This is a genomic window from Cellulophaga baltica, assembly GCF_018861125.1.
GTDB lineage: Bacteria > Bacteroidota > Bacteroidia > Flavobacteriales > Flavobacteriaceae > Cellulophaga > Cellulophaga baltica_A.
This window is the reverse complement of record NZ_JAHKQN010000005.1, coordinates 98,203-155,873: the sequence shown is the minus strand read 5'-3', so window position 1 is coordinate 155,873 and position 57,671 is coordinate 98,203. Positions and strand designations below refer to the sequence as shown.

General features: G+C 32.6%; 52 protein-coding genes and 1 tRNA gene (1 of these 53 running past the window's edge). 19 read left to right on the top strand and 34 right to left on the bottom strand.

Features of this window, described 5'->3' with window-relative positions:
• From ftsZ to KO500_RS01385, 4 genes are all read left to right on the top strand, one after another.
• Positions 1 to 1,296 carry the 3' portion of a cell division protein FtsZ gene (ftsZ, locus tag KO500_RS01400; RefSeq protein WP_215954704.1) on the top strand. It extends 624 nt beyond the left edge of the window, so the window shows 1,296 of its 1,920 coding nt (coding positions 625–1,920); the start codon falls outside the window, past its left edge; it ends in the stop codon at positions 1,294 to 1,296.
• A gap of 87 nt (positions 1,297 to 1,383) precedes the next feature.
• Entirely contained in the window at positions 1,384 to 1,833 is a 450-nt protein-coding gene (locus tag KO500_RS01395; RefSeq protein ID WP_215954703.1) for a GatB/YqeY domain-containing protein, read from the top strand.
• A 13-nt stretch (positions 1,834 to 1,846) separates the two neighbouring features.
• Positions 1,847 to 1,920, top strand: a tRNA-Arg gene (locus KO500_RS01390).
• Between the two features lie 167 nt (positions 1,921 to 2,087).
• A complete protein-coding gene (locus KO500_RS01385) occupies positions 2,088 to 4,208 on the top strand; it encodes a right-handed parallel beta-helix repeat-containing protein (RefSeq protein WP_215954702.1) in 2,121 nt (706 codons plus the stop codon).
• A gap of 16 nt (positions 4,209 to 4,224) precedes the next feature.
• On the opposite strand, the gene KO500_RS01380 is transcribed toward KO500_RS01385, so the two are convergent.
• Together KO500_RS01380 and KO500_RS01375 are read right to left on the bottom strand one after the other, a co-directional pair.
• Positions 4,225 to 4,830 (bottom strand): hypothetical protein, encoded by a 606-nt coding sequence (locus KO500_RS01380; RefSeq protein WP_215954701.1) that lies wholly within the window; start codon positions 4,828 to 4,830, stop codon positions 4,225 to 4,227.
• 25 nt (positions 4,831 to 4,855) lie between these two features.
• A complete protein-coding gene (locus KO500_RS01375; protein WP_215954700.1) occupies positions 4,856 to 5,248 on the bottom strand; it encodes a hypothetical protein in 393 nt (130 codons plus the stop codon).
• A 279-nt stretch (positions 5,249 to 5,527) separates the two neighbouring features.
• Between KO500_RS01375 and KO500_RS01370 the strand changes: the two genes are divergently transcribed.
• On the top strand, positions 5,528 to 6,094 hold the full coding sequence (locus KO500_RS01370; RefSeq protein ID WP_215954699.1) for a DUF4494 domain-containing protein: 567 nt from the start codon (positions 5,528 to 5,530) through the stop codon (positions 6,092 to 6,094).
• 56 nt (positions 6,095 to 6,150) lie between these two features.
• Here KO500_RS01370 and KO500_RS01365 read toward each other — a convergent pair whose 3' ends face one another.
• From KO500_RS01365 to KO500_RS01310, 12 genes are all read right to left on the bottom strand, one after another.
• A complete protein-coding gene (locus KO500_RS01365; protein ID WP_215954698.1) occupies positions 6,151 to 6,795 on the bottom strand; it encodes a response regulator in 645 nt (214 codons plus the stop codon).
• Entirely contained in the window at positions 6,785 to 8,767 is a 1,983-nt protein-coding gene (locus KO500_RS01360) for a tetratricopeptide repeat-containing sensor histidine kinase (RefSeq protein WP_215954697.1), read from the bottom strand. The genes KO500_RS01365 and KO500_RS01360 overlap by 11 nt, the downstream gene beginning before the upstream one ends.
• 108 nt (positions 8,768 to 8,875) lie before the next feature.
• Entirely contained in the window at positions 8,876 to 9,844 is a 969-nt protein-coding gene (locus KO500_RS01355) for a YpdA family putative bacillithiol disulfide reductase (RefSeq protein ID WP_215954696.1), read from the bottom strand.
• Positions 9,844 to 10,503: a ribulose-phosphate 3-epimerase gene (gene rpe, locus KO500_RS01350; protein ID WP_215954695.1), complete on the bottom strand. Its 660-nt coding sequence runs from the start codon at positions 10,501 to 10,503 to the stop codon at positions 9,844 to 9,846. Before rpe ends, KO500_RS01355 begins: the two co-directional genes overlap by 1 nt.
• Before the next feature lie 97 nt (positions 10,504 to 10,600).
• Positions 10,601 to 11,053 carry a tRNA (cytidine(34)-2'-O)-methyltransferase gene (locus KO500_RS01345; protein ID WP_215954694.1) on the bottom strand — a complete coding sequence of 151 codons (453 nt, stop codon included), beginning with the start codon at positions 11,051 to 11,053 and terminating at the stop codon, positions 10,601 to 10,603.
• On the bottom strand, positions 11,053 to 11,286 hold the full coding sequence (locus tag KO500_RS01340; protein WP_215954693.1) for a VF530 family DNA-binding protein: 234 nt from the start codon (positions 11,284 to 11,286) through the stop codon (positions 11,053 to 11,055). The genes KO500_RS01345 and KO500_RS01340 overlap by 1 nt, the downstream gene beginning before the upstream one ends.
• Before the next feature lie 185 nt (positions 11,287 to 11,471).
• Positions 11,472 to 12,335: a sigma-70 family RNA polymerase sigma factor gene (locus tag KO500_RS01335; protein ID WP_215954692.1), complete on the bottom strand. Its 864-nt coding sequence runs from the start codon at positions 12,333 to 12,335 to the stop codon at positions 11,472 to 11,474.
• A 174-nt stretch (positions 12,336 to 12,509) separates the two neighbouring features.
• Entirely contained in the window at positions 12,510 to 14,756 is a 2,247-nt protein-coding gene (locus KO500_RS01330) for a polyribonucleotide nucleotidyltransferase (RefSeq protein WP_215954691.1), read from the bottom strand.
• A gap of 229 nt (positions 14,757 to 14,985) precedes the next feature.
• On the bottom strand, positions 14,986 to 15,258 hold the full coding sequence (gene rpsO, locus KO500_RS01325) for a 30S ribosomal protein S15 (RefSeq protein WP_215954690.1): 273 nt from the start codon (positions 15,256 to 15,258) through the stop codon (positions 14,986 to 14,988).
• A gap of 162 nt (positions 15,259 to 15,420) precedes the next feature.
• Positions 15,421 to 16,284: an acetyl-CoA carboxylase, carboxyltransferase subunit beta gene (gene accD, locus KO500_RS01320; protein ID WP_215954689.1), complete on the bottom strand. Its 864-nt coding sequence runs from the start codon at positions 16,282 to 16,284 to the stop codon at positions 15,421 to 15,423.
• Positions 16,285 to 16,314: 30 nt separating this feature from the next.
• Positions 16,315 to 17,382 (bottom strand): class II fructose-bisphosphate aldolase, encoded by a 1,068-nt coding sequence (gene fbaA, locus KO500_RS01315; RefSeq protein ID WP_215954688.1) that lies wholly within the window; start codon positions 17,380 to 17,382, stop codon positions 16,315 to 16,317.
• A gap of 156 nt (positions 17,383 to 17,538) precedes the next feature.
• Positions 17,539 to 20,106 (bottom strand): BamA/TamA family outer membrane protein, encoded by a 2,568-nt coding sequence (locus KO500_RS01310; RefSeq protein ID WP_215954687.1) that lies wholly within the window; start codon positions 20,104 to 20,106, stop codon positions 17,539 to 17,541.
• 43 nt (positions 20,107 to 20,149) lie between these two features.
• On the opposite strand from KO500_RS01310, the gene KO500_RS01305 reads away from it, so the two are divergent.
• Positions 20,150 to 20,872: a TrmH family RNA methyltransferase gene (locus tag KO500_RS01305; protein WP_215954686.1), complete on the top strand. Its 723-nt coding sequence runs from the start codon at positions 20,150 to 20,152 to the stop codon at positions 20,870 to 20,872.
• Between the two features lie 3 nt (positions 20,873 to 20,875).
• On the opposite strand, the gene KO500_RS01300 is transcribed toward KO500_RS01305, so the two are convergent.
• Positions 20,876 to 21,574 (bottom strand): porin family protein, encoded by a 699-nt coding sequence (locus tag KO500_RS01300; protein WP_215954685.1) that lies wholly within the window; start codon positions 21,572 to 21,574, stop codon positions 20,876 to 20,878.
• A gap of 3 nt (positions 21,575 to 21,577) precedes the next feature.
• On the bottom strand, positions 21,578 to 22,306 hold the full coding sequence (gene ubiE / locus KO500_RS01295; RefSeq protein WP_215954684.1) for a bifunctional demethylmenaquinone methyltransferase/2-methoxy-6-polyprenyl-1,4-benzoquinol methylase UbiE: 729 nt from the start codon (positions 22,304 to 22,306) through the stop codon (positions 21,578 to 21,580).
• Positions 22,307 to 22,547: 241 nt separating this feature from the next.
• Between ubiE and trkA the strand changes: the two genes are divergently transcribed.
• Both trkA and KO500_RS01285 read left to right on the top strand, forming a co-directional pair.
• Positions 22,548 to 23,897, top strand: a complete 1,350-nt coding sequence (gene trkA / locus KO500_RS01290) for a Trk system potassium transporter TrkA (protein WP_215954683.1) — start codon at positions 22,548 to 22,550, stop codon at positions 23,895 to 23,897.
• Positions 23,897 to 25,387: a TrkH family potassium uptake protein gene (locus tag KO500_RS01285; RefSeq protein ID WP_215954682.1), complete on the top strand. Its 1,491-nt coding sequence runs from the start codon at positions 23,897 to 23,899 to the stop codon at positions 25,385 to 25,387. The genes trkA and KO500_RS01285 overlap by 1 nt, the downstream gene beginning before the upstream one ends.
• An 84-nt stretch (positions 25,388 to 25,471) precedes the next feature.
• Here KO500_RS01285 and KO500_RS01280 read toward each other — a convergent pair whose 3' ends face one another.
• Both KO500_RS01280 and KO500_RS01275 read right to left on the bottom strand, forming a co-directional pair.
• The gene (locus KO500_RS01280) at positions 25,472 to 26,662 is read right to left on the bottom strand and encodes a pyridoxal phosphate-dependent aminotransferase (protein WP_215954681.1); all 1,191 of its coding nucleotides are present in this window, start codon (positions 26,660 to 26,662) and stop codon (positions 25,472 to 25,474) included.
• A 14-nt stretch (positions 26,663 to 26,676) separates the two neighbouring features.
• Positions 26,677 to 27,777, bottom strand: a complete 1,101-nt coding sequence (locus KO500_RS01275; RefSeq protein ID WP_215954680.1) for a fatty acid desaturase family protein — start codon at positions 27,775 to 27,777, stop codon at positions 26,677 to 26,679.
• A 117-nt stretch (positions 27,778 to 27,894) separates the two neighbouring features.
• Here KO500_RS01275 and rsmG point away from each other — a divergent pair, with 117 nt between their 5' ends.
• Complete coding sequence (gene rsmG, locus KO500_RS01270; RefSeq protein WP_215954679.1) at positions 27,895 to 28,530, top strand: 16S rRNA (guanine(527)-N(7))-methyltransferase RsmG; 636 nt, start codon at positions 27,895 to 27,897, stop codon at positions 28,528 to 28,530.
• 59 nt (positions 28,531 to 28,589) lie between these two features.
• Here rsmG and KO500_RS01265 read toward each other — a convergent pair whose 3' ends face one another.
• From KO500_RS01265 to KO500_RS01250, 4 genes are all read right to left on the bottom strand, one after another.
• The gene (locus KO500_RS01265) at positions 28,590 to 29,123 is read right to left on the bottom strand and encodes a DinB family protein (RefSeq protein ID WP_215954678.1); all 534 of its coding nucleotides are present in this window, start codon (positions 29,121 to 29,123) and stop codon (positions 28,590 to 28,592) included.
• Between the two features lie 126 nt (positions 29,124 to 29,249).
• Positions 29,250 to 30,878 carry an L-glutamate gamma-semialdehyde dehydrogenase gene (pruA, locus tag KO500_RS01260; RefSeq protein ID WP_215954677.1) on the bottom strand — a complete coding sequence of 543 codons (1,629 nt, stop codon included), beginning with the start codon at positions 30,876 to 30,878 and terminating at the stop codon, positions 29,250 to 29,252.
• 83 nt (positions 30,879 to 30,961) lie between these two features.
• Positions 30,962 to 31,348 carry a Co2+/Mg2+ efflux protein ApaG gene (gene apaG / locus KO500_RS01255; protein WP_215954676.1) on the bottom strand — a complete coding sequence of 129 codons (387 nt, stop codon included), beginning with the start codon at positions 31,346 to 31,348 and terminating at the stop codon, positions 30,962 to 30,964.
• 161 nt (positions 31,349 to 31,509) lie between these two features.
• Positions 31,510 to 32,754: a type IX secretion system plug protein domain-containing protein gene (locus tag KO500_RS01250; RefSeq protein ID WP_215954675.1), complete on the bottom strand. Its 1,245-nt coding sequence runs from the start codon at positions 32,752 to 32,754 to the stop codon at positions 31,510 to 31,512.
• Positions 32,755 to 32,935: 181 nt separating this feature from the next.
• Here KO500_RS01250 and KO500_RS01245 point away from each other — a divergent pair, with 181 nt between their 5' ends.
• The 8 genes from KO500_RS01245 to KO500_RS01210 all read left to right on the top strand — a co-directional run bounded on the left by KO500_RS01245 (position 32,936) and on the right by KO500_RS01210 (position 40,446).
• Complete coding sequence (locus KO500_RS01245) at positions 32,936 to 34,285, top strand: Na(+)-translocating NADH-quinone reductase subunit A (protein WP_215954674.1); 1,350 nt, start codon at positions 32,936 to 32,938, stop codon at positions 34,283 to 34,285.
• A gap of 2 nt (positions 34,286 to 34,287) precedes the next feature.
• Entirely contained in the window at positions 34,288 to 35,538 is a 1,251-nt protein-coding gene (locus KO500_RS01240) for an NADH:ubiquinone reductase (Na(+)-transporting) subunit B (RefSeq protein ID WP_215954673.1), read from the top strand.
• Between the two features lie 2 nt (positions 35,539 to 35,540).
• Entirely contained in the window at positions 35,541 to 36,290 is a 750-nt protein-coding gene (locus KO500_RS01235) for a Na(+)-translocating NADH-quinone reductase subunit C (protein ID WP_215954672.1), read from the top strand.
• A 2-nt stretch (positions 36,291 to 36,292) separates the two neighbouring features.
• The gene (locus tag KO500_RS01230; protein ID WP_215954671.1) at positions 36,293 to 36,940 is read left to right on the top strand and encodes an NADH:ubiquinone reductase (Na(+)-transporting) subunit D; all 648 of its coding nucleotides are present in this window, start codon (positions 36,293 to 36,295) and stop codon (positions 36,938 to 36,940) included.
• A gap of 20 nt (positions 36,941 to 36,960) precedes the next feature.
• Positions 36,961 to 37,695, top strand: coding sequence for an NADH:ubiquinone reductase (Na(+)-transporting) subunit E (gene nqrE, locus KO500_RS01225; RefSeq protein ID WP_215954670.1), 735 nt, complete (start codon positions 36,961 to 36,963; stop codon positions 37,693 to 37,695).
• Positions 37,696 to 37,697: 2 nt separating this feature from the next.
• A complete protein-coding gene (nqrF, locus tag KO500_RS01220; RefSeq protein ID WP_215954669.1) occupies positions 37,698 to 39,005 on the top strand; it encodes an NADH:ubiquinone reductase (Na(+)-transporting) subunit F in 1,308 nt (435 codons plus the stop codon).
• Positions 39,006 to 39,080: 75 nt separating this feature from the next.
• Positions 39,081 to 39,437, top strand: a complete 357-nt coding sequence (locus KO500_RS01215; RefSeq protein ID WP_215954668.1) for a Na(+)-translocating NADH-quinone reductase subunit F — start codon at positions 39,081 to 39,083, stop codon at positions 39,435 to 39,437.
• The gene (locus KO500_RS01210) at positions 39,415 to 40,446 is read left to right on the top strand and encodes an FAD:protein FMN transferase (protein ID WP_215954667.1); all 1,032 of its coding nucleotides are present in this window, start codon (positions 39,415 to 39,417) and stop codon (positions 40,444 to 40,446) included. The genes KO500_RS01215 and KO500_RS01210 overlap by 23 nt, the downstream gene beginning before the upstream one ends.
• 8 nt (positions 40,447 to 40,454) lie before the next feature.
• Here KO500_RS01210 and KO500_RS01205 read toward each other — a convergent pair whose 3' ends face one another.
• The 3 genes from KO500_RS01205 to gpmI are packed head-to-tail and all read right to left on the bottom strand — an operon-like array spanning position 40,455 to position 43,638.
• Entirely contained in the window at positions 40,455 to 41,219 is a 765-nt protein-coding gene (locus tag KO500_RS01205) for a class I SAM-dependent methyltransferase (protein ID WP_215954666.1), read from the bottom strand.
• 58 nt (positions 41,220 to 41,277) lie between these two features.
• On the bottom strand, positions 41,278 to 42,090 hold the full coding sequence (gene map, locus KO500_RS01200; RefSeq protein ID WP_215954665.1) for a type I methionyl aminopeptidase: 813 nt from the start codon (positions 42,088 to 42,090) through the stop codon (positions 41,278 to 41,280).
• A gap of 30 nt (positions 42,091 to 42,120) precedes the next feature.
• Positions 42,121 to 43,638 (bottom strand): 2,3-bisphosphoglycerate-independent phosphoglycerate mutase, encoded by a 1,518-nt coding sequence (gpmI, locus tag KO500_RS01195; protein ID WP_215954664.1) that lies wholly within the window; start codon positions 43,636 to 43,638, stop codon positions 42,121 to 42,123.
• Positions 43,639 to 43,862: 224 nt separating this feature from the next.
• On the opposite strand from gpmI, the gene KO500_RS01190 reads away from it, so the two are divergent.
• On the top strand, positions 43,863 to 44,261 hold the full coding sequence (locus KO500_RS01190) for an ankyrin repeat domain-containing protein (protein ID WP_215954663.1): 399 nt from the start codon (positions 43,863 to 43,865) through the stop codon (positions 44,259 to 44,261).
• 117 nt (positions 44,262 to 44,378) lie between these two features.
• Here the strand turns inward: KO500_RS01190 and KO500_RS17530 are convergent, their stop codons facing one another.
• The 7 genes from KO500_RS17530 to KO500_RS01160 all read right to left on the bottom strand — a co-directional run bounded on the left by KO500_RS17530 (position 44,379) and on the right by KO500_RS01160 (position 51,349).
• The gene (locus KO500_RS17530; RefSeq protein WP_354668427.1) at positions 44,379 to 44,546 is read right to left on the bottom strand and encodes a DUF6747 family protein; all 168 of its coding nucleotides are present in this window, start codon (positions 44,544 to 44,546) and stop codon (positions 44,379 to 44,381) included.
• A gap of 136 nt (positions 44,547 to 44,682) precedes the next feature.
• A complete protein-coding gene (locus KO500_RS01185; RefSeq protein WP_215954662.1) occupies positions 44,683 to 45,447 on the bottom strand; it encodes a M48 family metalloprotease in 765 nt (254 codons plus the stop codon).
• Positions 45,448 to 45,487: 40 nt separating this feature from the next.
• The gene (locus KO500_RS01180; protein ID WP_215954661.1) at positions 45,488 to 46,225 is read right to left on the bottom strand and encodes a M15 family metallopeptidase; all 738 of its coding nucleotides are present in this window, start codon (positions 46,223 to 46,225) and stop codon (positions 45,488 to 45,490) included.
• 2 nt (positions 46,226 to 46,227) lie between these two features.
• The gene (locus KO500_RS01175; RefSeq protein ID WP_215954660.1) at positions 46,228 to 46,686 is read right to left on the bottom strand and encodes a GNAT family N-acetyltransferase; all 459 of its coding nucleotides are present in this window, start codon (positions 46,684 to 46,686) and stop codon (positions 46,228 to 46,230) included.
• A gap of 67 nt (positions 46,687 to 46,753) precedes the next feature.
• Entirely contained in the window at positions 46,754 to 47,917 is a 1,164-nt protein-coding gene (locus KO500_RS01170; protein ID WP_215954659.1) for a gliding motility-associated C-terminal domain-containing protein, read from the bottom strand.
• Positions 47,905 to 48,765: a hypothetical protein gene (locus KO500_RS01165; protein WP_215954658.1), complete on the bottom strand. Its 861-nt coding sequence runs from the start codon at positions 48,763 to 48,765 to the stop codon at positions 47,905 to 47,907. Before KO500_RS01165 ends, KO500_RS01170 begins: the two co-directional genes overlap by 13 nt.
• A 19-nt stretch (positions 48,766 to 48,784) precedes the next feature.
• Positions 48,785 to 51,349 carry a beta strand repeat-containing protein gene (locus KO500_RS01160; RefSeq protein WP_215954657.1) on the bottom strand — a complete coding sequence of 855 codons (2,565 nt, stop codon included), beginning with the start codon at positions 51,347 to 51,349 and terminating at the stop codon, positions 48,785 to 48,787.
• A gap of 160 nt (positions 51,350 to 51,509) precedes the next feature.
• Here KO500_RS01160 and KO500_RS01155 point away from each other — a divergent pair, with 160 nt between their 5' ends.
• Positions 51,510 to 51,719 carry a hypothetical protein gene (locus tag KO500_RS01155; protein WP_215954656.1) on the top strand — a complete coding sequence of 70 codons (210 nt, stop codon included), beginning with the start codon at positions 51,510 to 51,512 and terminating at the stop codon, positions 51,717 to 51,719.
• 2,811 nt (positions 51,720 to 54,530) lie between these two features.
• On the opposite strand, the gene KO500_RS01150 is transcribed toward KO500_RS01155, so the two are convergent.
• Together KO500_RS01150 and KO500_RS01145 are read right to left on the bottom strand one after the other, a co-directional pair.
• On the bottom strand, positions 54,531 to 55,685 hold the full coding sequence (locus KO500_RS01150; protein ID WP_215954655.1) for a gliding motility-associated C-terminal domain-containing protein: 1,155 nt from the start codon (positions 55,683 to 55,685) through the stop codon (positions 54,531 to 54,533).
• A gap of 1 nt (position 55,686) precedes the next feature.
• Positions 55,687 to 57,671 (bottom strand): beta strand repeat-containing protein (locus KO500_RS01145; RefSeq protein ID WP_215954654.1); only part of this gene is annotated, 1,985 nt, incomplete at its 5' end.

Sequence of the window (57,671 nt, the reverse complement as noted above, 5' to 3'; positions counted from 1 at the left end):
ATAACACATCACTACACTCAAAATATAGATTTACGTGATGCTAAAACAGTACTTTCTAATAGTGGTACAGCTATTATGGGTTCTGCAACTGCATCAGGTTCATCCAGAGCAAATGAAGCTATTAAGCAAGCTTTAGATTCTCCGTTGTTAAATGATAATAAAATATCAGGAGCTAAAAATGTACTGCTATTAATTGTTTCTGGTTCTAAAGAAATTACAATTGATGAAATAGGTGAGATTAATGATCATATACAAGGTGAAGCTGGCCATAGTGCCAATATCATTATGGGTGTTGGTGAAGATGAAACACTGGGGGAAGCAATTGCTGTAACGGTGATCGCTACGGGTTTTAATATTGACCAACAGGATACTATTGTTAATACTGAATCTAAAAAGATAATTCATACTTTAGAAGATAGTCAGAAAGCTGAACAACACCTAATGGGTGAAGAAAATGTAGTATTCCAGTTGGTCGAAGATGAAGAAGAGCCAAAAGTAGTTAAGCATGTTTTAGAAGAAGAAAAACCAGAAATGGATTTAATTCCGACAACAAGCTATATCAAAAACTTTAACGTGTTTTATGATGAAGTAATTGCAGATAAAGTTGGTGATGATTTTGTTATTGTTGATTCAAAAGCAAAATTAAATGAACTGGATGTTGTTGATCCAATTGAAGTATCATCAGTAAAAGCAGAAGAAAATCAGTTCTTGTTTGGTTTTGATGCTAATGAAGCTAAAAAATTAAAAGAAGAAGACAAAGAAAATGTTGTTTTATTCTCTTTAGACGATGATGTAAAAGATATGGATGTAAAAGAGCCTGTCGAAGTAATTCCTGTGGTTGAGTATAATAAAGATGGCGAGAAAAGATATAGCCTTGATGATTATATGGAGCTAGAGAATGAATTAACAGGTGCTCAATCAAAAAAAGTAGAGAGAGTTAAGCCTAAAGTTACAGAAGAAGATGTTCGTTTCGAAAAGAAAACAGTAGAAAGGCCAATTCCTGCACCTGAAGAAGATGCTGATATTGATCCTGTTGAAATGCCATTAGAAGAATTGCTAAGGAGTAGATCAGAAGAAAGAAAAAGAAAGTTGAAAGACTTTAATTATAAGTTTCAAAGCAATAACGCAAATCGTTATGACGATGCTGAAAAACACCCAGCCTACAAACGTAAAGGCGTTAATTTAAATGATGTAAACAAACAAAGTAAGATGTCAAGAACATCTTTAGGGGAAGATAGTAATGATGATATTCAATTACGATCTAATAACTCTTTTTTACATGATAATGTAGATTAATACAGCGTTTGCTGAAAGTTTAAACCCGAAAACACAACGTGTTTTCGGGTTTATTTTTTATCTTCGCCAAGCTAAATTAGAAAAATTATGAGCTTACAGAAACAAGTAATGGATGAGATGAAAACGGCAATGAAAGCTAAAGATAAAGTAGCTTTAGAATCATTACGTGCAATTAAATCAGCATTATTATTAATGCAAACAGAAACAGGTTCAGGAGAAGAAGTTTCTGAAGAAGCAGAAATTCAATTGGTTCAAAAATTAGTAAAACAACGTAAGGATAGTGCAGCTATTTTTATAGAGCAAGGTAGAGAAGATTTAGCAGCCCCTGAGTTAGAGCAAGTTGCTGTAATTGAAAAATTTTTGCCGGAACAATTATCAGAAGAAGCTATTGAAGAAGTTGTGGTTGCAACTATTGAAAAAACTGGAGCTCAAGGTATGAAAGATATGGGTAAAGTTATGGGTGTAGTTTCAAAAGAATTAGCAGGTCAAGCTGATGGTAAAACAATATCAATGATTGTTAAGAAAAAATTAGCTTAACTTAAGTTTAATAGGCCGCGTGGCGCAACTGAATAGCGCATCAGATTTCGGCTCTGAGGGTTGGGGGTTTGAGTCCCTTCGCGGTCACTGCAAGTTGAAACTCCCATTACATTTTAAAAATGTAATGGGAGTTTTTTTATACTTTTTTCCTCCAGTATAACTACCATTAGAGTAGTTCTTTTGTTGTATATCGAAAACTAATATAATAATTCCAAGGTTTTATTTTACTTATAGGTTCCAAGCTTTATGACCCTATGAGAAAACAAAAAATATTAGTCGGTTTACTATGTGTATTTAGTTCTATAGTTTTAAATGCACAAGTGGAAATTTATGTATCACCAACTGGTGATGATATAAATGTTGGTTCAGAAAAAGAACCCTTGGCATCACTTACGGGTGCAAGAAATTTGATTCGCACTTATAAAAAGGGAACAGATTCTTCAATTTCTTTTACAGTAATTGTTAAAGATGGTTTTTATGAAATGACAGAGCCTCTACAGTTAAGTACAATTGATAGTGGTTCATCAGAAAATCCGATTGTTTATAAAGCAGAAAAAGGTGCGAAACCAATATTTAGTGGTGGTAAAAAAATAACAGGTTTTAAAGTTAATGAAGATGGTCTTTGGGAAACGTCCATATTTGAAAGCTCTTATTATAAATGGCGTTTTAATCAATTATATGTGAATAATAAAAGAGCAACGCTTGCACGAACTCCAAATAAAGGATTTGTAACTATTGACAGTGTATCACAAAATATATGGGAACAAGGCTTTGGTAAACAACCGAAAAAAGCACAACAAACTTTGCGTTTTGATACTAAGAATTTTCAAATCTTAAAAGATGTAAGTAATGATGCTCTTTCTTTAATCCGTTTTAAAGCTTTTCATAAATGGGATTTAACAATTAGGAATATTGATAAAATAGATAATGATAGTCTGCTAATTGTTACTTCAGGAAAAGGTATGAAACCTTGGAATAAATTAAAGAAAGAAGGTCGGGTAGTTTTTGAGAATTATAAAGCTGCATTAGATGAGCCAGGGGAATGGTTTTTGAATTTAAAAGGGACTTTGTTTTATAAACCTTTAGTGAATCAAACTATTGAGAATACAGAATTTATAGCTCCTGTTCTTGAAAGTTTAATTGAAGTTTCTGGCGATATAGAAAATGAAAACTATGTTACTAATATCACTTTTGAGGGTTTGTCATTTAAGCATAGTGCTTATAATTTACCGGCAACAGGTTTTGAGCCCAACCAAGCGGCGGCGTTGATTAATGCCACGATAAAACTTGAAGGAGTTAAAAATATCAGTTTTAAAAATTGTGAAGTTTCAGATATTGGTCAGCATGCTATTTGGTTTGGGAAAGGATCTAGCAACTCAATAGTTGAGCATTGTTATATTCATAATATTGGTGGTGGTGGTATTTATTTGGGTGATTTTAAAGCTTTGAATGGTAAATATCACACAGAACATATAAAAGTAAATAATAACATTATACAAACAGGTGGACAAGAATTTGCGCCAGCTGTAGGTATTTGGGTTGGTCATAGTTCAGATAATGAAATAACATATAATGATATTGGTAATTTTTACTATACCGGAATTTCAGTAGGTTGGGTTTGGGGTTATAAGCCTAGTTTGGCAAAAAATAATAAAATAGCTTTTAACCGAGTGCATCACATTGGTTGGGATTTGCTAAGTGATATGTCTGGTATATATACTTTAGGGCAATCAGAAGGTACGATTCTAGAAAATAATGTTGTGCATGATATTCATGCCTACAGTTATGGTGGTTGGGGTTTATACGCTGATGAAGGTTCATCAGGAATAACAATGGAAAATAATTTAGTTTATAAAACTAAAACAGGAGGTTTTCAACAACACTATGGCGAAAATAATGTAGTAAGAAATAATATTTTTGCTTTTGCTAAATTATACCAGGCGCAATGTGTATTATCTGAAGACCATCATTCTTTTGATTTTATTTCAAATATTATAATCTTTGATAAGGGTTATGTTTTAAAAGGTGCATGGGATAAAGTAGATATTTCTATGGATAAAAATATCTATTGGAATGTAAGGGAAAAAGCTTATAATTTCAATGATAAATCTTTTGAAGAATGGCAGCAGTTAGGCCACGATCAACATAGTTTAATTATTAATCCAGAGTTTAAAGATGCTGTTGATTTTGATTTCAGATTCAAATCTAAAAAGAACATAAAAAAAATAGATTTTATGTCTTTTGATGTTTCTGAAGCTGGTGTTTATGGTAACAAAAAATGGACTTCTAAAGCTGTTTTGGCTCCCGAGATAATAAAAGCATTTGATAAAGCTGTAGAGAAAAACATGTTAGGTAACTATCACTTAAAAAGATAAGTTTTATTAGTAGAGATTATTCTCTATTAATGTCAAATATAATTTTAGAGTTGTACATATCGGTAATTTCTTTTTTTGAATACACGTAAAGTTTATTGGAATAGTTTTCAGATTTATCAATTCTATATATTCTTGAAGCTTTGTTGATTTCATAATCATTAAGAGAAACAAAAATACTATCTGTAGTAACCTGCATAATTTTCATGGTAGAATATTGGCTGTATGCTAACTTATATTCGTATACATCACCAACTAAAGGAGTTTCTAAATACATTTTTTCAGAAGCTCTGTCTGATTTAGATGCAAATCCTGCAAATACTATTAACAAAGCAAATAAAATTAGTCCTGAAAACTGCCATGCAGGTCCTTTTGAGTTTTTTTTAACCCTTTTAAATTCTGTTTTTATATAACTAGGCATCTCATTAGTTCTAAGAGTTTGTTTACAATGATTGCATGTTGTAGCTCCAAATTTACTTAAGGGAAAGACAGGAATCCAAAATACGTGCGCATGTCTTCTGTATACGCTGGCTAGCATAGATTCTTTAGTGTCGCAATTAGGACAATTTGTATTTTTTAATTGTTCTGTATTTATATGAACTGATCTGCTCCCAAAAATAATCATGATATATTTTTTTATTTAATATTTATTAAAGGTTGTTTTTAAAATATTTACTATACTCTTCAGTAGTAAATAAATTAGCTACAGTTTCTCTAATTTGTACATCTTTTAAAGCTGAATTAGCAGTTCTGTAATCCGGACTTAATAATTGTGTGGTAGAAATAGTGTCACAGAATATCTCTTCGCCGTTGCTGTTAATCACTTTAAAAGTTGCAATGCTATTTAGTAGCGATTTCCCATTAATAAGAACCGTTAAAGTATCATTATTTGTAGTGTTAGAAAATAGCTTGGTAGTTGAGTTGCTAAGTAATAAGTCTGACTTTATTTTAGCAAATTGTTTTGGTGACTCAGTACTTTTTTTATCATTACTACAAGAAATAAAGAAAATGCCTAGTACGATTAATGTGATTTTAAATTTCATAGTTGTATTGTTATTTGTTCCATACAAAGGTGCTTCAACTACGTCTCAAATTGTTCCCTCAAAAAAGTGAAAATGATATCCCTGTTTTCAGGGGTGAATATGTTTTATATGTATTTAATGAAGGTTTTTTAAGCAGTTGTGAAAATTAAATTTCACTCAAAGTATTAGTTATAAGGTTATTGTGTGAAAACTTTTAAAATTGTGAATATCTATTGTTTAGTTTGTAAATGTGTTACGCAGTAGAGTTGCTATATTTGACAACCCAAAAACAAAATTATTATGAGCGCAACATGGTACGAGTGTAAAGTAAAATATAGAAAGTTAGATGAAGCTAGTGGCATGCAGAAAGTAGCCACAGAGCCTTATTTAGTTGATGCAATGTCTTATACGGAGGCAGAAAGCAGAATAACAGAAGAAATGGCGGCTTACTTAAGTGATAGTGATGAAATTAAAATCACAAATATTAAAGTTGCTAATTATAGTGAGATTCACCCTTTTGAAAATTCAGACCGTTGGTTTAAATCAAAAGTTTCACTTATTGCTTTTGATGAAGAAAGCGGTAAAGAACGCAAAAGCAATATGTATTTATTAATACAAGCTAATGATGTTAAAGAAGCTTACGACAATACAGTTTCGGTAATGAAAGATACTATGGGAGAATATACAATCCCAGCAATTAACGAATCACCTATTGTAGACGTGTTTCCTTATTTTTCAGGAGAAGAAGATGATTTAGAACGCGTTCAAAAGTTTAATGAAATAAAAGCCTCAGTACCTGAAGAGGTTGCTATTATTGATGAGCAATTAGAAACTACTGATTCTTTAATATCAGAAGAAGAAGAATAAAAGAATTGTTTATTGAAAATTTTTAAAAAAACCACCTAAGCAATTAGGTGTTTTTTTTATTCATCAAGCAATCCCATCTTCAAAGCATGCTTAGTTAATCCTGCTAAGTTTTTTACGTTTAGTTTAGAGATTAAATTTTTGCGGTAACTCTCAATAGTATGTTTGCTTAAAAATAGCGTGTCTGCAATTTCTTGCGTAGTGTTCTCTTCAGCAATGAGTTTTAATACTTCTTTTTCTCTGTCTGTAAGGTGAATTTCTTCTGCTTTTTTGTTTTCAAACATAGCTTCAGTATATGCTTTCTTAACTTCTGATGAGAAATATTTTTCACCTTTAATTATGGTTTTAATGGCTGTCAATAATTCTTCTTTTTCAGCATTCTTAGGTACGTAGCCATCAACGTTATTTCTAATTAGCTTGTCAATCATACCGCCATCAATATGCATGCTAACAACCAATGTTTTTAAATTTGGATAGTTATCTTTCACAATTTTATTTAATTCAATACCATCCATTTCTGGCATGGTTAAATCTGTAATTAATAAATGAATATCATCAGCGCCATTAATACTTAAATATTTTTCAACCTGAGCACCATTTTTTGCGGTTAAGGTTACTGAAAACTCTGGAACTTCATTAAGTATGCTTATTAAACCATCAATAAACATTTTATGATCATCAGCAATAATTAGATTATACTTCATCGGTAATTTTTTTAATATCAGGAATATCTATAGCAATTACAGTTCCTCTGTTTTTAGAAGAATCAACGTGCAAATTACCACTTAAATTATGAATTCTACTTTTAATATTACTCAAGCCAATACCTTCAACTAATTTAGATGTGTCAAAGCCTTTTCCGTTGTCTTCAAATAGTAACGAAAGTTCATCTTCAATTAAATTTAAATGAATATCAACTTTTTTGGCTTCTGCGTGTTTTAAAGTGTTAGTAGTTAATTCTTGTAGTATTTTAAAAAGTTCAACCTGTATTTTTTCATTTATCCTATTAATACTTTCTTTTGGGTGTGGATGAAAATTAATAACAAGCGAACTAGTTTTAGAAATTGAGTTTACATATTCTGAAACTAAATCTGTAAATGCATTTTGTCTAAATTTTTTAGGAATTAAAGTGTGCGAAATGTCACGAACTAATTGGTAGGTTTCATTAATTTGGCCGTTAATATTTTTTAACGTATCAGAAGCACCTGTAACACTTGAAAGTTGTAGTTTAATACCGGCTAAGTTACCACCAATACTATCATGCAATTCTTGAGCAATACGTTTTCGTTCTTCATCTTGCCCTTCAATAGATGCTTTTATAAGGTTTAATTCTTGTTGCTGAATTAACGACTGTACTTTTTGGGTATTTATTTCTTCTTGTTTTTTAGCTAATTCACTTTGTGTTTGTATTTTTTGATAATACACTATTAATAATGCAATTACGGGTATTAAAATGACTAGAAAACCTATAAGAAAAGCATTTTTGATAGTTTTTTGACGGCTTAATTCAGCTTCTTTTAAAAGTTGATCTTCTTTTAAACTGGTTATGGCTTTTTCTTTTTCAAGAGTTTCATATTGAACTTCAAGTTCTTTAATAATGGCGCGTTGCTGTTTCTTTTTGATTTGATCTTCTACATTATACAACTGCGTCATTATTGCATACGAGTTTTTATAATCATCTTTTCTTGAAAAGCACTTGGATTGTATAAGTAATAATTCTTTTTGATATTCTAAATTATCTCTATCTACGGCATTAATATAAGCCATAGTTAACCCCATAATTGCGATATCATACATCTCACGATTGTAATTATATTTTGCTAGTAAAAGTGAGCCTTTAAAGTATATAGCATCAAAACCTTTTGCTCTTGCTTCGTTTCGTGTGTATTCGTATGCTTGAAAAGCTTTTTCAAAATCTTGATTAATTTCATCAAGTATTGCAAGTTCTAGTCTAATACTTAATTTCATTTCTACATCGTCTAAAGCTATTGCAGTTTTCATAGCACTGTCAAAATATAATTTTGCTTTTAAAAAATCTTTTTTGAGACGATATGCTTTACCTAATAAGATATTGCTTTTTGTTTCAAGACTAGGGAATTCAGAAGTGAATTGAGCTAAAGCTTCATTTAAAATAGTTATAGCCTTATCTGGGTTTTGCTGAAGAATATAAGCATTAGAGAGGCCTATTTTGTTCTTATAACTATATTCCGGATAATTTGACTTTTCAGCTTCTTGAAGTCCTTGTAAATACCATTTAATGGCATTATCATTAAGGCCATTCATCGTATTTCCATTACCTAGATAATAATGTGCTTTTGAAAAGTAACGAGTTTTAATATGATCCGTTTGGTCCCAGTTTCTAATTTCTTTAATATATAAGTTACTGTAATAGAGTACGGAGTCTGTACTATTTTTTTGTTTATGATGTGTAATTAATTGATCAAGAATAGAAAAACGTTGAACACCAAATTTTGAGTTTTTTAATTTTTTATAAAAAGGTTCTAGCTCTTTAGATTTATGCCTGGTTTGAAAACTGAAATTAATGATTTGTCCGACATTTTTTGTGCTATCTACGGCAATACTATCTTGTCCAAAAAATAAGTTAGGAGTAATAATTAGTAGTGTTGCTAGGAACACTAAAAAAAGTTGTGGTAGGTTTTTTTGAATTTGATTCATCTTCTAGACTTAGTATTACACATTATTTGTTAAGTTTAAAATAATATATAATGTAAAGTTATGCCTTAATTAACCAAAAAAAGCCCCTGAATTCAGGGGTTTGTAATTTTATTGCTTTTTGCTAAGAATAGATTTTACAATCATTTTAGCATGTATTCTAGAGTTTTCTATAAACCATTTATGGGTTTCCATACCACCGCAAATTACACCAGCCAGGTATAAGTTGTTTATGTTGGTTTCCATAGTTTTCTCGTCGTAGCTGGGTAGTCTTTTTTCATCATCAGAAAGGGTAACACCAATTTTTTCTAAAAAGTTGAAATTAGGAGTGTAGCCTGTTAATGCTAATACGTAATCATTTTCTAGTGTTACTTCCCCTTCAGGAGTATTAATAACAAGTTCATTTTCTGTAATCTCTTTTACAGTAGAATTATAATGAGCTATAATGGAGCCTTCTTTAATTCTATTAACAATATCTGGTCTAACCCAATATTTAACACGTTGACCAACTTCGTCACCACGTATAACTAAATGTACTTCAGCTCCTTTTCTATAACATTCAAGGGCTGCATCAATAGCAGAATTACTAGCGCCAATAACGGCTACTTTTTGCTGAGCATAATAATGGGGGTCATTGTAATAGTGACTTACTTTATTTAAATCTTCACCTGGTACATTCATTTTATTTGGGATGTCATAAAAACCAGTAGCTAATATAACATTAGTTGCAGTGTATGCGTCTTTGCTAGAAGTTACAGTAAATGTATCAGCTGTTTTTCTTATATTTTCAACCTTCTCAAATAAGTTAATATTTATTTTATTACTTGTAACAATTCTTCGGTAATATTCTAAAGCATCACTTCTTCTTGGTTTGGCTTCTTTACTTATAAACGGAATTTCATCTATTTCTAGTTTTTCAGAAGAAGAGAAAAATTGCATGTTTACTGGGTAATTAAAAAGTGAGTTTACAATTGGTCCTTTTTCTAAAATAACATAATTTAATCCTTTCTTTTTTGCTTCTAATCCGCATGCAATTCCTATTGGTCCACCGCCAATAATAACAATATCAAAATCCTTCATTATCCTGCTATTTCTTTTAATTCTTTAATAGTTGCAGTTGGGTTATCACTTTTAAAAACAAAACTACCTGCAACCAAAACATCTGCACCAGCATCTTTCAATGCTTTTGCATTTTTGCTGGTAACACCGCCATCAATTTCAATTAAAGTGCTAGCCTTTTTTTTTGTAATTAATGCTTTAAGTGCTTTTATTTTATCATAGGTATTAGCTATAAATGATTGCCCCCCAAAACCTGGGTTTACACTCATAATACACACCAAGTCAATGTCAGTGATTATATCTTCTAATAGATTAATATTTGTATGTGGGTTCAGGGCAACACCAGCTTTCATACCTGCAACTTTAATAGCTTGTAAGGTTCTGTGCAAATGTGTGCAAGCTTCGTAATGAACCGTTAGGTTTGTGGCACCTAAATCAGCAAATGTTTGAATGTATTGATCAGGGTTCACAATCATTAAATGTATATCTAATGGTTTAGTCGCATGTTTGGCAATAGCTTTCACAACTGGCATACCAAATGAAATGTTGGGTACAAAAACACCATCCATAACATCAACATGATGCCAAGTAGCATCACTTTTATTTACCATTTCTACATCACGTTGTAAATTCCCGAAATCTGCAGCTAAAAGAGAAGGAGCAATTTTTATATTTCCCATGTAAAGTACACTTAATTGTTTACACAAAAATAGTGATTTTGTAGGGGTAATTGTAGCTCAGATACGTTAATGATGATGCAATAAAATAACGCGTTTGTTATTTTAAATGTTTCAAACCTTCATACACAGCAATACTAACTGCGTTTGCTAAGTTTAAACTTCTAATATGCTCGCTATATAATGGTATTTTGTAAAGATGTTCTTTGTTTGCATCAGTAACCTCTTTAGATAACCCTTTTGATTCTTTACCAAAAATCAAAAACAAGTCATCTTTATATTCAATCTCATAGTGAGTTTTTTCTCCGTGACTTGAAAAATATACCATATCTTTTCCTTTGTTTTTGTTGTAAAACTCATCAATATTTTCGTAAATAGTTAATGTGATATGTTGCCAATAATCAAGTCCGGCTCGTTTAACACGTTTGTCACTTAATTCAAAGCCAAAGGGTTTTACTAAGTGTAGGTGACTGCCAGAGGCTAAGCTTAAACGGCCAATATTTCCTGTGTTATTAGGAATTTCAGGTTCAAATAAAACAATATGTAATGGCATTATTTTTTTATTGAATTTAAATAAAGGTGTTCCACTTTTTCTCTCGCCCAAGGAGTTTTTCGTAAAAAATTCAAGCTTGATTTTATAGTAGGGTTGCTTTTAAAACAATTGATATTTACTTGTAAAGACATTTCTTTCCAACCGTATTCAGCTACTAAAAATTCTAGTATATCCGCTAATTTAACACCGTGAAGTGGGTTGTTGGGTTGCTCTTGTTTTTTGTTTTCTTGCATTTGAGATTTAAATATCAATTAACTGAAGATCTTAAAATTAAAAACTCCGGTAATCAGCCGGAGTTTATTCATCAATCAAAAAACGAACAGTCATGATAACTGTTGTTACGGATCACAAATTACAATTTTCAAAACACTTCTACAATACAGAAAAGTATTACAGGGGTAATTTGTGCTTGGAAATATTATCCAAGATATGTTTTTAATATTTTACTTCTAGAAGTATGTTTAAGTCTACGAATAGCTTTTTCTTTAATTTGTCGAACACGTTCTCTAGTAAGATCAAATGTTTCGCCAATTTCTTCTAAAGTCATAGAGTGTTGACCAGCTAGACCAAAGTATAAACGAATAACGTCAGCTTCTCTTGGTGTTAATGTTTCTAAAGCTCTTTCTATTTCTGTTCTTAATGAATCATGTAATAAATCTCTATCAGGATTTGGAGATTCACCACTACGTAAAACATCGTAAAGGTTAGAATCTTCACCATCAATTAATGGAGCATCCATTGACACGTGACGGCCTGAATTTTTTAATGATTGTTTTACATCATCAACAGTCATATCTAACTCTTTTGCAATTTCTTCTGGTGAAGGCTGACGCTCATGCGCTTGCTCCAAGAAAGCAAAAGTTTTATTAATCTTGTTAATAGATCCAATTTTGTTTAATGGTAAACGTACAATACGAGATTGTTCTGCCAATGCTTGTAATATAGATTGACGAATCCACCATACAGCATAAGATATAAATTTAAATCCACGAGTTTCATCAAAACGTTGTGCAGCTTTTATTAAACCAAGGTTACCTTCATTAATTAAATCTGGTAATGTTAATCCTTGATTTTGATATTGCTTTGCAACAGAAACTACGAATCTTAAGTTAGCTTTGGTAAGTTTTTCCAAAGCTACTTGATCACCTTTCTTTATTCGTTGAGCCAATTCTACTTCTTCATCGGCAGTAATTAAATCTACTTTACCAATTTCTTGTAAATATTTGTCTAACGAAGCGGTCTCTCTATTAGTTACCTGTTTTGTAATCTTTAGCTGTCTCATCTAAATATCCTTTCTAAATTATCATGTTGTGCATTGCTGCATTAGATTATACGTTCAAAAAGATAAAATGTTACAATTGCTAGTATTTATTTTAATTTTTTTAGATAAAAGTGTAAAAAAACCCGTTAGTAGTATAACTAACGGGTTTTTAGTATGATTAAAAGAAATTAAAAATTAATCTTCTTTCTTATCTTCTCTTGGTTTGCGATCATCACGTCTGTTATCACGACCACGATTATCTCTACCTCTGTTATCACGACCTCTATTGTTATCTCTAGGTGGTCTTGCTACATAACCTTCAGGTTTTGGTAATAATGCTTTGCGTGAAACTTTCTCTTTACGAGTTTTAGGATCTACACCAAAGTATTTTACATCAAAAACATCTCCCATGTTTACAACATCAGAAACATTTTCAGTACGTTCCCAAGCTAATTCAGATACGTGCAATAAAACTTCATTTCCAGGAGCTTCAACATACTCAACTACTGCACCAAAATCTAACATTTTGATTACTTTAACTTCGTAAGCGCTACCAACTTCTGGCTTAAATAATAAAGAATCTATTTTTGCTGTTACAGCATCAATACCTTCAGAACCTACACCTAAAATTTCAACAACACCTTCTTCAGTTACAGGATCTTCGTTAATAACGATAGTTGTTCCTGTTTCTTTTTGAAGTTCTTGAATTACTTTACCACCTGGACCAATTAATGCACCGATAAATTCATTAGGAATTCTTCTAGTAATCATTTTTGGAGAGTGAGACTTCACATCTTCAGCTGGAGCTTCAATCGTATCAGTTAATTTACCTAAAATATGTAAACGACCTTCACGAGCTTGTTTTAAAGCATTTACAAGAATTTCATAAGAAAGTCCTTTTACTTTAATATCCATTTGACATGCAGTAATACCATCAGCAGTACCAGTAACTTTAAAATCCATATCTCCTAAGTGATCTTCATCACCTAAAATATCAGATAATACAGCATATTTACCAGAATCAGTATCTGTAATTAAACCCATTGCAATACCAGAAACTGGTTTTTTAAGTTTAACACCAGCATCCATTAATGCCATTGTACCAGCACAAACTGTAGCCATTGAAGAAGAACCGTTAGATTCTAATACTTCTGATACTACACGAACTGTATAAGGACAATCAGCAGGAACCATATTTTTTAAAGCACGTTGTGCTAAATTTCCGTGACCAACTTCACGGCGAGAAGTACCTCTTAAAGGTCTTGCTTCACCAGTTGAAAAAGGAGGGAAGTTGTAGTGTAAATAGAAACGCTCTTCACCTTCGTAAGAAGCCATGTCTATTTGGTTAGCTTCTCTAGATGTACCTAAAGTAACTGTAGCCAACGCTTGAGTTTCTCCACGAGTAAATATAGAAGAACCATGTGTTGATGGTAAGTAATCTACCTCACACCAAATTGGTCTAATTTCATCAGTCTTACGACCATCTAAACGTAAGCCTTCATCTAAAGTTAAATTACGAATAGCTGCTTTTTCAGCTTTTGCATAATATTTAGAAACTAATCCACCGTAATCAGCTAATTCTTCTTCAGAAAATGTAGCTTTTATTTCTTCTTTAATTTCACCAAAAGAAGCGCTTCTTTCATGTTTAGCAGAACCTGCTTTTGCTACAGCATATACTTTATCGTATGCCATATCATAAACTTTCTTAGCTAAATCTTCGTCTTCTCTTTCTGGTTCGTACTCACGTGTTTCTTTTTTACCAAAAGCTTCTGCTAATTTTACTTGAGCAGCACATTGTACTTTGATAGCCTCATGAGCAAACTTAATAGCTTCAGCCATTTCTTCTTCAGAAATTTCTAACATTTCACCTTCAACCATCATTACAGAATCAGCAGAAGCACCAATCATCATATCGATATCAGATTCTTCTAATTGTGCACGTGTTGGGTTGATGATGAATTCACCGTTAATACGACCAACTCTAGCTTCAGAGATAGGAGTTTCAAACGGTACATCAGATAATTGAATTGCAGCAGATGCAGCTAAACCAGCCATAGCATCAGGCATTACATTTTCATCATGAGACATCAACTGAATCATAACTTGTGTTTCTGCATGATAATCTTTTGGAAATAATGGACGTAAAACTCGGTCTACTAAACGCATTGTTAGTACTTCACCATCACTTGGTCTTGCTTCTCTTTTGAAGAAACCTCCAGGGTAACGCCCTGCAGCGGCAAATTTTTCACGGTAGTCTACCGTTAAGGGTAAAAAGTCTACATCGCTTTGTTTGTAATTAGAAACTAATGTACATAATAACATACAGTTTCCTGATTGAACAACAACAGAACCGTGTGCCTGTTTTGCTAGTTTTCCAGTTTCAATAGAAATTTCTCTACCGTCACCAAGGTCAATGACCTCTTTAAATACTTTAGGAATCATAAATTTGATTTACAACTTGCGTACTAAACAACAAGTTAGTTGAACTTTGATCTTTTTTTGTCTTTATGCAAGACGGACAGTTGTTGTGCTGTTGTAGTTAAATAGGACCAATGAAAAACTAAATGCTAGCTTTTTTACGCTAAACCTATTGCTAGGTTATTTGTCAAAAGTACTGAAATTTTCAGTACTTAAATAAAAAAAGGGAAGCTTAAGCTTCCCTTTGTAAATATTACTTTCTAATATTTAATTCTTTAATTATAGCACGATATCTTGTAATATCTTTCTTAATTAAATAATCTAATAAGCTTCTTCTTTTACCTACCAGCTTTACTAATGAACGTTCCGTATTAAAATCTTTACGGTTGTTTTTTAAGTGACCAGTTAAGTGGTTGATACGGTGTGTAAATAAAGCGATTTGTCCTTCTGCAGAACCAGTATTTTTTGCATTACCATCAGCATGCTTTGCAAAAATTTCAGCTTTAACTTCTTTTGTTAAATACATTCCAATATTGTTTTTAATGATTTTTATGTATATGATTGATTTTCAATCAGCGTGCAAATATATAACTTTTTTGTAAACCTGAGATGATTTTGAATTAAAAAAGGCTATTTATCACTGTTTGTAGTGAAATAGCCTTTTAAAATTTTAATCTCTAGTTATTGTTTATGCAACTCTAACTGGAGTATTCTGAATTAAATCTATGTAGAGATTAATTTTTTTCTTTAAATCTCTACGGTGAGAAATAAAGTCTAAAAATCCGTGCTCTAATAAAAATTCTGAAGTTTGAAAACCTTCAGGAAGATCTTTTCCTGTAAAATCTTTTACGATTCTTGGTCCTGCAAAACCGATTAATGCTCCTGGTTCAGAAATGTTAATATCACCTAACATTGCGTATGATGCTGTTGTACCACCCGTTGTTGGGTCAGTACATAATGATATATAAGGTAAACCAGCATCTGCTAATTGTGCTAATTTTGCAGATGTTTTTGCTAATTGCATTAATGAAAGTGCTGCTTCCATCATACGAGCACCACCAGATTTAGAAATCATAATAAAAGGCAATTTCTTTTTGATTGCATAATCAATACCTCTTGCTATTTTTTCTCCAACAACGCTACCCATTGATCCGCCAATAAAAGCGAAATCCATACAGCAGACAACAACATTTTTTCCTAATGATTTGCCAATACCTGTTCTCACGGCATCTTTTAAACCAGTTTTAGCTTGTGCTGCTTTTAAACGATCGCTGTATTTTTTGGTATCTTCGAACTTTAAAGGATCTTTAGAAGTAAGGTTTTCATCAATCTCTTTGAATTTATTATCATCAAAAAGAATTTCAAAATATTCTTTACTTCCTATTCTTACGTGGTAATCATCTTCAGGACTTACGTAAAAGTTTTTTGCTAACTCGTCAGACTCAACAATTTTACCTGTAGGAGATTTGTACCATAAACCTTTCGGCGTGTCTTTTTTCTCTTCTGTTGCTGTTTGTATTCCTTTTTCTTTTCTCTTAAACCAAGATGACATACATTGAATATTTAGTTAAACAGAATTTTATTATAATGTATTGACATTGTTAAGGTCTTCAAACGCCTTTTTTAAACGCTCAACAAATGTTTTTTCACCTTCACGCAACCAAACTCTTGGATCATAAAATTTCTTGTTAGGCTCATCAGCACCATTTGGGTTGCCAATTTGAGCTTGTAAAAAATCTTTTTTATCTTGAACGTAATCACGAATACCTGTTAAGAATGCATACTGTAAATCAGTATCAATATTCATTTTAATTACACCATAGCTAATACCTTCTCTAATTTCTTCTACTGTAGAACCCGATCCACCGTGGAATACAAAATCGATATGGTTGTGCTCAACACCGTATTTTTCAGAGATGTACTCTTGAGAGTTCTTTAAAATTTTCGGAGTTAATTTAACGTTTCCTGGCTTGTAAACACCGTGTACGTTACCAAATGCAGCGGCAATTGTAAATCTAGGACTTACTTTTGATAATTCTTCGTATGCATAAGCAACTTCTTCTGGTTGTGTGTATAATTTAGAATCATCAACATCAGAGTTGTCAACACCATCTTCTTCACCACCAGTAATACCTAATTCAATCTCTAAAGTCATATCCATTTTTGCCATTCTAGCAAGATATTCTTTACAGATTGCAATATTTTCTTCAATTGGCTCTTCTGATAAATCTATCATATGAGAGCTAAATAAAGACTTACCTGTTTCTTTATAATGTTTTTCACTAGCATCTAAAAGACCATCAATCCAAGGTAAAAGTTTTTTAGCACAGTGGTCTGTATGTAAAATTACTGTTGCGCCATATGCTTCTGCTAATTCATGAATATGTTTTGCACCAGCAACTGCACCAGCGATTGCAGCTTTTTGACCGTCGTTTGATAAACCTTTACCAGCGTTAAACTGAGCTCCACCATTTGAGAATTGGATTATAACAGGAGCGTTTAAGCTTGCAGCTGTTTCAAGAACACCATTCATAGTATCTGACCCGATAACATTTACTGCAGGTAGGGCAAATCCTTTTTCTTTTGCGTAATTAAAAATCTCTTGTACTTGATCTCCAGTTGCAACTCCTGGTTTTATATTATGAGCCATAATAGTTTTCTTATTATTAATAATTTATAAATAGTATAAGAACAAAAGTAATAAAATTATTAAGAGCTAATCATCTTTTTTAATAGTAAATAGGCTTCTTTTACAGTTCTATATCTCTATAACGTTTTCGAATTACGATATTTTTTATAAATGAAATTAGAAAGGGTAATTAATCCCAACTTGTATTACAGAATCATTAAAATTAAAGTCTGTAAACCACCTGTCTGAAGTATTATTTGCAGGGTTATAGGTTTTAAACCCTAAATCAACTCTAAAGATAAAATATGTGAAATCATAACGGACCCCTACACCAGTACCTAAAGCAACATCTTTTAAAGAGCTAATACCATTAAAGGTAGCGTCTTCATCTGTTATATTATCAAATACATTCCAAATATTGCCTGCATCTGCAAAAAGTGCCCCCTTTACATTACCTGCAACAGGGAACCTATATTCTAAGTTAAAAGCGAGTTTAAAATTTGCTTCATTAAAGTCATTGACGTTGTCTGTTATTCCTGGTCCTAATGAATAAGAACTCCACGCTCTATTGTCGTAAGATCCGCCACCAAAGTAACTTTTTATAAAAGGGATGCTATTTGAGTTGCCATATGGAATAGCGATACCAGCAAAACCTCTAAATGCTAATACATTCGATCTTGATAAATCCCAATGTTTTATATAATCGACTTCCGTTTTAATATATTGAGAAAAAGGAACTCCGAAAATAAGTTTACTGTCATCTTCATCAGTATTAAAGTTAACAACATTTGATATTAATGAGAGAAAATTGCCAGCACTCTCTAGTTTAAATTTAAATTGATAAAAACTTTCATCGGTTAAACTTTCTTTATTACTCTTAGAAAAAGAATAGTTAGTGTTAAAGATAAGGTTGTTTTGTGTTAGCCTTATTCTTCGTTCTTCGATGCTACTAACATCATCGTAATCATCATCTGTTGTTGTTATAGTGCCATCTAATACATATTCTGTAAATAAAGAAGTGCCATCGGGTATTGATAGTTCTAGGTCGCCATCATCATCTGTGTAATAGGCATCAGCTAAAAGTTCTTCATCTTCATAATCGTCTGCAATTTCGTCTAAACTATCATAGGTGTTTGTGTAAACGTAATAAAACCTATCAGGGTTTAAATTACGAACATATTGAATGTTCAAAAGCTCAATTGCATGGCTAGTTTCAGATTTTGGTGTCCATGAATATCCTAAAACAGCATTAAGTGTTTGTTTGTCTAAACCAATATTAGTTTGAAAATTACTACCTAATGATATTCTTGTTTTTGGAAACATATAGTATGGTATAATTCTTTTCGTATTTACAAGAGGTGTCCATATTCTAGGAAAATCTAAAGTGATATCACCCCCAAATTCTAATAGATTGAAAAAACGATCGTCAGCGATACTAGCATCACTTGATGCGCCGATACTTGCTGTACCAGAAATACTTAAATTTTCAGCACCACCAAAAATATTTCTAGCGGTCAATGAAGGTGTTACTGATATACCACCGTATTGCAGTGTAGAATGAGTAATATCAGTCTCAATACCAAAAGAATATTTGTCTCTTGCGCTTAAGTAAATATTAGATTCTAGTGTGTTGTTAATCGTGTCAGGTGTAATTTCAATATTTGGATATTTAAAAACATTTAAATTGTTTATTTGGCTATATGTTCTTGTTCTGTCAATGTCTCTATAAATACTGTCTTTATCCATAAAGATAGCATCAATTAATGCTTTAGGTCTATACTTTAATTCATCTTTATAAAATATCGTATAACCTTTAAATTTTATAGAGTCTAATTCACTTTTTTTGTTTTCGAAAAGGTGATCGGCGTAAATGTTTATTTTACTAAACTTGTAAACTTGGTATGGTGTTTTAGTTGTGTCACCTCTAACTTTTAAGTTTTCGATATTTAATTCAACATCCATATCTTGATCATTAGATGCTGCTAAAGTATCGGAGATAAAATTGTAATAAATTGAACTTTCTTGAAAATTATAAATACCATTATTTTTAAATAAATCTGTTAATCTTGCTCTCTCATTATTAAAATTGGTGAGATCAAATTGAGTTTTATTTTTTACAAATGAATTTGACTTATGGGCTAAGTAAATAGAGTCTACCGCATTTGAAGTGATTTTACTGTAAGTAGTGTCAACCATAAATGGTTTGCCTAGTTTAATATTATAAGCAATAGTAGCTTTTTGTTTTCTCTTAGAACTGTCAATAGAAAAATCTCCTGTTGCGTTAAAATAGCCTCTGTTACCGTAGTAAGCTTTTATTCTGTTGGTAGATTTTATAGTTTTTGCAGTATCTATAATAACCGGTGGCTCTCCAATTTTTTTAAGCCATTTGCTATATCCTTTTACTAGAAATGATTCGCCAAGACTATCTAACTGTTTTTTCGAAATTAGTTTAGTTAACCTTTCAATTCGTTTGTCTTTTTTAAGAAGCCATGCTTGGTATGAAGAATCAGGGTTCACCTTGGCAAGGTTGTATAAGTTTAGTCTTAATGGGTAACCAAGTACAGCACTATTTGGCTTCTGATTAATTAAACTCTTAACATCATCATTTTTAACTTTTTCTCCGTCAGTAAAAACAGTGTTTTTGGTTAAAAAAAGTTCGTCATCTTCCACTCTTTTTAATGCGTTGCACGAGGTAATTAGGATACCTAAGAATAATAAGACTATTTTTACACTGTTTTTTTTCAAACTAAATCAAGATTCTCTTAAAAATCAAAAATACGTTATTTGTATGGTTGGTAAAAGCCAAATAAAACTTATAAAAAGTTTACAGCAGAAAAAAATTAGAACCCAACAACAGCTGTTTGTTGTTGAAGGTAAGAAAACAACTCAAGAACTTTTAAACTCGCATTTAGAAGTTTATGGTTTATATAGTACTGACCAAAATTTTGTAACAGAAAACAGTGCTAATTGTACTTTTGTTTCAAGTGCAGATTTGAAAAAAATGAGTTCGTTAGCTACGCCAAATGGTTATTTGGGTGTGTTTAAAATGCCTGAAGCAAAAGAGGCGGTTTTAGATGATTGGATTGTTGCTTTAGACTTTATTCAAGACCCTGGAAATTTAGGTACTATTATTCGTCTTTGCGATTGGTTCGGGATTAAGAATATTATTTGTACAAAAAACACAGTGGATTGTTACAATCCAAAAGTTTTGCAAGCAACTATGGGTTCTATTACAAGAGTTAATTTGGTTTATGCAGATTTAGTAGAATTTTTAACACATACAACTTTACCTATATATGGTGCTTTTATGGATGGAGCATCCGTTTATAAAAGTGAATTACCAAAAAAAGGAATTATAGTAATGGGTAATGAGGCTAATGGTGTGTCAAGTTTAGTACTCGATACTATCAATGAAAAAATTAGTATTCCGCAATACGGAGAAAAAACTACCGAAAGTTTAAATGTAGCAACTGCTACAGCAATATTACTTAATGAAATAAGGAGAGCTTAATTTTTACTCGAAAGTAAAGTTTACAAAAATACCTCTTGTACGAACAGCTTCGAGATTTCCTGTCCAAGGACTGTCTGGGTCAACATCGCTGACCAGTTCATTGTTAATAGCAAAAACACCTCTAATTGATGGAGCAAATTTAAAATACTCGGTGTAAAAATCAATTCCAAAGCCTATTTCCCAGTTGTAAACATTTTTTTTCATTCTAAAAGTACCACTGCTGTTGTCGTCAACAGAATCTTCATTACTACCTAAATTTAATGAATTTGATACACCACCAATTATAAATGGCTTCCAGTTGCCTAACCTTTCAGTACTGACTTTTAATAAAACAGGAAAATTTATATAAGTTGATTTCACTTCTCTTATAGCATCACTTTCATTGGTGAAACCTCTAAAGCCAACAGTTCTTTGAGTGTAATATAAACCAGGTTCAAAACGTAAATCTAAATACTTGTTAATTCTTAATTCACCGATAAGACCAACGTTAAAACCAGTAGAAGTAGAAACTAAAATATCACCATCTTCAGGTACTTCAATATAATTAAACTTAAAATCATAACTATTAAAACCTAAAAAATAACCCCAGTTTAATAGTCTTTGATCTTCATTTTCAATGTTTAGAATTGGGTTTTCATTGAACTGTGCATTTGCCGAAAGGCAAGCGATAAGGCTTATTAATATAAAAAAAGTATTCTTCATATCTTACTTTGTAGCTACATATATAGAAGCTACCCCAAGTGTTTGAGGTTTGTTCTCTATATCTATAAACCCAATTTTTTGTAAAATATTGTTGAAAGCTTCGCCATGTGGAAAAACTGCCGCAGATTCTGATAAATATTCGTAGGCATTATTGTCTTTTGAAAACATTTTTCCAACCTTAGGCATAATGCTTTTCGTATAAAAATTATAGCCTTGTTTAAATGGTGTTTTTGTTGGCACAGAAGTTTCTAAAACAACAAAAGTACCGCCTGGTTTCAATACTCGTAGTATTTCGGAAAGGCCAATTTCTAAATTTTCAAAATTACGAACGCCAAAAGCTACTGTAATAGCATCAAATGTATTCTCGTCAAAAGGGAGGTTTTCACTATCACCAACAATCATGTTAATAATGTTGTTGAGTTTTTTTTCTTCAATTTTTTTCTTTCCCACGGCAAGCATTCCAGGTGAAATATCTAACCCAGTAATTTTAGTTGCTCCAGTTTCTACTAAATTAATAGCCAAATCACCAGTTCCAGTAGCTATATCTAAAACGGTATCAGGTTTCTTGTTTTTAAGAATGGCAACAACTCTTTTTCTCCATTTTATATCTATGCCAAATGATATTACGCGGTTTAAACCATCGTAATTGTTAGATATATTGTCGAACATTTTAGTTACTTGCTCTTTTTTGCCTAATTCGGAGTCTTTATAAGGAGTAATTTTTTTACTCATGCTTGTAATTTTTCACAAATATACAATCGTAATTGCTTTGTTTTGCTATGTTTTATAATAAACAAGTAGTTTTTAAGTTTTTATATAATAAGAAAATAAATTGCGTAGTTTTGTCGCACAAAATATTGCCTGTATTTTCAATATAGGCTATTTAATTACTTTTGCCTTTCTAATTGATAATGACAGAGATGGAGTTTATTTTGGAGCACTGTAGTTAATTATAAATAACATTTTATAACGAATGAAAATTATTATTGCAGGTGCTGGTGAAGTGGGGTTCCATTTGGCTAAACTACTGTCTTACGAATCGCAAGATATTACCTTAATAGATAATGCTAAAGAGAGCTTGGAGTATGCAGATTCGCATTTAGATATTAGAGTTTTAAAAGGTGACGCAACTTCTATTTCTGTTTTACAAGATGCGCAGGTTGAGAAATCGGATTTAGTTATTGGTGTAACCTCTTCTGAAACTACTAATTTGACCCTTTGCTTAATGGCAAAACAGATGGGTTGTAAGCGAACTATTGCAAGAATTTCAAATACAGAGTTTAAGAAAAATACTGATATCGTTGATTTTAGAGATTTAGGAGTTGATGAATTAATTTCTCCTGAAGAACTAGCAGCTACTGAAATTCAGATGTTATTAAATAAGTCTGCTTTTAATGATACTTATGAATTTGAAAAAGGGGCTTTAGTAATGGTTGGGGTGTCTTTGCCAAAAAGTGCTCCTTTTGTGGGTAAAACGGTGAAAGAAGCGGCGAAAATTTATCCAGAGTTGAGGTTTATGCCTATTGCTTTGCAGCGTACGGGTACACAATATACGATTACACCAAGGGGTGATACTGTTTTTAAAGAGGGTGATCAAGTTTATTTTATAACAGCCAAAGGCGGTGTTGAAGAGCTTTATAACTTAACCGGAATGATTAAAAGAGATATTAAGAATGTAATGATTCTTGGTGGTAGTAAGGTTGGTTTTAAAACAGCACGCGATCTTTGTAATAAAAGATTTAATGTCAAGCTGATTGAAAGTAAAAAGGAAAAAGCTTTTGACTTAGCAGATGAATTACCAAACGCATTAATTATTAATGGTGATGGCAGAAATGTAGAGCTTTTAGAAGAAGAAAGCCTTGAAGCGATGGATGCATTTATTGCTGTAACTGGTAATTCAGAAACTAATATTATGTCTTGTTTGGTTGCGAAATCAAAAAATATAAAAAAGACAATCGCTTTAGTTGAGAATATGGATTATTTTCAACTATCACACTCTATAGGTATTGACACTTTAATTAATAAAAAGCTTTTAGCGGCTAACAATATTTTTAGACATATTCGCCGTGGTGAAGTCGTAGCTTTAACGCGTTTAAATAATTTAAATGCTGAGATTTTAGAGTTTATAGTGAAACCAGAATCTGCTGTAAACGGTAAAATTATTAAAAACTTAGATTTTCCAAGAGATGCTACTATTGGTGGTGTGATAAAAGATGGAGAAGGGATTATTGCGCTAGGTGATTTTAAAATTACGCAAGGTGATAGGGTAGTGGTTTGTTGTTTGCCAAGTGCGATTCCGAAAATTGAAAAAATGTTCTTTTAATGACATTAAATTACAAAATTATTTTTCATCTAATGGGACTTCTATTACTATGTAATGGTGGTTTTATGATCTTGGCCGCTATTTTCAGTGGTATTTACGATGATGGTGCTACATTAGAAATCACTTTGGCGGCAATTGTAACTATGATTGTTGGTACATTGTCAATGTTTTTAACACGTGATCATAAAAAAGAAGTAAAGAAAAAAGAAGGTTATATAATAGTAACTTTTGGCTGGCTGGTGATGTCACTATCAGGAGTTTTGCCTTATATGTTTTCAGGTGCTATACCAGATTTTACGAATGCTTTTTTTGAAACAATATCTGGTTATACAACCACAGGTGCATCTATACTAGATGATATTGAAGCGTTACCTGAAGGGGTTTTATTTTGGCGTAGTTTAACGCATTGGATTGGTGGTATGGGTATTATTGTTCTAGCAATAGCAATATTGCCATTGTTAGGTATTGGTGGTATGCAGCTTTTTGCGGCAGAAGCGCCCGGGCCAAGTGGAGATAAATTGCATCCTAGAATTACTGATACAGCAAAACGATTGTGGTTAATTTACTTTGGTTATACGATTGCTGAAACTATTTTATTAAAATTAGCAGGAATGTCTTTTTTTGATGCTATAAATCACTCTTTAGCAACATTATCTACAGGTGGCTTTTCAACTAAAAATTTAAGTACTGCGTATTGGAATGACAATCCGTTGATACAGTATATAATAATACTTTTTATGTTTTTGGCAGGTAGTAACTTTGTATTAAGTTATTATGCTTTTAAAGGAAAGGTTCAAAAAGTATTAATGGATGAAGAATTTAAGTTCTATACTATTTTTGTAGTTGGCTTTACAATCATTTCAGCATTGGTAGTATTTATAAAAGCAGATGTTGTGTCTTCGGAATATTACCCAATGGTTTTAGGGGAAGCTGAAAGTGCATTCAGGCATTCATTATTTCAAGTAATATCAGTAATTACGACTACTGGTTTTGTTACAGCAGATTTTACAAACTGGACACATTTTTTAACAATCTTTTATTTTGGATTGTTCTTTTTAGGAGGTTGTGCTGGTTCTACTTCTGGTGGAATTAAAGTAATGCGTCATTTGATAATTATTAAAAATGGGTTGTTAGAATTTAAAAGAACTTTGCATTCAAATGCAATTATACCTGTGCGACATAATAATAAAACCGTTAAACAGCAGATCGTTTATAATATAATTGCATTCTTTGTTTTGTACATGTTAACCTTTATTATTGGTTCTTTAGTTTTAGGTATGTTGGGTCTTGAGTTTGAATCTGCCGTTGGTGGTGCGGCTTCATCTTTAGGAAATGTTGGGCCGGGTCTAGGTAGTCTTAATCCTTTAAGTAATTTCAATGGATTGCCTAATGCGGGAAAATGGTGGTGTGGCTTCTTAATGCTTTTAGGTAGGTTAGAGCTTTTTACAGTTTTAATACTATTTACTCCTTATTTCTGGAAGAAAGTTTAATCAATTTATAATAAGGTTTAAATATAAAAAAAGCGCTTCAAAATATTTTCTGAAGCGCTTTTTTGCAATGAATAAAAGGTATTGTTAAGAAACAGCTTTCTTAATACGAGCTATTGCTTCTTTTATTTGATCTTCACTTGCAGCATAAGAAATACGAATGCAGTTTCCGTTACCAAAAGCATCACCAGTTACTGTAGCTACATTTGCATTTTCTAATAAATACATAGCAAAATCTGATGCGTTATTTATAGTAGTACCGTTAAACGTTTTTCCAAAATATGCAGTTACATCTGGGTAAACATAAAAAGCACCTTCGGGCTCATTACATTTAAAACCAGGAATATCGTTTAGTAATCCTAAAATTAAAGTTCTTCTTTCTTGAAACTTGTCCACCATATATTGAATACGACTTACAGGTTCAGTTAAAGCTGTAATTACAGCACGTTGTGCAATACAGTTTGATCCACTAGTTACTTGACCTTGTAATTTGTTACAAGCACGAGCAATATATGCAGGAGCTCCAATATAACCAATTCTCCAACCAGTCATAGCAAATGCTTTTGCAACACCGTTAACAGTAACTGTTCTATCATACATATCTTCAAACTCAGCCATTGAAGCATGAGCTGTAACGCCATAATTAATATGTTCGTAAATTTCATCACTCACAACAACTATTTGTGGGTGCTTTTTTAATACATCTGCTAAACCTCTTAATTCTTCTTTGCTGTAAATAGAACCAGAAGGGTTACAAGGTGAACTATACCATAACATTTTAGTTTTTGGTGTAATAGCAGCCTCAAGTTGTTCAGGTGTCATTTTAAAATCATTCTCTAATGATGTTTTTACTTCTACAGGAACGCCATCAGCTAATTTTACAATATCACTATAACTTACCCAGTAAGGACAAGGTAGTATAACTTCGTCACCTTTGTTAAGGCAAACTTGAGCTACATTATATAATGCTTGCTTAGCACCAGTTGAAACAACAATTTGAGGTAATGTGTAAGTTAAGTTATTATCTCTTTTGAATTTAGTGATAATAGCTTCTTTTAATTCAACATAACCATCTACCGGAGAGTAAGAGTTATAGTTGTCATTTACAGCCTGTATAGCTGCATCTTTAATATAATCAGGAGTATTAAAATCAGGCTCGCCTAAACTAAGTCCAATAATATCTTTTCCTTCTCCTCTTAATTCCCTTGCTTTTGCTGCCATTGCTAATGTAGCAGATGTAGCTAAATTGTTTATTCTATCAGATAATTGATTGCTCATTATTAAATAATTTTCTAGTACTGTAAAGTTGGTTTTTTACCTAACTCTTTTAAGTGATTAAAATGCGAAATTATAGCTTTTCTAGTAGTTTTGTATTCGTTGTAAGGCAAATTAAATTCATTTGCTGTCTCTTTAACAATTTTAGCAATTTTTGTGTAATGTACATGACTAATATTAGGGAAAATGTGGTGCTCTACTTGGTGGTTTAATCCGCCAGTAAACCAATTTACAATTTTGTTTTTTGTTCCAAAATTAACTGTGGTAAATAGTTGATGTATTGCCCAAGTATTTTTCATATTACCAGAATTATCAGGTAATGGAGTATCTGCTTGATCAACAACATGCGCTAATTGAAAAGTAACACTTAATATTACGCCAGCAACATAATGCATAATAAAAAAACCAATTAAAACTTGCCACCAAGCAATATCTAAAATAAGCATTGGTAAAACTATCCAAATAGTTAAGTAAATTAATTTTGTAATTACCAATTTACTCCAGTTTATAAAAGGTTTTGGTAATTTACCGTATGCTAATTTTCTTTTTGTATAACGATACATTTGTTGAAAATCTGTAGTCAAAGCCCAGTTAAAAGTTAATAAGCCATATAAGAAAACAGAGTAATAATGTTGAAACCTGTGATGTTTGTGCCATTCTGCATGTTCTGAGAAACGTAGAATACGACCAGCTTCTAAATCTTCATCGTGCTCGTGAATGTTTGTGTAGGTGTGGTGCAATACATTGTGTTGTACTTGCCAATTATATACATTACCAGCAAGTATGTAAATGCTACTTCCCATAATTTTATTAACCCACTTTTTGTTAGAATATGAGCCATGATTACCATCATGCATTACATTCATACCAACACCAGCCATACCAACACCAATAGTTATGGTAAGTAATAAGTTAGCCCAGATGGGTAATTGTAAAGTTAATATTAAAAAATATGGTGCTAAAAAAAGGGTGAACATCACAGCTGTTTTTAAGTGTAATCTCCAATCTCCTGTTTTCTTTATTTTATTCTCTTTAAAGTAATCGTTTACTCTTTTATTTAATGTTCTGAAAAATTGTGTAGAATCTTTTCTAGAAAAACGAACAGTTTCTTTACTCATGATTTAATTTTTGGTAAAGATAAGTCAAAACGTTAATTGAAAATCAAAACACCTTCTTAAAAAGTGAATATTTATGAGTTTTATTATGCTATTTTTGTCAAAAAAATAGAATGAAATATGGATGCTAGCATATTAAATAAACATTTTCCTGATTTAACTGAAGAACAAAAAAATCATTTTTCAAAATTAGCTTCACTTTATGAAGATTGGAATATGAAAATTAATGTAGTGTCAAGAAAAGATATTGATGAGTTGTATTTAAGGCATGTGCAGCATTCTTTAGGTATTGCAAAATTACATCAATTTTTGCCTGGCACTTCTGTTATGGATGTTGGTACGGGTGGTGGTTTTCCTGGTATTCCATTAGCTATCTTATTTCCTGAAACACATTTTACATTAGTAGATACTATTGGTAAAAAGATTAGAGTGGTTAATGAGGTCGTTGCTGGACTAGGGTTAGAGAATGTTATTACAATAAATGACCGTGTTGAGAATGTAGATAAAAAGTTTGATTTTATAGTGAGTAGAGCTGTAGCGGCAATGCCAACTTTTGTTCATTGGACTAAAGGTAAAATTAAAAAAGAATCATTGCATGAAAGAAAAAACGGTATTCTGTATTTAAAAGGTGGTGATTTAACTGAGGAGTTAAAAGATTATAAAACTGTAGAGTTGTACGACCTTTCAGAGTTTTTTGATGAAGAATTTTTTGAAACTAAAAAAGTGGTTTATTTACCTTTGAAATACAGGGGTTAGATTTAATTTTTATATTGACAAAGCAAAAGTCATCATGACTATGATAGCTTTTGCTTTTTTTATTTACTCCAAGGTGGTGTAATATTGTTTGATCTGGCATAGGCAATTAATTGTCCTTTATGTTCGCCATTATGTTCCATAATTATTAATAAGCCCGAAAGAGTGCTCATTTTTGCAAAACCTAAATCTATCTCATTATTCAGGTTTTTGCTTTCTACTTTCAATATTGTTTTTTTAATAAATTCATTCGATTTTTTTAAAGCGTTAATGATATTTTCTTTTCCTTTGATTTTAGAAATTTTCATTACTTTAACTTCTTCGGGTGGTGCGAAACCTAACCGTAATCCAATAGCATAATTTGTTGATGTTACATGTAGTATTGCTTCTCCAACAGAATCAACACCATCCATTGGTTTCCAGTCGTATTGATCTTCTGTAAAAGCTTCTGCTAATTGAACTATGTGGTTTTGATTTCCTTCTAAAATGTCGTGTATGGTTTTTTGAGTGATGTTTTCAGGAATACTAGTTTGTGCACTCAAAAAGTTTAAAGCGAATAGTGTAATGCTTGTAATTATTAAGTTTTTTATTTTCATGGTTAGATTGCTGTTGTTTAATATGGTTTTGAGTAGGTTATATTGCTTTATCCTTACAGTGTAATCAAAAAAAATCCCAGAATTATAATTTCTGGGATTTTTTAAATATTAATTAATGTTGAAGAATTATCCTAAAAATGGATATCTATAATCAACAGGAGTAACAAATGTTTCTTTTATTAATCTTGGAGAAACCCAACGTAATAAATTTTGAGCAGAACCTGCTTTGTCATTAGTACCTGATGCTCTTGCACCACCAAATGGTTGTTGGCCAACAACAGCACCAGTTGGTTTGTCATTAATATAGAAGTTGCCAGCACAGTTTTGTAGTGCTAATGTGGCTTCTTCAATCGCGTAACGGTCTTTCGAAATTACGGCACCTGTTAATGCATACTCTGATGTGCTGTCAACTAATTTTAATGTTTCTGCCCAATTAGCATCTTCGTAAACATAAATAGTAACTACAGGACCGAATAATTCTGTTTCCATAGTTGTGTATTTAGGGTCTGTAGTTAAAATCACTGTTGGTTCAATAAAGTATCCTTTAGATTTATCGTAATTTCCACCAGCTATAATTTCAGCATCTGAAGCTTCTTTTGCTTCGTCAATATATTTAGCTAATTTATCAAAAGAACCTTCGTGAATAACAGCAGTAACAAAATTACTCATGTCTTCAGGTGAACCAGGGGTGTTGATTGTTTTTAAATCAGCTTTTAATCGCTCTAAAACATCATCAGATATTGATTTTGGTAAGTAAACTCTTGAAGCGGCACTGCACTTTTGCCCTTGAAACTCAAAAGCACCACGTAAAATTGCTGTTGCAACTTGTTGTGGGTTTGCGGATTTGTGAGCAAGTATAAAATCTTTACCACCAGTTTCTCCCACTATTTTAGGATACGTTTTATAGGTGTGAATATTGTTTCCAATTTGTTTCCATAATTCTTTGAAAACAAAAGTAGAGCCTGTAAAGTGTAAACCTGCGAAATCAGGACTAGCTAAAACAGTTTCGGTAACCATTTGAGGGTCGCCGTATATTACATTAATTACACCATCAGGTAAACCAGCTTCTTTAAATATATCAACAATTATTTTTGCAGAAAATACTTGACTATCACTAGGTTTCCAAACAACAACATTACCCATCATTGCAGCACTTGCAGGTAAATTACCAGCAATAGCAGTAAAGTTAAAAGGGGTGATAGCGTAAATAAAACCTTCAAGTGGTCTGTATTCTACTCTGTTCCATATACCTTCAGCAGAATCAGGTTGTTCTTGGTAGATTTCAGACATGTATTCGACGTTAAAACGCAAAAAATCTATAAATTCACATGCAGCATCAATTTCTGCTTGGTGAATAGTTTTAGATTGCGCAATCATTGTTGCGGCATTTATTTTAGCTCTGTAAGGACCAGCAATTAATTCTGCAGCTTTTAAAAATATAGCAGCACGTTGTTCCCAAGCTAAATTTGCCCAAGCTTCTCTAGAGTCTAAAGCATTGTCAATAGCTTTAGTTACATGGCTTTTTTCTGCTAAATGATATTGACCAACAATTTGTTTGTGGTCGTGTGGTGGAGACATTGGTTTTGTGTTACCTGTCTTTATTTCTTCACTACCAATATACAAAGGTACATCAACAGAACCGTTATAATATTCTTTGTATTGTTTTAAAACTTCCTCTCGTTCAGGAGATCCTGGAGCATACCCTTTAATAGGCTCGTTTACAGCTACAGGAACTTGAAAAAATCCTTTTCCCATTATTTTATTTTTTATTAAATAGTCAGGTTAAAGGTACTAATATCTATTTGAAGAAAATAACTAATAGCATGTTATGTGTTACATTAATTTAATGTAAATGGAGTACTAAATTTAAAAGTAGGAATGTAAACCCTGAAATTGTCTCCAGTGTTTGTGTTTACCATATTATAGTGTCCTTTCATGGCGCCAATTGTTGAGGTTAATAAGCAACCTGAACTATAAGTGTGAGATTCACCAGGATTAATAATTGGTTTTTTCCCTATTACTCCTTCACCATCTAAAACTTCTAGTTCATTAAGTGAGTCGTAAATTTGCCAATGTCTTGAAGTTAATTGTACAGTGTCTTTGCTTTGGTTTTCAATAGTTATAGTGTAACCAAATGCATAATGTGTTTTATAATTTTTAAAAAAAGTACCTTCAAAGCTCGTGTTTACTGAAATTTTTATGCCTTTTGTAATCTGAGTAGTCATAAATAAAAACTTTTTTTAAAATAATAATGGCTAAAATAAGCTTGTTTTTATTGAAAACCTTTTGCGCTTATTCTCAGCAATATATTAAAGTTATAATTTTTTTTATAGTATTAGTCGCGATACTCGGTATAATTAACTTTTTTTATGATATCTCGCTATATTTAGTTTGATATGTTTTCGGAAGTTGTATTACTAATGCCAATTAAGCTATCATATAAATCTCCAAAATTTCTATAATATACAAGGGTCAAGTAGCTGTTTTCTGTAAAATGAAAATTACCACCTATTTTGTTATAGTCAATTGTATTGTCTTTGTTTTTTACAACATATTTATAGTTGTAGAAACCTTGTTTTAATTTAATTGTGGTTTCTAGCATCCCTTTTTTTGTGTTGTAGGTCATTTTGTTTTCTTCTTCTAAAGCATAGTTGTTAAATTTCCCAAAAACATATACTTCGTTTGTTTTGAGTTCTTCTTGATAAGGTAAGCTAAAGTGGACATATGTATACTCAGCTTCACGTGAAGAATCATCGCCTTGTAAAGTTCGAATAACAAAGTTGCCATTTATATCAGGGTTATAGGTGTATTCTTGTTTGTTTCTAAATTTATCAGGAAATAAAAAGTGATTATATAAATCTGTTAAGCTGATTCTTGAAATGGCTACAGTTGCAACTCGTAAATCTTTATTATCAAAATTTAAATACTCATTACCACCGTAAAAGCTAGCTTCTAAGTCGTATTTGTATATTAGCTCTTTACCTATGGTGTATTGTGGTTTTAAACCGTAAAGAGCAGTTGGCCAATGATAGTTTTGTAAAATTACTACTTTGGCTTCTTTCTTGGGGTTTACGATTTGGTAGTTAGAATAATCAATATTGAGTTGTACAACTTGTTTGTCAAAAATATGAGAGAAGTCTCTTGCTCTTTTAATTTCGCTGGTTACGGTAACCGAGTTTTGATAAATTAAAAACCTTCTAGAAAAAAGTAATTCATAATTGTTGTCATAAATTTCAAGCATATAGTTTCCTGAGACTTTGAATTTAACATCATCATTTGGTAGTGTTAAGGTGTAATTGGAATATGATTGTAGTGTATTGTAACTGTTTTGGTAGTCTGTAATTCTTTGATCGTCAATTCCGTTTAAATATTGAGACTTTAGTAATTGCGAAGGAGTCCAGTCGTAATTACAATGAGTTATTTTGTAATAAAAATCCTGTTCACTTGCTGTAATGTCATCAAATTCTAGAGTTACCGAGCTTCCTAATTGAACAATTGGGAATTGATCATCAGTATCTCCTGTGAAAACTATTGATTTTATATGTTCTGGAGGGTTAACTTCAAATTGAACTTGAGCAAAAGATTGAAAATAGTTGACTAATAATATGGTTAAAAAACAGTATTTTTTCATTGTATGTTGTTGTTTGGCAAAGATAAGCAAAACTTATACCTAAAAAAGTAGATGTGATTTTGGTTTCGATTTTATTTAGAATAAATATAAATAAAGTATTCTTAGCTGTTTTAATAAGGAAATGTAGTCGTAAAATTTTAAATTCGCATCAAATTTTGTTAACCTAAGGTCTACGTTTAATATGTCTAAAGACATCAGAATAAAAAAAGGTTTAAACATCAATTTGGTTGGCGCTGCAGAATTAGCGACTTCTAAAGTAGCATTAAGTAATGTTTATGTATTAAATCTGCAGGATTTTCATGGAGTTTCTCCTAAAATGCTGGTAAAAGAAGGCGCGGAAGTAAAAGCAGGTGAGGCGCTATTCTACAACAAAAATCATGAGTCTATGATTTTTGCATCTCCTGTAAGTGGTGAATTAGTTGAAATTAAAAGAGGTGAAAGAAGAAGAATTCTTTCTCTTAAAATTTTAGCTGACACTAATCAACAATCAATTGAGCATAAAGTTCCTAATTTAAGTAGTGTTTCTGCTGCGGAAATTAAGGCTACTTTATTGTTATCAGGTTGTTGGCCATTTATCAAACAACGTCCATACGATGTTATTGCAGATCCAAACACAACGCCAAAAGCGATTTTTGTGTCAGGATATGGAACAGCACCTTTGGCGGCTGATGTTGATTATGTGCTAAATGGTAAAGAAGCTGAGTTACAAGCGGCAATTACTGCGTTAGCAGTACTTACTCCTGGTAAAGTTCATGTTTCTTACGGTGATGCTAAATCTCCGTTGTCTGGTGTAAAAGGTGCTGAGCTTCATCAGGTTTCAGGTCCTCATCCAGCAGGTTTAGTGGGTACACAAATCAATAAAATCGATCCTATTAATAAAGGTGAGCTAGTTTGGGTTGTTTCTCCACAAGATTTAGTTATAATTGGTGAATTATTGCTAACAGGTAAGTTCAACGCTGAACGTACCGTTGCACTAGCAGGGTCATCAGTGAAAAAACCACAGTATTATACAACTAAAATTGGAGCAGAGATTGCAACTTTCTTGTATGCTAGTGGTGTTGATTCAGATAATTTTAGAGTTATTAATGGTGATGTGTTGACAGGTTTAAAAACTGCACCAGATGGTAATTTAGGTTTTTATAACAATACGGTGACTGTAATTCCTGAAGGTGACGATTATGAGTTCTTCGGATGGAATAAGCCTGTTTTTAATAAAATTTCAACAACAAGAGCATTAACTTTTTCTTGGTTAAACCCTAAGAAAAAATATGATTTGACCACCAATACAAATGGTGAGCACAGAGCATTTGTTGTAACTGGTCAGTACGAAGAGGTTTTTCCTTTAGATATTTATCCAATGCAGTTGTTGAAAGCTTGTATGGTAAAAGATTTAGATGAAATGGAACAGTTAGGTTTGTATGAAGTTGCTCCAGAAGATTTTTCATTAACTGAATTTATCTGTATATCTAAGCAACCGCACCAACAAATTATTCGTGAAGGATTAGACTTATTACAAAAAGAAATAGGATAAATATGAGCCTTAAAAATAACTTACACAATTTAAAAGAAAAGTATAAGGGCAAAAAGATGGCACCAGCCTTCAATGCAGTCCATACTTTTTTATATGCACCTAATGAAACTACACAATCTGGTAGTCATGTTAGAGGAGCAGATGATTTAAAAAGAACGATGAATACAGTAATAATGGCTTTGATACCAGTATTATTGTTTTCAATGTTCAATGCAGGATATCAACACTTTGGTGCTATCAATGGTTTTCCTCAAGAGTTCTCTTTAGTGAGCGACTTTCTTACTTGGGATAACTTTTGGATAGGAATCATTAAAGTTCTTCCTTTAGTAGCTGTTTCATACGGTGTTGGTCTTTTAGTAGAATTTATATTCGCAGTAATAAAAGGTCATGAAGTAGAAGAAGGGTATTTGGTTACTGGTATGTTAGTGCCATTAATTGTTCCAATAGATTTACCATTATGGATGCTAGCAGTAGCAGTTGTATTTGGTGTTGTAATAGGTAAAGAAGTTTTTGGTGGTACTGGTATGAATATATTAAACCCAGCATTAACAATTAGAGCTTTCTTGTTCTTTGCTTACCCAACTTGGATGAGTGGTGATAAAGTTTGGGTGCACGATGCTGTTGAATTAGCTGGTGGGCCTGATGCGATTTCTGGAGAGACAATTTTAGGTACTTTGGCTCAAAACGGAGATATGACTTATTCTATTTCTGATATGTTCTTTGGTTTTATACCTGGTTCTGTTGGTGAAACTTCTACATTCTTAATCATATTAGGTGGTTTGTTTTTAGTTTTTACAAAAATAGCAAGCTGGAGAATTATGTTAAGTGCTATTATTGGTGCTTTAGTAATGGGCTTTATTTTTAATGGAGTTACTGATGCTGGTTGGATTACTGAAACTAGTAAGTTTTATAGTCTTATGAGTTTTGAGTCATGGAAACATTTAATTGTTGGAGGTTTAGCTTTTGGTATTGTATATATGGCCACGGATCCAGTAACAGGTTCTCAAACAAATAAAGGTAAATGGTATTACGGTTTCTTTATCGGTTTTATTTCGGTAATGATACGTGTATTTAATCCTGCATATCCTGAGGGTGTTTTCTTAGCAATATTGTTAATGAACGTATTTGCACCTACAATTGATCATTATGTGATTCAGGGTAACATCAAAAAAAGAATGAAGAGACTTAAGAATGCTACAATCATTGAAGTTGATTCATCAAAATCTGAAAATTTAAAAGCTGAAACCGTTTAATTATGGCAATTAACACAGATAAAAACGTTTATACCGTAGTATTTGCGGCAATAATGGTTGTAATCGTAGGTTCTGTTTTAGCACTAACAGCTTCAGGCTTAAGTGATAAAATAGCAGAAAACGAAAAATTTGAAAAACAACAAAACATTCTTTACGCTATGGGCGTAAATAGTAATGTTGATGAGGGTAGTGTAAATTTTATTCCTGCTAATGAAGTAGAGGATGAATTTTTAAAGTATATTAAGAAGCAATTGGTTATCGAAGGTGATAAAGTTACTGAAGATAAAGAAGCTTACTTAATTGATATGAAAAAACAAATAGCAATTTCTAAAACAGGTGAAACACCTAAGTTGCCTTTGTTTGTTGGTGAAAAAGATAATAAAGAGTTTTATATTATACCTATGTATGGTAAAGGCCTTTGGGATGCTATATGGGGTTTTATTGCTCTTGATAAAAATATGGTGGTTCAAGGTGTTTATTTTGATCATAAAGGTGAAACACCTGGTTTAGGTGCAAACATAAAACAACGTTACTTTATGGATGATTTTACTGGGGAAACTATCATGTCTGGAACACGTTATAAAGGTATTACTGTTGCAAAAGGTAACAATGACCCTGTTAATGAAAGAAAAGATGATAATGCAGTTGATGCACTTGCGGGTGCTACAATTACCGGTAATGGTGTTTCTGCTATGATTACAGAAACAGTAAATCTTTATAAAGACTATTTAAAAACCATTAGAGTAAAATAAATATGGGATTACTTACAAAAAAAGACGCGGGGCTAATTTTAGACCCATTAGCAGATAACAATCCGATTACTATTCAGGTATTAGGTATTTGCTCTGCATTAGCAATTACAGCAGAGCTTAAAGCTTCAATAGTTATGGCAGTATCTGTAATGTTTGTTTTAGCAATGGGTAACGTAGTAATATCATTAATGCGTAACATTATCCCTTCTAAAATTAGAATTATTGTTCAGTTAGTTGTGGTTGCAACTTTAGTAATTATTGTAGATCAAGTACTAAAAGCTTTTGCTTACGAGTTAAGTAAAACCTTATCGGTTTTTGTGGGTTTAATTATTACTAACTGTATTATTATGGGTCGTTTTGAAGCTTTTGCTTTAGCTAACGGACCTTATAAATCTTTCTTGGATGGTATTGGTAACTCACTTGGTTACGGAATTATACTTGTAATTATAGGTTTCTTTAGAGAGCTATTAGGTTCAGGTACTTTATTAGGCTTTAAAGTTTTAGGAGATCCTATTGAGAAAACAGGTTTGTATTCTATCGGTTATGAAAATAACGGATTTATGATTATCCCTCCTGCAGCATTGATCGTAGTAGGTATTATCATTTGGGTTCAACGTTCTCGTAACCCTTCATTAATAGAAGAAAATTAATTAAAAAATAAGAAATAGCGATGTTAGAACATATAGAATTATTTTTTAGATCAATATTTATAGACAACATGGTTTTTGCTGTCTTCTTAGGAATGTGCTCTTACTTGGCGGTTTCTAAAAAAGTGGCTACAGCAGTTGGTTTAGGTGCAGCGGTAATATTTGTACTTGCTGTTACGGTGCCATTAAACTGGCTGTTAGATCAGTATCTTTTAAGAGATGGTGCATTAGTGTGGTTAGGTCCTGAATATGCAGATTATAACTTAAGTTTTTTATCATTTATCTTATTTATCGCTACCATTGCAACAATGGTACAATTGGTAGAGATAGTTGTTGAAAAATTCTCACCTTCACTATATAATCAATTAGGTATATTTTTGCCATTAATTGCTGTAAACTGTGCTATTTTGGGGGGTTCATTATTCATGCAATCAAGAGATATTCAAACCTTAGGTTTAGCTTTTAATTATGGAATATCATCAGGTATTGGATGGTTTTTAGCAATTTTAGCTATTGCTGCAATCCGTGAAAAAATTAGATATTCAAACGTTCCAGCTCCTTTAAGAGGGTTAGGTATTACGTTTATCATTACTGGCTTAATGGGTATCGGTTTTCAAAGTTTTGGTGGTATGTTAACAGGTGGTGATGAAGCTCCTGCTGAAGAAGCTGTTAAAACTGCCCAGAAAATAGAAGAAGGTAAAATAAATAAAGAAATGGACGAAAATGAAGTTTCTTATAATGATATTTTAAACAAATAAGAATGATTTTAGCTACAAGTACAGGCGGATACATTGCGATCACCGTGGTTGCATTTATGGTATTGTTATTAATATTAGTTGCTCTTTTGCTTTTTACAAAAGAAAAACTATCTCCTTCGGGTCCTGTAACCATTACAATTAATGGAGAAAAGAAAATTGAAGTAGGGTCAGGAAGTTCTTTACTTTCTACTTTAGGTAATCAAAAAATATTTTTACCATCAGCATGTGGTGGTGGTGGAACATGTATTCAATGTGAATGTCACGTACTTTCTGGTGGTGGTGAAGCGTTACCTACTGAAACGCCTCACTTTTCAAAAAAAGAACTTGTTCATGGTGCACGTTTAGCTTGTCAAGTTAAAGTTAAACAAGACATGGATATTACCATACCTGAAGAGGTTTTTGGTATTAAGAAATGGGAAGCAACTGTTGTTCGTAATTATAATGTTGCATCATTTATTAAGGAATTTGTTGTAGAGATTCCTGAAGATATGGGTTATAAAGCTGGTGGTTATATTCAAATTGAAATCCCTCCTTGTGAAGTGAAGTTTGAAGATATGGATATTACTGCTCACCCAGAAGAGCATGAAACGCCAGATAAGTTTCAAGCAGAATGGGATAAGTTTGGTCTTTGGCCAATGGTGATGAAAAATCCTGAAACTGTAGAGAGAGCATACTCAATGGCTTCTTTTCCAGCTGAAGGTAGAGAGATCATGTTGAATGTTCGTATTGCAACACCTCCTTTTGATAGAGCTAAAGGTGCTTGGATGGATGTAAATCCTGGTATTGCATCGTCATATGTATTTTCAAGAAAAGTTGGTGATAAAGTAACTATTTCAGGACCTTATGGAGAATTTTTCATTAACGATTCTGATGCTGAAATGTTATATGTAGGTGGTGGAGCTGGTATGGCACCAATGCGTTCTCACTTGTACCACTTGTTCAAAACATTAAAAACTGGTAGAAAAGTTTCTTACTGGTACGGTGGTCGTTCTAAACGTGAGTTATTCTATTTAGATCACTTTTACGAGTTGGAAAAAGAATTCCCTAACTTCAAATTTTACTTGGCTCTTTCTGAGCCTTTACCAGAAGATAACTGGAAAGTAAAAGAAAGTTTAGATGCCCCTGGTGACGGTTTTGTTGGTTTTGTTCATAATTGTGTTATAGATAATTATTTAAGCAAACATGAGTCTCCTGAAGATATAGAATTATACTTCTGTGGTCCACCATTAATGAACAAGGCTGTTCAAAAAATGGGAGAAGATTTTGGTTTAGCTGATGAGAACATCCGATTTGATGATTTTGGAGGTTAATTTAAAATAAAACTAAATAATAAAGTATATTAACAAAACCGATATTTAACTATATCGGTTTTTTCTTTTTAACTTATGAAAGCACTCTCTGAACAAGAACTTCACAATTTAGCAATGAACATTGTTGGGAAACAATTAGAAGAAAATGGTTTTGAATTTATGGCTGTTAATAGTCAATTAAAAAAAAATCCACAATTTGTTTGTTTAAAGGATAAAAAGCTTCATTTTGTAGTGGTCAAATGCATTAGTTATCCAGATGATCCAAGGAAGTTTGATTTATCTAGTTTTGATAAAATTAAAGATCATGCTTTAAAATTTGAAGCTGAAACTTTTTTTGCTGGTGTTGGTTTGGTGAATGCGAAAGATTATGAGAAACCAGTTTATTTAAATGAAGATTACGTTGTTGACTATGAAGGGCTTATTAAACTTTAGATTTTTAGTTTTATGTATTGTATTTGTTTTATTTTTTATTGGGAGTTCATGCAAAAAAGAAGTCACTATTGTTGAGAATAGGGCATCTGGTAATGCATTAGGAACCACATATTCTATTATTTTTTATGATACTGAACATAGAGATTTTAGTAAAGAAATAGACTCACTATTTGTGGCCATGAATAAATCCATGTCTACTTACCAATCAGATTCAGATATTTCCAAGATTAATAAAGGTGATTCAACAGTTGTTATTGATGAAATGTTTGAAGAGGTTTTTAATCTATCAAAAAAAGTAAATAAAACTACTAATGGTTATTTTGATCCAACGGTTGGTATTTTAGTTAATTCTTGGGGCTTTGGACAAGGGAAACATATTGAATTGGATAGTGTAAAAGTAGATAGCCTTTTAGAGTTTGTTGGTTTTAATAAAGTAAAATTAGAAGAAGATAAAACTATTCGTAAAGTAAATGCTAATATATTATTTGATTTTAATGCCATAGCAAAAGGATATACTGTTGATCGACTAGCTGTTTTATTAGATCAAAAGGGAATATCTGATTACTTAATTGAAGTAGGAGGAGAGTTAATCTCAAAAGGTATTAATAAAATTAAAAACAAAGCATTTGTTGTTGGCATAGATAACCCAAAAGCAACGGATAGAACTTCTCCAATTGCCAAAATATATTTAAAGGATAGAGCTATGGCTTCTTCTGGTAATTATAGGCATTATCGTGTAGATAAAAAAACAGGGAAAAAATTTGTTCACACTGTTGATCCAATTTCTGGTTTTACTAAAAATTCAAATGTATTAGCTGTTTCTGTTTTAGCCGAAAACTGTGCAGAAGCTGATGCTTTTGCGACTTCTTTTATGGCAATGGATCTTGTTGATTCAATGGAGCTACTTTCCAAAATTACGCACATTGATGCGTATTTTATTTATGTAGGTGTGGATGATCAAATTAAGTTTTTCTCTACTGATGGTTTTAGTAATGTTATGATAAAATAATACATATTCTATTTTTTTATTAAAGGAATAATTTCTCCTTTTGCTAAACGGTATTTATCAACTTGTTCTGGAGTCAATTGCGATGTGTAGTCCACTTCTTCTACAGTGAAACCTATACCTCTTAACTTCTCAAAAAAATCACGACCGTAAATTCTAACATGGTCATATTGGCCAAATATTTTAGCTCTTTCTTTTTTATCTGTAATAGAATCATCCTCAAAAGTAACGGCTCTATTTAAATCTTGTGGAATTTGAAATATGCCCCAACCACCTGGTTTTAAAATTCGATACATTTCTTCCATAGCTTTTTTATCATTTGGTATATGTTCCAATACATGATTACAAAAAATAACATCAAAACTGTTTTCTTCAAAAGGGAGATTGCATATGTCAGCTTTCACGTCCGCTAAAGGAGAATTAAGGTCGGTTGTTGTATATGAAATGTTTTTTAAGCCTTTAAATCGTTTGTGAAAGGCTTGTTCAGGTGCAAAGTGAAGTAGTTTTTGAGGCTTCGTAAAAAAATCTGTTTCATTCTTTAAATACAACCATAATAACCGGTGTCTTTCTAATGATAGTGTAGAAGGGGACAATACATTTTCTCTTGGACTCTCATAGCCGTAAGGCATAAACTTTTTAAAGCTTTTGCCATCAATTGGGTCAGTGTATTTGTTACCACGCATAGAAAAAGCAAGAACTGGTCTGGCTATATAACTTAGTTTAATAAGTAATGGTCTTGGTACTGCGTTTAATATGTATTTAAAGAGTTTTAACATGATTTAAAAATGGCGTGATTAAATTAATCACGCCTTGTATTTATAAGAGAAGTAACTATTATATTTTTACTTGTCTGAATTCATCTTCTTCATCGCTCACAATGCCAAGAGCGTCATATATGTATTTGAATGTAGATAAAAGTTCTGGTTTTCCATTCACTAAGGCAACATCGTGCTCAAAATGTGCACTCGGTTTGCCGTCAGCTGTTAAGATTGTCCAACCATCTTTTAGTTGTTTGATTCGGTGTGTTCCTAAATTTGTCATAGGCTCAATAGCTACAACCATTCCTTCAACAAACTTTTTACCTCGACCTCTTCTCCCGTAATTTGGCATTTCAGGATCTTCATGCATTTTTTTGCCTAAACCATGACCTACTAATTCACGAACAACACCGTAACCATGATCTTCCGTGAATTTCTGAATAGCATAGCCCACATCACCTACACGGTTGCCATGTTTAAACTCACGAATACCAACGTATAATGATTGTTTAGTGATGTCTAACATTTTTTTTGTTTCAGGTGCAACTTCACCAACTTCAAATGTATAAGCGTGATCACCGTAGAACTCATTTTTTAAAGCTCCACAATCTATTGATATTATATCGCCATTTTCTAAAGGCTTATCATTTGGTATACCGTGAACTACTTGTGCATTCGGACTCATACAAAGAGAATTAGGAAAATCATATAATCCTAAAAATCCTGGGACAGCACCATGATCGCGAATAAAGGTTTCCGCAAGAGCGTCTAACTGTAGTGTAGATACACCTGGTTTAACTTCACTAGCCAGCATACCTAAGGTCTTTGAAACGATTAATGCGCTTTCGCGCATTAATTCAATTTCTTCTGTATTTTTTACTTTAATCATAAGGATACAAAGATACTTTTTTTGGTAATTTTAAACCAATGCTTTTTGAGTCATTAACTCTGGTTGCTCAACACCAATTAATTTTAATATTGTTGGAGCGATATCGCCTAAAACTCCATCTTTAATCTTGATGTGATCTTTATCAACAAGAATTAAAGGAACAGGGTTTGTAGTGTGTGCTGTATTAGGACTTCCATCAGGGTTTATCATCGTATCACAATTACCATGATCGGCAATTACAATTGATGAATACCCATTTTCAAGACCAGCAGTAACTACTTCTTTTGCGCAACTATCAACAACTTCACAAGCTTTAATTGCTGCTTCCATAACTCCAGTATGACCAACCATATCTGGGTTTGCAAAATTTAAACATACAAAATCAGCTTCACCTTTTTTAAGTTCAGGAATAATTGCATCTCTAATGTCATAAGCGCTCATTTCTGGTTGTAAATCGTAAGTTGCAACTTTTGGTGATGGGCATAATAAACGTTGCTCACCTTCAAAAGGCTCTTCTCTACCACCGTTAAAGAAAAATGTTACATGTGGGTATTTCTCAGTTTCAGCAATTCTAATTTGTTTTTTGCCAGCGTTTGCTAAAGTTTCACCTAGAGTTTGCTCAATATTTGCTTTGTCGTAAACTACATGAACGTTTTTATAAGCGTCGTTATAATTAGTCATGGTAACATAGTATAAATCTAATTTATGCATCTCTTCAGCTTGCATATCAACTTGACTTAATACTTCGGTAAGTTCTCGACCACGGTCAGTTCTAAAATTAAAGAAAATTAAAACATCGCCATTTTCTACTTTTGCTAGTGGAGAACCATCAGCATCTGTTGCTATAATTGGTTTTATAAACTCATCAGTAATATCCGCATCATAATTTTTTTGTAATTCAGCAGGAATATCAGTTGTTTTAGTTCCGGTATTATTTACTAAAAGATCGTACGCTAATTTTATACGCTCCCATCTTTTATCTCTATCCATTGCATAATAACGACCAATTACAGTTGCTAATTTTGCTTTTTTATCAGAACAAAAATCATTGATAGTTTCTACATACCCTTTTCCACTTTTAGGATCAACATCTCTACCATCAGTAAAGCCATGAATAAAAACATTGTCAAGACCATAGGCTTCACTGGCACTAATAAGTCCTTTTAAATGGGAAGTGTGACTGTGAACACCACCATCACTTAATAAACCTACAAAATGAACTGGTTTATTATTCTTTTTTGCGTATTCAAAAGCTTGCTTTAAAACAACTTCATCTTTTAAAGTGTCTTCTTTTACAGCTTTATTTATTTTAGCTAAATCTTGATACACTATTCTACCAGCACCAAGATTCATATGACCAACTTCACTATTTCCCATTTGACCTTCAGGAAGGCCAACATTCATACCATCCGTTAATAGATTAGCATTTGAATATTCTTCTTGAATTGAATCAATAAATGGCGTGTTTGCATTTGCAATTGCCGAAACTTTTGGGTCAGGAGATTTTCCCCAACCATCTAAAATCATCAATATTACTTTCTTGTTCATGGGATAACTAATTTTTGTACTACAAAAATAAGATGAAATGCTACTATATGCTAAAAATATGAACCTCTTTTTGTTTTTAAAGCCTTAAATGTTTCATGTAAAAACAGTTTAAATGTTAATAAAATGTTATTTCGGTAATTATACTGAAACAAATTAAAGTATATCTCGTCTGTTATAGTATAAATCAAAAATTATTCATCATCAATCAAAAAAAATCGAACATCATGAAAAAATCAATCTCAATTGCCGTTTTAAGTTTTGCACTATGTACCGCATCAATGAAAGCTAGCACTTTTAAAACACCTGAAACTGTTCCGAATGCCATTGTAAAATTAGATAAGCCAGAGGGTTTGAACTCTTTTTGCCATGCTATTTTAAAAGGAAAAGTTGACGTTGTAAAAAATATGATAGCTTTAGGGGAAGATGTAAATCAAAAATCATTAGGTTTAACACCTGCTATTTTTGCAGCACGTTACAACAAAACAGAAATTTTAGAAATTTTAATTGCTAATGGGGCTGATTTGAAGGTGAAGTCAGACAGAAAACATGGAATTAAGAGGTATGCAGAATTATCAAAAGCAAAGGAAGCACTTGTGGTAATTGACAAAAATTGGAAAAGTTAAAACTAATTTTTATTTCAAATTTCAAGTACTAAAAAAGCCATCTACTTCTTGTGGATGGCTTTCTTGTTTCATTTAGAATTTAACATTTTCAGTGTTCTCGTAAAACGGTAAAAAATATTAAAATTTGAATCCATTAACTGCTCTGTACAAAAACGCGTACAACGCCATAGATATCATAGCCATTGAAAAAAGTGAATATAATTTCAATAAAACAACTAAAAAAGCTGGTTTACAATTTTCAAATGCTTCTAAATAAAGGTTCCTAAGGTGTAAAATTTTTCCCATTATAGTCTTATTTAGATGATTTATAAAATCAAAGCTATAAGGGTAAAGGAGATGTGTAAAAACTTGGGTGACACAAAACTATAAAATTATAAAAAGAAAATAGCTGTATTTAACATTTATTAGATGAAATACATGATTACTGATTTTCATACTTCAAAATGGAAGCTTCGATTTTTTCTATTCTATTTTCAGGATCGGGATGCGTACTTTGAAATTCAGGTACGTTACTTGAACCACCGGCAGCTTTTAAAATTTCCATTACTTTAATCATTTCGTAAGGGTCATAACCAGATTGCATCATAAAAAGAACCCCTAAATCATCACTCTCTAATTCGTCACCACGCCCATTTTTTAATAAGGTGTTTTGACCAATGCTTCCAACTATATTTCCGGCATCTGCACCAACAGTTGCTCCCATGGTTACAGTTTGCCAAAAGCTACCATCGGCAATACGTTCAGCGGAATGGCGTCCAATTACATGACCTATTTCATGACCTAAAACTCCTGCTAATTGAGCTTCGGTTAATTGTGAAAAAAGTGCGTAAGTAATAAAAATTTGTCCGCCCGGTAAAGCAAAGGCATTAATTGTATTTGGGTCTGCTAGTAAATGAAACTCGTATTGGTAAGGAGTTTCTCTTGCAATACTGTTTTCTACTAATTTATTCCCGACTGCATCAACAAGGTATTGAAGTTTTTCATCAGGATACAAACCACCATACTGTTGCGTAATTTCTGGTTTACTTTGTAAGCCAATAGCTATTTCTTGTTCAGAAGACATGTTAATGTTTTGGACCCTATTAGTGTACGGGTTCTCTTCTTTGTTATTGCAACGTTGCACAAATGCAAATGCAACAATGGCAAGACCTATAAATATTCGTATTTTCCAACTACCTCTTTTCATGGTTAATGATATTTAGTGATTTGTAAAATACAAAAAAAGCTTATAGAAGTTTAGAATTTATATCTAAAATATTATCAGTAATATATGTTCTTAAAAAGTTAGAAGTAAAGTGCTCACTACCTAAAAAATCTTCATTTTTGTAAATTTGCATGATATTTTTACTTCTAAAAGATTCTAACATAGGTATAGAAATAGGAGCGTAGCTATAATGCCATGGTTCGTAACTAAAACCTCTTCTACGTTTGTTGTCATCATATACAAGATAAAATCCAAAATCTTCAGAGTTTTCATCCATCCATTTTTTAAAATCAGCAAATGGTTGCCCTTCTCCGTATTTTGATGGTACTAAAACATCACCGTCCACTTTTTGATATCCGTCGATTACATCAATATCGGTTCCCCAATGGTGTCTGCTGGTACCAGGAATCGTAGAATATTTAATGATTTTAGAAATAGCATCAAGAGGTTCTAAACCTTCATCTGTATATTTTATAAACTTGCGCTCAAAAATCAACTGTTGGCGATCAAAACTACGATAGCTAGAAACAATTTTTAGGTTAACGCCACCAGTATATGCAGCTCTTTTCATAGCAACAAAAGCTTCATGAGCTTCTTTTTTCAATTTATACCCATCACCATATAAATCGATATCAATTTTACCCATTAATTCAAGTATGGAATAGTCTAAACTTGAATTATTTGCAAATGAAACACTTGGTAAAATACTTAAAGCCAAACTTGTAGCTACACTTTTTTTAATAAACGATCTTCTTTTCATTATTATAATTTTTTAAAGAGAACATAATGTTCACCTACTTTAGGTATTTCAAAAACAGTACCAACCTTTTCATAACCTAATTTTGAATAAAATTTTAAAGCATTAACTCTTGCATTCATCCAAATAATGTCATAGCCTTTTTCTTTAAAAAAGCTTTCACCATATTCAAGTATTTGTCTTCCATACCCTTTTTTATGATACGCTTCTAAAACAGCCATACCTCGTAATTGTATGGCGTTTTTTAAGTCATGATCGGAGTGGTTGTTTTTAAAAAAAGAACCTACAGCGACTATTTCATTATTTACAAAACCACCTAAGTGTAAAGTTGTCTCGTTGGTATCACCATCAAAAATACAACTTGATAAAGGTCTGCCTGGTCTAAGAACAGGATGCCTTACGGTATGTGTTTCAGTGGCAGTAATAAAACGTACTTCTAGGTTATTAACGGAATTAAGACTCATTATTGTTCAATTAGAATAAAAAATAAAGATAAATATTTCTTTTCTAAGTGATCTATAGCTTGTAGTATTAATTATTTATATAAATAAAACCTTGATGTCTAAGTTGTATATCATATAGGTTTATAATGTAAAAATAGACTCCATCAGGTAATTTACGATCTGTTAAAATAGTGCTTGAATTATTTGATGTGCCTTCAAATTCATTATTATAGTTACTTTTTTCATAAACTACACGTCCCCATCTATTAAATATTTGTAATAAATTGTTAGGCGAGAGAACAACACCATCAATAACAAAATAATCATTTGAACCATCGCCATTAGGCGAGATTATAAAATTATCTAAGTTTAAATTATCAGCAGTTTGAGAATCTATACTAATGCTTTTTCCGAAAGTTATTACCTCATAATCATCTGGTATAAAATAATCTGACGTTATATTTCCTGAGACCAAATCGCCAGTATAAAAAGTATTCCCCAAACTTTCCCAAGTTTGGTTTTTTTTACTCCAACCTACAACGGTCAAATTTTCTAAATCAGTAAGCATTACATCTAAATGACTACCAATATCCCATTCTAAATTTACGGTAGATAATTGTTCACTATCTAGATCCCAATACTCAAATGTTGTAACGTCAAGTAAAAAAACAGTTCTATTTTCTGTGTTAAATGAATTATTGAATGTTGATGGTGTACTAGGGTTTTCATGAAAATAAGCACATTTTGCAATTTGATTAATATTAATTGATTCGATACGAGCAGGTCTTATTTTTACTTCATCACCAACAGGAAATGTAAACTCTTTTAAATTTGTTATACTAGAATATCCATTTATTTTAGATAATTCAGTTTCCCCTGAATAAAATCCACTTTCAGTATAATCAAAAGTAATATCTAATCGATCTTTAGGAGTTTTTATATCTCCAGAAATAAAATTACTATGGTTTGTGACACCTACACTAACTTCTAAATTTAGATTATTGTTGAGTACAACTTCTATATCATTAAAAATAGGCATAAATGCACCTGTTATATAGAGGTCATCATTGCTGTAAAAACCTGCAATACCATAATTGTCATCAAAAATACCATTGTTGATTAGATTTGAATGAAAACCAATTCCGCCATTATCATGAATTTTTAATGCTCCAAAATTTTGTAATTCTTCTTGGGCCTTAACTGATAAGAAATTTATAAGAATAAAAAATATGAATAGTTTTATTTTCTCCATGCGATTTCAATTAAAGCTTGTGGAAGTACTACTAGTGCTCCATTAATATAAATTCTCAAATAATCACCTTCGTTAACATCAATGTTTACATTACTATCGTGTTTTCCACTTTCAATAGAAGAAATTCCTAGAGTCAAAAGATTTCCTGTGAGACCATTTTTTCTAACCTCAACAGACCAAGGTGTTCCCAGGATTGAACCACTCTGAACCGTAATTCCTGTAATTGTAGCATCTCTTGGGACTCTCACGCCACTTGCGCCAATATATACTGCGTTTAATGCAGTAACTATACTCTCATAGTTGAGTAGACTTCTGTCTATACTAAGCCATTTGCCTCTTCCAGAATCATAAGCATAAAGAATACCATCATCTCCCATAAATAATTGACCATTATCAGTACCCGTTGGAGTGGAAGAATTAGGTTTTATGCGTAATGGAACATCATCACTTTCAATATCTAATTGTGCTTTTGGAGTATCAGTATTTATGCCTATTTTTCCTGTTGCTTTTATGTTGATACGCTCTATATTATTAGTTTTAAAAATTAAATCGTTTAGATCAACAGTACCTATAAAATTTGTGGCTGTAATTCCAGAATTGCCAGACGTTGTCCATAAACCAGATAAAGTAGCATCTTCCAATAATATTTTTTTGAATCCAGTTGATGTATTTAAATATGCATGTTCTTCATCGGTATTGTAAAGCACGGATGCTTCTGTAGGGCTTATGACTGTAGCCATTTCAGTATTTGTAGCTTTGGTTAAACCTAATAAATACCTGCCGTCAATCTGTGACTTTACGTTTGTTGAATACGCAATAAATATTGCTAAAAAGGCTAATTTTTTCATTTGTTTGGTTGTTAATTTTTTACAGGTCTAAAATGGTAAACATAAATTCTGAATTAAACCTGATTCTATCACTAGCTCCGTTGTCATTATCCCCTATAATGACATCAAAACTTGTTGTTGTTTGGTTGCTGTATGAAATACCTGGGTCGTCGTTTCCATCACCACCTCTTCCTGGCTGTGTTAATTGAATAATATAATTGGCATCGCTAGTAGCACCTGCTGGTAGTGTTATTGTATAATGTCCGTCACCTAAATTTTTAACTACGCTAACACCAGTAGTTGCTTTTAAAATAGAACCGTTAGCTGCAATTTTACCAATTGCTTTTATTGGACTACTATTTATTGAAATAGGATCGACCCATTCAGTACCTGTTGCTGTAGAAGTTAGTACTTGTCCAGCAGTTCCTGATGAATCGCTGTTGTCAATCAATGTACCATCCAATTCTAATGATTGTGTAATTATTACGTGAGTGTTTCCTGTTGTAGGCTCATCAATGATAATGGCATCATCACCTCCAACAGCTATACCAATTTCATCAGCAGCTCTTCTATACATTCCTGTATTTGTATCTCCAGAAAATCTATATGAAGGTTCATTTACTGTACCATTAGAATTTAGTATACCTTGAGATCTTACTGCACCAGATATGTGCAATTTATTTTCGGGGTTATTAACCCCAATTCCTAATCTATTGTTAGTGTTGTCCCAAAATAATTCATCGTTAGCTTCTGTGGGTTTACCGTCTGAACCAGCAAAAAACAAAGATCCTGTTGTTCCTGAATGCTCAAGGCTGTTAGAATCTACCCATGTAACAGCGCCTGTATTATCTGTAATTAATATTTGATTATTTGTACCTGGATTAATTTTAGATGTTGTTACTGCATTGTCTTTAATATCTAAAGTAACATTACCTAATAAGGCATTGCTGTCTCCGCCGATAGTTAAATCTGTAGATGTGATGTCTCCTGTTCCAGATATGGAACCAACTTGCGCATCTACATACGTTTTTACTGCTTGTTCTGTTGGGAAATCAACATTAGAATTATCTGCTAAAGTTCCGTCAGTTGATTTGTTAGTTGCGTTTTCTTTTGAAGTTATTGCTGTTTCGTTGTCTAAAATATCAGAACTGTTTATTGAGATTGCCGTTGCATTGGCAGTTATCGCTGTAACATTATCAGAAATATCAGAACTGTTCGTAGCAATTGTATTTGTGTTTGCTGTGATCTCAGCAGATTCTTCTAATGCTGCAAGATTTACAGTTACATCTGTTGCTCCCTCACTTATCGTTAAAACGCTAGAAGCATTTAAAGTAGCACCTGTTATGTCATCATCTTGAGAAACTGATCCAACTTGTGCGTCAACATACGTTTTTACCGCTTGTTCTGTTGGGAAATCAACATCAGAATTGTCAGCTAAAGTTCCATCTGTAGACTTGTTAGAAGTATTTTCTTTATCAGTTTCCAAAGCAGTTATTGTTGCTGTATTTGTTGCAATGTCAGTCACGTTGTCAGAAATATCCGAACTGTTTGTTGAGATTGCAGTTTCATTAGCAGTTATCGCTGTAACGTTATCAGAAATACCAGAAGTGTTTGTTGTAATAGCATTTGTGTTAGCTGTAATATCAGCTGATTCTTCTAAGGCTGCAAGATTTACGGTTACATCTGTTGCACCCTCGCTTATTGTTAAAACGCTAGAAGCATTTAAAGTAGCTCCTGTGATATCATCATCTTGAGAAACTGAGCCAACTTGTGCGTCAACATACGTTTTTACCGCTTGTTCTGTTGGAAAATCAACATCAGAATTGTCTGCTAAAGTTCCGTCTGTAGATTTGTTAGCTGTGTTTTCTTTTGAAGTTCCTAAATCAGTTATTGCAGCTGTATTCGTTGTAATGTCAGTTGTGTTATTAGAAATTCCAGAAGCATTTGCAGTTATTGCTGTTTCGTTGTCTGAGATATCAGAAGCGTTTGTAGCAATTGCAGTTGTGTTTGCAGTGATATCAGCCGACTCTTCTAAATCTGCAAGATTTACAGTTACATCTGTTGTTCCTTCGCTAATCGTTAAAACACTGGAAGCATCTAAAGTAGCTCCTGTGATATCATCATCTTGAGAAACAGCACCAACTTGTGTATCTACATATGTTTTTACTGCTTGCTCTGTTGGGAAATCAACATCTGAATTATCTGCTAAAGTTCCATCTGTAGACTTGTTTGCCGTATCTTCTTTGCCAGATCCTAAACTATTAATAGCTACAGTATTTGCATTTTCAGCATTTGTAGCTCTAGTAGTTTCGTCTGCGATTGCAGCTGCATTTGTTGCAATGTCTGTAACGTTATCAGAAATATCCGAAGTGTTTGCTGTGATTGCAGTCGTATTTGCAGTTATCGCTGTTTCGTTGTCTGAGATATCAGAAGCGTTTGTAGCAATTGCAGTTGTGTTTGCAGTGATATCAGCCGACTCTTCTAAATCTGCAAGATTTACAGTTACATCTGTTGTTCCTTCGCTTATGGTTAAAACGCTAGAAGCATCTAAAGTAGCACCCGTAATATCATCATCTTGAGAAACTGATCCAACTTGTGCATCCACATATGTTTTTACTGCTTGCTCTGTTGGAAAATCAACATCAGAATTACCAGCTAAAGTTCCATCAGTTGATTTATTAGCAGTGTTTTCCTTTGCCGTTCCTAAATCAGTTATCGCAGTTGCATTGGCGGTGATTGCTATTTCATTGCCTGAAATATCCGAAGTGTTAGTAGTAATAGCAGTTGTATTTGCATTTATTGCAGTTACATTGTCTGAGATATCAGAAACGTTAGCCGTTATAGCAGTTGTGTTTGCTGTGATCTCAGCAGATTCTTCTAAGGCTGTAAGATTTACAATTACATCTGTTGTTCCTTCGCTAATAGTTAAAACACTGGAAGCATCTAAAGTAGCTCCTGTAATATCATCATCTTGAGAAACTGATCCAACTTGTGCGTCAACATACGTTTTTACCGCTTGTTCTGTTGGAAAATCAACATCAGAATTGTCTGCTAAAGTTCCGTCTGTAGATTTGTTAGCTGTGTTTTCTTTTGAAGTTCCTAAATCAGTTATTGTAGCTGTATTCGTTGTAATGTCAGTTGTGTTATTAGAAATTCCAGAAGCATTTGCAGTTATTGCTGTTTCGTTGTCTNNTCTGTTGTTCCTTCGCTAATCGTTAAAACACTGGAAGTATCTAAAGTAGCTCCTGTGATATCATCATCTTGAGAAACAGCACCAACTTGTGTATCTACATATGTTTTTACTGCTTGCTCTGTTGGGAAATCAACATCTGAATTATCTGCTAAAGTTCCATCTGTAGACTTGTTTGCCGTATCTTCTTTGCCAGATCCTAAACTATTAATAGCTACAGTATTTGCATTTTCAGCATTTGTAGCTCTAGTAGTTTCGTCTGCGATTGCTGTTGTATTTGCAGTTATCGCTGTTTCATTATCCGAGATATCCGAAGTGTTTGCTGTGATTGCAGTCGTATTTGCAGTTATCGCTGTTTCGTTGTCTGAGATATCAGAAGCGTTTGTAGCAATTGCAGTTGTGTTTGCAGTGATATCAGCCGACTCTTCTAATGCTGCAAGATTTACAGTTACGTCTGTTGTTCCTTCGCTTATGGTTAAAACACTAGAAGCATTTAAAGTAGCACCTGTTATGTCATCATCTTGAGAAACTGATCCAACTTGTGCGTTTACATATGTTTTTACCGCTTGTTCTGTTGGGAAATCAACATCAGAATTGTCAGCTAACGTTCCGTCAGTTGATTTGTTAGCTGCGTTTTCTTTTGTAGCAATTGCAACTGCATTTGTTGCAATGTCTGTAACGTTATCAGAAATATCAGAACTATTTGTTGAGATTGCAGTTGCATTAGCTGTTATCGCAGTTTCGTTGTCTGCAATATCAGAAGTGTTCGTAGCAATTGTATTTGTGTTTGCTGTGATCTCAGCAGATTCTTCTAAGGCTGTAAGATTTACAATTACATCTGTTGTTCCTTCGCTAATAGTTAAAACACTGGAAGCATCTAAAGTAGCTCCTGTGATATCATCATCTTGAGAAACTGCACCAACTTGTGCGTCAACATACGTTTTTACTGCTTGTTCTGTTGGGAAATCAACATCAGAATTATCTGTTAAAGTCCCATCCGTAGATTTGTTAGCTGCGTTTTCTTTTGTAGCAATTGCAGCTGCATTTGTTGCAATGTCTGTAACGTTATCAGAAATATCAGAACTATTTGTTGAGATTGCAGTTGCATTAGCTGTTATCGCAGTTTCGTTGTCTGCAATATCAGAAGCGTTAGCTGTAATTCCAGTTGTGTTTGCTGTGATGTCAGCCGATTCTTCTAGGGCTGCAAGATTTACAGTTACATCTGTTGCACCCTCGCTAATAGTTAAAATGCTAGAAGCATCTAAAGTAGCTCCTGTGATATCATCATCTTGAGAAACCGCACTAACTTGTGTGTCTACATAAGTTTTTACCGCTTGTTCTGTTGGGAAATCAACATCAGAATTATCAGCTAAAGTCCCGTCAGTTGATTTGTTAGTTGCGTTTTCTTTTGAAGTTATTGCTGTTTCGTTGTCTAAAATATCAGAACTGTTTATTGAGATTGCCGTAGCATTAGCAGTTATCGCTGTTTCGTTATCTGAAATATCAGAACTGTTTGTTGCAATTGTATTTGTGTTAGCTGTGATCTCAGCAGATTCTTCTAAGGTTGCAAGATTTACAGTTACGTCTGTTGTTCCTTCACTTATTGTTAAAATACTCGAAGCATCTAAAGTAGCATCTGTAATATCATCATTTTGAGAAATCGCACCAACTTGCGCATCTACATACGTTTTTACAGCTTGTTCCGTTGGAAAATCAACATCAGAATTATCAGTTAAAGTTCCATCTGTAGACTTGTTAGCAGTGTCTTCTTTTGAAGTCTGCAGACTTGAGATGTCATTTAGATTATTGGAAATTGCTAATGTATTTGTTTCGTTGTTTAAAACAAGAGCATCAATTGCTTCTTGTACTGTAGTAGCATTAATTAAAGAAACCGAATTGTCATAATTGTTTGAGTCTGCACTGGTTTCAATTAAAATATTATTACTGCTACCATTTGAAAATGAATAAGAGCCATCATTATTATTGATTAAAGTACCTTTTTCTATAATAGTTGGTGTCCCAGTTTCATCTAAATATGTGAATGTCCCGTTTGCATTGTCTTCAATTGAAGTTACTGTTTGACCTGATATTTCAGTGCATAGACTATGCCATGCATTCTGACTAAATTGATACAAACACTCTTCATCTGTATTATAGGCAATTGCTCCGTTTATTGGAGTAATGGCATTCATTTGAGCATTTGAGATTCTTGTAACCACTAATACTTTTGACGCGCTTTCTAATTCTAAGATAGAACTGCTATCAATAACATCAATATCATCACCTACCTTAACTTGTGCTAAAGTCGTAGTGATGTACGTGAAAAAAAATAAAACGGGGAGATAAAATTTCATAGTATTTCGACTTGTGTTTGGGGTAATATTAACAAGTGTTCATGTATTAATTTATATAATTGTTGTGAAATGAGGTATTTCGCTTGTAAAATGCTAAGTTTTTGTTTTGTACTTTGTAAGTAAAAACTTATATTTTTTTAGATAAACAACATTTAATACAGGATGAGTAACTATTAAAAAAGCCATTTATTTATCAATTTTTTGATAAATAAATGGCTTCTAAAAAATGTATAATGTATTTTTTATTCTTGTGATAAGTATAAAAATCCTTGAAATTCGTAACCTAAATCATATAAGTTAATCACGTAGAAATAAACACCTGCAGGTAAACCACTTTCTTTCTGAATCACGAAATTGTTAGTGTTTGCTACACCCACAAATTCATTAGTATAATTTGCTTGCTGAAACACTAATGAACCTTCACGGTTGTATATTTTTAATTCATTATCAGCAGAATCTTCCATTTCTTCAACCACTAAGGCATCATTTATACCATCACCGTTGGGTGATAAGAAAAAGTTAGGAATGGTTAAACGGTCTTGTGGTACTAATAAACTGCCAAAAGTTATTACTTCATAATCATCAGGAATAAAAGCACCGGAGGTTATTGAACCTATAGTTTCAACATCGCCACTTACAGCTGTATTGCCTAAAATTTCCCATTCTTGATTTTCTTTGCTGAAGCCAATAACTAATAAATTTTCTAAAACATCAGTTAAAGAAGTAATATTACTATCAACATCCCAAGAAAGAATTACTGTTGAGTTTTCCGAGCCTTCTAGACTCCAAAATTCTGCACGGCTTATACCATCAATCTGTCTGTCAGCATCGCTGGTATCAAAAATTTTAGAAAAAGAGACTGGTGAGTTAGGGTTTTCAAAAAAATACGCCGCTTTATTAATAAGGTTTATATTTTCTGAATTAACAATTATAGGCCTTAGTTTGTTTTCTTCTCCAACAGGAAAATCATACGAATTTTTATTTAAAACCTCCATATAACCATCAACTTTAGATAAACTACTTTCGCCAATATAATTGGCATTTTCAAGCAAAGTAAAAGTGATATCTGGGTTTGTTTTATTGGTGATGATATCACCGAAAGTAAAAGTTACATTATTTTCAACACTTGTTGAGGTACTTAGAAAAACACCATGATCGTTATCAATTTCAAAATCATAAAATACAGGTGTTACACTACCATCAATATTTAAAAAATTACTGCCATAAAAACCAACAGCACCTAAATTTTGATCAAAAGGAGCATCATTTATAAAACTGGTATGAAAACCAACTTCTGAACCATCGTGAAATTGCATACTAGCTTGGTGGTACATGGCTGTTTGTGCGGTGCTTGCCCATGTAACTAGAAAAACGAATATGTAAAAAATGTTTTTCATGTTAGTTGATTTGTTGCCAGTTAGTACCGTCACTTTGTAGTTGGGTTATACCGGAAAATAATGTATAAATTCCATCTCCACCATCTGAAGGAACATAAAACTTATCTGTATTTATAGTAGCTCCTTTAGTATTTTTTAAAATGTAAATTCTTCCTTGTACACCAGTTGCTGTTGGAAGAATAACCTGTGTTACAAGATTACCTAATATAACCGTATAGTCATCAGCTAAAATGGTAACAGTAGAATTATTATCAGTCCTAATTGTTGTAGAAAATGAACCTTTTACATCTAAAGTTGAATTAGGAGCTGTCGTTGCAATACCTACATTTTGGCTGTCATTTATTCTCATAGCTTCTATTCCAGCAGAAGAAAAAGCTAAATTATCAGCAGCAGGATTAGACATTCCTGTATTAGTATCGTCAGCAAATCTATAACCTGGAGTTCCTGTACTAGCGTTACTTGGAGCTTGATATCCTGTAGCTCTAACTACTCCATCAACTCTTAACTTATTAGTTCCTGGTGCATCTGAGCCAATAGCAATACTTCCTGTCCCAGAAAAATATAAATCATTTCCATTTAAGGCATAAGTTCTTTGAGCTGTTTGCGTTAAATCAGCATTTGATAAATTTTCATTTACAGCAGATTCTTCAATTAAAACCCAATTAGTTCCATCCCATTGCATTAACTGGCCAACAGCAGTACCGTCAGCAAGCTTACTTAATGTTATATTTCCATCAGCAATTTTAGAAGTAACAATTGCATTATCAGAAATAGAGAATTCAGTTCCTGTTAACGTTAAAGCATCACCAGCAATATATTCAGTATTTTCATCAGCAGGTAAATCTGCCCAAGTTGCAGCACCTGCACCATCAGTTGTTAATACTTGCCCAGCTGAACCATCTGTGCTTGTAATTGTGTTAGCACCTACAGTTACGGTTCCTGTAGTTGTTAAATTACCTGTTGTTGAAACATCTGTTGTAAAAGTTGGATCAATTTTAGAACCATCAATTGCTGCAGTAGCGCTAATATCGTCATTGGTAATTGTAGCGTCAGCAATTTGAGTAGTTGTAACACCACCATCTAAAACTTCTAATTGTTGAGATATATTAAAGCCTATTGTTGTACCGTCAACTAAGCTAGTAGCACTTACCCATGTAGGATTTCCTGAAATATCGGTTCCTAAAAAACTAGCTGCATTACTTTCTGCATCAATTTTATCAATAGAAACAGCATCATCTGCAATAGTAAGTATTCCATCATTAGCTAAAGTAGCATCACCAGAAAGTGTAACAGCTGTTGCTATATTACTAGTGTTACCAACAAATATTTGACCGTCATTTAAAATGTTAGAAGTGCTAATTGCATCGTCAACATATAGTTTAGTAGTAGCATCAGCATCATTAGTTGGAGTTCCTAAATTAGTTATGGTAGTTCCATTAGCATCAGCACCAAGTGTTAATACATCAGTCAAGTTTTGAGCTTCAGTTGCAGTAATTAAATATGGATTAGTTGTAGTTCCATCACCAGATATTGTATTAATTCCGGCAACAGTAATATTAGTTTCAGAGCCGTCAGCAATATTAGCACTAACTAAATCATCAACATATAATTTAGTAGTAGCATCAGCATCATTAGTAGGTGTTCCTAAATTAGTTATGGTAGTTCCATTAGCATCAGCACCAAGTGTTAATACATCAGTCAAGTTTTGAGCTTCAGTTGTAGTAATTAAATATGGATTAGTTGTAGTTCCATCACCAGATATTGTATTAATTCCTGCAACAGTAATATTAGTTTCAGAGCCGTCAGCAATATTAGCACTAACTAAATCATCAACATATAATTTAGTAGTAGCATCAGCATCATTAATTGGAGTTCCTAAATTAGTTATGGTAGTTCCATTAGCATCAGCACCAAGTGTTAATACATCAGTCAAGTTTTGAGCTTCAGTTGTAGTAATTAAATATGGGTTAGTTGTAGTTCCATCAC

Bases quoted from the DNA above. Each gene is read 5' to 3' on its own strand.
- KO500_RS01395 (WP_215954703.1), top strand. From the start codon at position 1,384: ATGAGCTTACAGAAACAAGTAATGGATGAGATGAAAACGGCAATGAAA.
- KO500_RS01240 (WP_215954673.1), top strand. From the start codon at position 34,288: ATGAGCCTTAAAAATAACTTACACAATTTAAAAGAAAAGTATAAGGGC.
- gpmI (WP_215954664.1), bottom strand. From the start codon at position 43,638: ATGAACAAGAAAGTAATATTGATGATTTTAGATGGTTGGGGAAAATCT.
- KO500_RS01305 (WP_215954686.1), top strand. From the start codon at position 20,150: ATGGTTGGTAAAAGCCAAATAAAACTTATAAAAAGTTTACAGCAGAAA.
- KO500_RS01335 (WP_215954692.1), bottom strand. From the start codon at position 12,335: ATGAGACAGCTAAAGATTACAAAACAGGTAACTAATAGAGAGACCGCT.
- KO500_RS01205 (WP_215954666.1), bottom strand. From the start codon at position 41,219: ATGTTAAAACTCTTTAAATACATATTAAACGCAGTACCAAGACCATTA.
- nqrE (WP_215954670.1), top strand. From the start codon at position 36,961: ATGTTAGAACATATAGAATTATTTTTTAGATCAATATTTATAGACAAC.
- nqrF (WP_215954669.1), top strand. From the start codon at position 37,698: ATGATTTTAGCTACAAGTACAGGCGGATACATTGCGATCACCGTGGTT.
- rpe (WP_215954695.1), bottom strand. From the start codon at position 10,503: ATGGGAAATATAAAAATTGCTCCTTCTCTTTTAGCTGCAGATTTCGGG.
- KO500_RS01165 (WP_215954658.1), bottom strand. From the start codon at position 48,765: ATGAAAAAATTAGCCTTTTTAGCAATATTTATTGCGTATTCAACAAAC.
- KO500_RS01245 (WP_215954674.1), top strand. From the start codon at position 32,936: ATGTCTAAAGACATCAGAATAAAAAAAGGTTTAAACATCAATTTGGTT.
- KO500_RS01330 (WP_215954691.1), bottom strand. From the start codon at position 14,756: ATGATTCCTAAAGTATTTAAAGAGGTCATTGACCTTGGTGACGGTAGA.
- KO500_RS01380 (WP_215954701.1), bottom strand. From the start codon at position 4,830: ATGATTATTTTTGGGAGCAGATCAGTTCATATAAATACAGAACAATTA.
- KO500_RS01370 (WP_215954699.1), top strand. From the start codon at position 5,528: ATGAGCGCAACATGGTACGAGTGTAAAGTAAAATATAGAAAGTTAGAT.
- KO500_RS01170 (WP_215954659.1), bottom strand. From the start codon at position 47,917: ATGGAGAAAATAAAACTATTCATATTTTTTATTCTTATAAATTTCTTA.
- KO500_RS01175 (WP_215954660.1), bottom strand. From the start codon at position 46,686: ATGAGTCTTAATTCCGTTAATAACCTAGAAGTACGTTTTATTACTGCC.
- KO500_RS01280 (WP_215954681.1), bottom strand. From the start codon at position 26,662: ATGAGCAATCAATTATCTGATAGAATAAACAATTTAGCTACATCTGCT.
- KO500_RS01190 (WP_215954663.1), top strand. From the start codon at position 43,863: ATGAAAAAATCAATCTCAATTGCCGTTTTAAGTTTTGCACTATGTACC.
- KO500_RS01285 (WP_215954682.1), top strand. From the start codon at position 23,897: ATGACATTAAATTACAAAATTATTTTTCATCTAATGGGACTTCTATTA.
- KO500_RS01300 (WP_215954685.1), bottom strand. From the start codon at position 21,574: ATGAAGAATACTTTTTTTATATTAATAAGCCTTATCGCTTGCCTTTCG.
- trkA (WP_215954683.1), top strand. From the start codon at position 22,548: ATGAAAATTATTATTGCAGGTGCTGGTGAAGTGGGGTTCCATTTGGCT.
- KO500_RS01150 (WP_215954655.1), bottom strand. From the start codon at position 55,685: ATGAAAAACATTTTTTACATATTCGTTTTTCTAGTTACATGGGCAAGC.
- ubiE (WP_215954684.1), bottom strand. From the start codon at position 22,306: ATGAGTAAAAAAATTACTCCTTATAAAGACTCCGAATTAGGCAAAAAA.
- KO500_RS01275 (WP_215954680.1), bottom strand. From the start codon at position 27,777: ATGAGTAAAGAAACTGTTCGTTTTTCTAGAAAAGATTCTACACAATTT.
- KO500_RS01180 (WP_215954661.1), bottom strand. From the start codon at position 46,225: ATGAAAAGAAGATCGTTTATTAAAAAAAGTGTAGCTACAAGTTTGGCT.
- KO500_RS17530 (WP_354668427.1), bottom strand. From the start codon at position 44,546: ATGGGAAAAATTTTACACCTTAGGAACCTTTATTTAGAAGCATTTGAA.
- map (WP_215954665.1), bottom strand. From the start codon at position 42,090: ATGATTAAAGTAAAAAATACAGAAGAAATTGAATTAATGCGCGAAAGC.
- rpsO (WP_215954690.1), bottom strand. From the start codon at position 15,258: ATGTATTTAACAAAAGAAGTTAAAGCTGAAATTTTTGCAAAGCATGCT.
- accD (WP_215954689.1), bottom strand. From the start codon at position 16,284: ATGTCATCTTGGTTTAAGAGAAAAGAAAAAGGAATACAAACAGCAACA.
- KO500_RS01365 (WP_215954698.1), bottom strand. From the start codon at position 6,795: ATGAAGTATAATCTAATTATTGCTGATGATCATAAAATGTTTATTGAT.
- pruA (WP_215954677.1), bottom strand. From the start codon at position 30,878: ATGGGAAAAGGATTTTTTCAAGTTCCTGTAGCTGTAAACGAGCCTATT.
- fbaA (WP_215954688.1), bottom strand. From the start codon at position 17,382: ATGGCTCATAATATAAAACCAGGAGTTGCAACTGGAGATCAAGTACAA.
- KO500_RS01375 (WP_215954700.1), bottom strand. From the start codon at position 5,248: ATGAAATTTAAAATCACATTAATCGTACTAGGCATTTTCTTTATTTCT.
- KO500_RS01230 (WP_215954671.1), top strand. From the start codon at position 36,293: ATGGGATTACTTACAAAAAAAGACGCGGGGCTAATTTTAGACCCATTA.
- KO500_RS01265 (WP_215954678.1), bottom strand. From the start codon at position 29,123: ATGAAAATAAAAAACTTAATAATTACAAGCATTACACTATTCGCTTTA.
- KO500_RS01250 (WP_215954675.1), bottom strand. From the start codon at position 32,754: ATGAAAAAATACTGTTTTTTAACCATATTATTAGTCAACTATTTTCAA.
- rsmG (WP_215954679.1), top strand. From the start codon at position 27,895: ATGGATGCTAGCATATTAAATAAACATTTTCCTGATTTAACTGAAGAA.
- KO500_RS01385 (WP_215954702.1), top strand. From the start codon at position 2,088: ATGAGAAAACAAAAAATATTAGTCGGTTTACTATGTGTATTTAGTTCT.
- KO500_RS01355 (WP_215954696.1), bottom strand. From the start codon at position 9,844: ATGAAGGATTTTGATATTGTTATTATTGGCGGTGGACCAATAGGAATT.
- KO500_RS01360 (WP_215954697.1), bottom strand. From the start codon at position 8,767: ATGAATCAAATTCAAAAAAACCTACCACAACTTTTTTTAGTGTTCCTA.
- KO500_RS01340 (WP_215954693.1), bottom strand. From the start codon at position 11,286: ATGCAAGAAAACAAAAAACAAGAGCAACCCAACAACCCACTTCACGGT.
- KO500_RS01235 (WP_215954672.1), top strand. From the start codon at position 35,541: ATGGCAATTAACACAGATAAAAACGTTTATACCGTAGTATTTGCGGCA.
- KO500_RS01215 (WP_215954668.1), top strand. From the start codon at position 39,081: ATGAAAGCACTCTCTGAACAAGAACTTCACAATTTAGCAATGAACATT.
- KO500_RS01210 (WP_215954667.1), top strand. From the start codon at position 39,415: ATGAAGGGCTTATTAAACTTTAGATTTTTAGTTTTATGTATTGTATTT.
- KO500_RS01185 (WP_215954662.1), bottom strand. From the start codon at position 45,447: ATGAAAAGAGGTAGTTGGAAAATACGAATATTTATAGGTCTTGCCATT.
- KO500_RS01345 (WP_215954694.1), bottom strand. From the start codon at position 11,053: ATGCCATTACATATTGTTTTATTTGAACCTGAAATTCCTAATAACACA.
- apaG (WP_215954676.1), bottom strand. From the start codon at position 31,348: ATGACTACTCAGATTACAAAAGGCATAAAAATTTCAGTAAACACGAGC.